The sequence below is a fragment of the Azospirillum sp. Sh1 genome (assembly GCF_008365135.1).
Lineage (GTDB): Bacteria > Pseudomonadota > Alphaproteobacteria > Azospirillales > Azospirillaceae > Azospirillum > Azospirillum oryzae.
In genome coordinates, this window is record NZ_VTTK01000011.1 from 1 (window position 1) to 56939 (window position 56939).

The following is a 56939-nucleotide window of genomic DNA, read 5'->3' on the forward strand; positions in this document are numbered from 1 at the left end:
TGGTACTGCGTCTTAAGACGTGGGAGAGTAGGTCGCCGCCAGGTCACTCAGCCTCAAGAGACGCATAACACGAAGCACAAGCTTGCATCTTCACCGTCCATCACCCCATATCTTCAGACATCCGCGGGGTGGAGCAGCCCGGTAGCTCGTCAGGCTCATAACCTGAAGGCCGCAGGTTCAAATCCTGCCCCCGCAACCACCGACACTTGACAGCCCGCCTCCAACGAGGCGGGCTGTCGGCGTTTGGGGTCCACTTCGGCGCACGCCTCCAGGATCGTCACCAGGTCGCCATGAAGCTGCGCCTAAAGCCCCACTGTAGCGAACTGCCCGACGCCCGGCTGGAAGCGCTGCACCGTGTTAACGTCGCGCCGCCTTGCGCCATCGCATCGGTGTCTGGCCGACCGCCCGGCCGAACAGGCGCGTCAGATGGGCCTGATCGGAAAAGCCGCAGGTGCAGGCGATCTGACAGAGCGGCTCGTCGGTTTCCAGCATCAGGCGCTGGGCCAGTCTCACCCGCCGTTCGACGATGTAGGCGTGGGGTGTCTCGCCCGTGCTGACCTTGAAGGCGTCGGTGAAGCGTCCGCTGCTGAGTCCGACGAGGGCGGCCAACGTCTCCACCCTTATCGGCCCGGCAATGCTGACCTCGACATGTTCGGTCACTCGGCGGAGCTGCCAGGAGGTCAGTCCACCTCTGGGCTGGGACGGTGTGGCGATGGCCGCCGGCTCGTTCCGCCGGTCCCCAAACAGGGAGGCGAGCCGGTCGAGGCAGAGCCGCGCGCCGTCGGGATCATGGTCGAGCACGGCAAGGGCGCGGGTCACCAGGGTGGCGACTGTCCTGTCATCGGCGGCGACTGGTTGAAGCATCGGGGGGCTCCCTGCGTGACATGGCGTGCGGGGAGTTTGGCCGGCTTGGGGTGCATCGCGGAATCGCACGCTGGGGTCGCCGGCCCCGTGCCATGGCCTTACGGTTGCTAGCCCTTGGTGTGATGTTCACTCCAGCATCGCGCCCAGCCGGCGCCCATAGGCGGCGATGGCGGCGCCGGCGGGATGGCGCTCCTCGTTATAGGCTTGCAGGGCGGTCTCGACCTCCCGGTGGGCGGACAGATGCCGAGCCAGTGCCATCGCGTCGCCCGCCGCCTTGGCGACGCCCATCGCCGTGTGCGGACGGACCACAAAGGCTGCGTCCCCCAGCAGAGCCACCCGACCGCGCGTCATCGCCGGCACCTCGTAATCGAAGATGGCCTGGACGAAGGGGCGTGGTTCCGCCGCGATCGCCGCCGCAAAGGGCGGCGGCAGCTGGTCCGCCGCATCCTGCCGCAGCCTCGCAGCCAGTGTCTTCGACACTTGTCCGGGCGCAAGCGAATAGGGATGGTGGCGTCCCTTGGGGTCGGTCAGCAGTGCCGGCAGTTCCGCCGCCGCCACCCGCCGGTACCAGACCCAGTTGTAGCGCCGCTCCCCCACCGCAGTCTCCGCCGCCGGCCCGGTGACCAGATAGCCCAATGTGTGCGATTGCGGCATGTCGTAGAAGGCGAAGCGCTCCAGCAGGATGGCGGCCTCCGCCGGCAGATCTCGTTCCGGCACCAGCCCGCGCCAAGCGACATAGCCGGCATAGTCGTTGGCGGCGTGCCTGCCCGCCACCGCGCAACGGACGATGGAGCCCAGCCCGTCGGCACCGATCACCAGATCGGCCTCCTCCCGGCTGCCGTCGTCGAAGCGCAGGCTGGCGGAGGCGGCATCCTGCTCCACTCCCAGGACGGTTCGGCCCAGGACATAGGCGTCGTCGGGCACCTTGCCGCGCATCGTGGCGTATAGATGGTCCCAGGAGATCTGCAACTGCGGCGTCGCCTGCCGGTGCCGGATCTCGCCGGTGCGGTCGAGGAAGATGCGCTCGTGGGCGACGACGCCGACATGGGCCACATGCTCGCACCCCACCGCGCGCAACAGGGCGAACAGGTCGCGCTGGCCGACCAGCCCGGCGCCACGGCCGGCGAGCCCGCCGCTGGAGCGCTCATAGAGGCGGACGTCGTGCCCCTCCTGCCGCAGCAGGGCGGCGACGAACAGACCGCCGACGGAGCCGCCGACGATCCTCACACGCAGGGTCTTCATGGTCTTTTTCCCTTCTCATACGGGACCGAGTGCGGCCTTGAGCCGTTCGGGGCTGAGCGGCATGTCGCGCAGGCGTACGCCGGTGGCATCGGCGATGGCGTTGGCCAGTGCGGCGGCGGACGGTCCCTGCGCCGCCTCGGCCGTGCCGAGGAAGGGTGCGCCGGGGCGGTCCATCACCACCACATCCACCGATCCCGGCACATCGTCGAAGCGCAGGATGGGATAGCTGCTCCAATCGAAGCTGACACGGCGGTCGGCTGCGAAGCGCACCGCTTCCCGGCCGGTCCAGCTGAGCGATTGCACCAGCCCGCCCTCGATCTGGTTGCGCACGCCGTCGGGGTTGGCGGGCTGGCCGCAATCGACCGCGGCGACCGCGCGGCGGACCAGCGTCCGGCCGGTCTCGCGGTCGACCTCCACCTCCATCGCCACAGCGCAATAGGCGCCGAGATTCTTGTAGCGGGCGAAGGCCATGCCGCAGCCGCGCCGGCCGTCGCCTTTCGGCCGTTTCGACCAGCCGAAGCGGTCGGCCGCCGCGTGCATCACGTCGCGCGCCCGCTCGTCCCGCATATGGTCGAGGCGGATCGCCAGCGGGTCGATGCCGGCCCCGGCAGCCAACTCGTCCAACATGCTTTCGATGGAAAAGACGTTCAGATGCGCGCCCAACGACCGCAGGGCGGAGACGCGCACCGGCATGTCCTTCAGGAAGTGATAGACGACATGGGCGTTGGCGAAGCTGTAGAGCGGGTTGGAGTTGCGGCTGCCGTCGCCTTCCGGCATCGGGATCGGCCTGCCTTCGGGAGCGGGGAAGGGCGGGTCGGCCTCGTTGCCGGCCAGAACGCCGCCGGCCCCGACCGGGCGGTTGTTGTGCGGGTTGCTCCAGACCGCGTGGCGCCAGGAGACGATTCGGTTATCGGCGCCGAGCGCCGCTTCCAACTCCGTCATCATGCCGGGGCCTAGCGGTTCCCAGCCGAACTCCTGCTCGCGCATCCATTGCAGGCGAATGGGGTGGCCGGGCATGGCCTTGGCGATCACCGCCGCGTCGGCCGCCACGTCGTCGGCGCCGTTCTGGCCGTAACAGCCGGCACCCTCTGCATGGATGGCGTGGACCTTCTCCAGCGGCAGCCCAAGCAGTTCGGCGACGACGCGGCGGACGTCGAAGGTGCCCTGGCTGTGGGTCCAGACAGTCATCGCGCCATCCACATACTGTGCGATGGCGCAGGACGGGCCGATGGAGCCATGGCTGATCCAGGGCCGGGTGTAGCGCGCCTTGACGCTGCGGACGGCCGGTCCCGCCGGATCGCTGGTATCCATGATCGGGATGTCGCGGGCCGGCAGCGCCTTCAGCGTCTCAGCCACGGCGTCGCCGGTTCCGTCCGCTGGTAGCGGTGACTGTGTTCGGGCGTAGGCTGCCCGTTGCAAATGTCGCAGGGCCTGGATCGCCGGCCATTGACGCTCCGCCACGACCGCCAGGAAGCCGCCCTGCCGGACGATATTCACCACGCCCGGCATGCGGGCGACGGCATCGAGATCAGGCGATTGCAGGCTGGTGCCGACGCTGGGACCGCGGACGACGCGGGCGTGCAGCATGCCGGGCAGGCGCATGTCGTGCAGATAGGCGGCACCGCCGGTCAGCTTTGCCGGGATGTCGACCCGCGGCAGTTCCCGGCCCAGCGTGCGGTAGTCCGACGGCCGGCGCAGCGGCGCGTCGGGCACCGCCTGCACATGCAGCGACAGCCGCGCCGCGACCTCGCCATAGGGCAGGGACCTGCCGTCCGGCGCGTGCAGCCTGCCGTCGCCACCGGTGGTCACCCGATCAGCCGCGACGCCCCAGTCGCGTGCCGCTTCTGCCGCCAGCAGCATGCGCACGTTGGCGGCGGCGTTCTGGATCGCGGTGCCGCTGTCCTGCATGGAATGGCTTCCGGCGGTCAGCCCCTCGTCCGGTGTCCGTTCGGTGTCGGCGGTGACCAGGGTGATGGCGGCGGGCGGGATGTCCAACTCCTCCGCCGCGACCTGGGTCAGAGCGGTGCGGATGCCCTGGCCCAACTCCACCTTGCCGGTGAAGACGGTGACCCGGCCATCGGCGTCGATGCGGATCCAGGCGTCGAGCCAGGGAGTGGATTTCAGGCTGCCTTTCAGGTCGGGCGCCACGACGGCCGGACCGGCGCCGCCCTCGCCGCCTCCGGCGAGCTGGGCAAAGGCTTTGGGCGCCAGGGCGAAGGAGACCACCAGGGCGCCGCCGGTCAGGAAGCCGCGCCGGGACAGGTCGGTGGGATGGGGGGTGCTCATGGCCGTGCCTCCTTCGCCGACTGGACGCCCTTGCGCATGGCGACGGCACGGCGGATGGCGCGCAGGATGCGCATGTGGGTGCCGCAGCGGCAGAGATTGGGCTGCATGTGTGCGCGGATCTGCGCCTCGTCCGGGTCGGGGTTGCGGTCGAGCAGGGCCTGCGCGCGCACCAGCATTCCGGCGATGCAGTAACCGCACTGGGCCGCCTGCTCATTTTCGAAGGCCTGCTGCAGCAGGCCGGGGGCCTCGGCGCTGCCCAGCCCCTCCACGGTGCGAATGCGGCGGCCGGCGACGGCGCCGACCGGCGTCAGGCAGGAGAAGGCGGGCTTGCCGTCGATATGGACTGTGCAGGCGCCGCACTGGCCGAGGCCACAGCCGTATTTGGCCCCGTTCAGCTCCAGGTCGTCGCGCAGCACATAGAGCAGCGGCGTGGCCGGGTCGACGTCCAGCGCGTGGTCGGCGCCGTTGACGGTGATGGTGACGGTCATGGCTGGGTGTCCTCCTTGCGGACCATGGCGGCCGCCGTCGCCAGCGATGTCCAGGCCGGACGGTCGCTGAAGCGGGATCGCAGATAGGCGGCGAGGTCTGCGATTTGCGCATCGGTCAGGCTGGCGGCAAAGGCGGGCATCGTCGGTCCGGCCGGTCCGGTGGGCGGGTGGACGCCTTGCAGGATGGCGCGGATCGTATTGTCGGGACGGTCGAGTTGCAGGGCGGTCACCGTCGGCAGGCCGGGACGGCCTTGGGTCATCATCGGTGCGCCACCCTCGTGGCAGCCGGCGCAGGCCCCGGCGAACAGGGTCGCGCCGGCGGGATTCGCCTTGGCCGCCTCCGCCGCGTGGTCCGGTGGAGAGGGCGTTTTCGGAGCGGCACGGTCCGCCGACAGCGAGGCGATGTAGGTGGCGATGGCGCGGACATCGGCCTCCGGTGCGCGGGACAGGCCATGCACCACCGGTCCCATCGGCCCGGCGGCGGCGCCATGGCGGCCGTCCACGCCGGTGCGCAGATAGGTGTACAGGCTGTCCGCCGTCCAGGGCACGGCGGTCGGGCTGGCGCCGTTCAGCGCGGGGGCGACCCAGCCCTCCGCCACGCCGCCGGAATAGGCGCCGTCGCCCGTCTCCTCGGCTCCGGCAAGGTTGCGCGGGCTGTGGCAGCCGCTGCAATGGCCCAGGCCCTCCGCCAGATAGGCGCCGCGGTTCCATTCCGCATCGCGGTCCGGCCTTGGGGTGAATTCCTCCTGATGCAGGAACAGCAGTTTCCAGCCGGCCAGCAGAGGCCGGAATCCCAGCGGGAAGATCAGGTCGTTCGCCTTGGCCGGGGCGGAGGCCGCCGGGCGGGTCATCAGGAAGGCGTAGATCGCGTCCAGGTCCCCGTCATGCACCCGGCGGTAATGGTCGTAGGGCAACGCGGGATAGAGATGACGGCCGTCACGCGACACGCCGTCGCGCATGGCGCGTTTGAAAGCCTCCTTCGACCATCCGCCGATGCCGGTTTCCGGATCCGGCGTGATGTTGGTGGAAAAGAGCGTGCCGAACGGCGTCGCCAGTGCCCGGCCGCCGGCGTAAGCGACACCCCTGTCGGCGGTGTGGCAGACGATGCAGTCGCCGACCGCGGCCAGCGCTGCACCACGGGACACCAGTTCGGTGGGGAACTCGGTGGCTTTGGGCGTGGGAACGGTGGGCAGGCCGCTTCGGTCGGCGATCCCCAGGAACGCGCCGACGCCGGCGAGGCAGGCCAATGCCCCACCGGCCGCCCATCTGCCTACCGCCCGGCCGGCCCATCGGGTTCGTTTCATGCTGCACCTCCTCTGGTCCGCCGCATGCGTCGTGGGCGGGCGGACAAGTCCAGGGAGGGTGCCGGAGTGTGCGGCAGTCGTATTGAAGAATGGGCGCCGGATTTTTGAACGAAACCCGCACGCCCCTACGCCGTTGGTTCAGCGGCTTCGGTTCGCTCAGCAGGGCAGGCGTCAGTTCGGAGCCGGCGGGGGGGATATCACCGCCTCGCTGCTGCCATGCCGGCCCATATCAAAAGCGAACGACGATCGTATCGGAGGTACTGATAGGCAGCGCCGTTTTGTAGGTTATCTGCTTCAGCACCAGGTTGGAACGGATGGTGGCGACGAATTCTATTTTCGACAGCTTGCCTGTTATCAGCTGTTCGAGTTCTTCGACATCGCGGACAATCACACGCAGCAGGAAATCGCAATCGCCTGTCATCCAATTGCATTCCATCACCTCGGGAATCCGCTCGACGGCATCCCGGAACTTCTCCAGCGCGGATTGCGGCTGCTTGTCGAGCGTGACCTGGATATAGGCATTGATTTCCAGCCCCATCGCCTTTGGATTCAGAAGGGTGACCCTTCGATCGATGATGCCGGTTTGCTCCAGCTTCTTCACGCGCGTGAGGCAGGGCGACGGCGACAGGTTGATTCTGCCGGCAAGCTCGACGTTCGTCAGATTTGCATCCTTCTGCAACTCGTTGAGGATTTTGATGTCCGTTCGGTCGAGCGTCAGCGTGTTCATCATGGTGACTCCCGGTTGTAATCTGGACGGATTTGCTTCGATCCGAAGCGAAGATCGGCAAGAAGTTCCGCGGAACAAACCCGTTTGGGGTCTGCACGCGCTTCCTTCCGCCTTTCTGGTGTTCATGCGGCAGATTGTATCCGAGGCCAGCCAATGGCAGAATCTATGGGATTGCCATTTTATGTCGCGAAACTGTCAAGTTTGAATTGCGGTTCGCTTCGCAATGCACGGAGGTCGTAATAGTGCCTAAATTTGCGCAGATCGGTGGGAAGTGGCCGGCAGTTTCGGCGACCGGCGAGGCCGTCTCACGGGTGTGGGATCTCACCGGCCTGCGCGTCAGCTTCACTGCGCTGGATCCTGACGACTTTGCCCGGCCGTTGGTCTCTTTCCTTGTCCAGCGCAATGTGGATGACGACGAGTTGCCGATCCACCAGCACCGGAAAGGCCAGCTGGTGGTGGCGGCGGAAGGTTCGGTCATGTGCCGGACGCTCGACGGGCTCCGGATCGTCCCATCCAATGGCGCGGTTTGGATACCAGGAGAGATTCCCCACAGCGTTTCCATGTCGGACAAGGGCAGGTCATACTGCGTTTTCATCAATCCGGAGATTTCGCCTCTGCCGAATTCCTGCGCCACATTTTCGATCAGTCCGATGTTGCGCGAGATGATCTTTCACCTGGCCAACCTGCCGCCGCTCTATCCCTTGGAAGGGCCGACGAGCCGTCTGGTGCAAGTCATTCTGGACGAACTTGCACAAATGAAGGCGGAGCCGCTCCACTTCCCGGTTTCCAACCATCCAAAGATTCAGCGCATCGCGGCCCAATTGCTGGAGGCCCCGGACGATCGCAGGACCATTCGGGAATGGGCGGCAGCGGTCGCCACGAGCGAGCGTACGTTGGCCCGGCTTATCCAGAAACATACGGGAATGCCGTTTGGTCGATGGCGCCAGCAACTCCACATCGTGATCGCCGTTCAACGGCTGTCGATGGGGGCTACCGTTCAAGCGATTTCCCAAGAACTGGGATATGATTCTCCCAGTGCGTTCACTGCCATGTTCAGGAAGCACATGGGACAACCTCCGCGCCGATACTTGCAGGATCGGGCGGAGGTCACGACGAACTGATAAGGCTCGGGGGAGTTGTCCGGTCGCAGCGGTCGGCGGAATGGTCGGTGACGGGCGTCGCGGTCGCCTGTGCAAACGCCTGTCACCGCTTGACCTGTCAGCTGACGATATCCTGTTTGATGCTCTTCCGCGCTATCATGAATGCCGCCGCCGCCAGGACATAGACCAGCGACGTGCTGATCAACCCCCAGCGTATGGCGTCACCGGACCCCAGTGATGGTGCGAGAAGATCGCTGATCAGGCCGACCGACAGCGGTCCAAGGCCGAGTCCGATCAGATTGGCAAACAACAGGAAGATGGCGGTGGCCGTTGCCCTGGTGCGCGGCCGCACCAGACTTTGTACCGCCGCGAAGATCGGGCCGTAATAGATGGACTGCAGCAGCATGGGCAAACTCAGAAGGCAAAGCGCCGCCACGGTGTCCGAGGTGAGATAGGTCGCGAAAAGCGCGAAGGGAAGGCACAGGGCCGCTGCAGCGGGAATGGTCGCGTAGGCATTCAGGTTGCTGCGCAGCGCGCGATCCGTCGACCAGCCGCCCAGCCAGGTTCCGGCAGCTCCGAAGATGCCGATGATCAGGCCCAGCACCGTGCCGAGAAAACCGGTGGCGCCCAGTTGGATTCCAGTGAGATCGTTCAGCCTGATCGCCAGATCGCTCAATCCATTCGCGTGATTGCGCAGAAAGAAGGAGCTTTGAAAGGCAAGATTGCTGAAAATCCCGAAGCTCATGGCCACCATTGCGACCGTGAGCCAGAAATAGGTTCGATTCTTGCCGAGTTCGTGCAGTGCCTCCTTCAGGGTGGGCGCGTTTTGCGCCTCGCTGGCGGCGAAGGAGGAGTCTCGCGGCTCGGGTAGAGTGAAATAGGCCAGAAGCCCAAGGATGATGCCGGGCACCCCGACCAACGCGAAGGATGCGCGCCAACCGAGCTTGTCCGCGATCAGGCCGCCGACCACCATCCCGACCAGGGAACCGGCCGGAATGCCCATGGAGAAGAACGCCAGCGCAGATGCCCGCTTTTCCCTGGTCGTGTAATCGCTGATCAGTGACTGGGATGCCGGCGTGCAGCCGGCCTCGCCAACCCCGACACCGACCCTGGCGAGGAACAGCTGGGTGAAGTTCTGGGCGACGCCACAGGTTGCCGTGAAAAAGCTCCAGGTGATCGCCGACAGCGCGATGATCCTGACCCGGTTCGCACGCTCTGCCCACCGCGCGATCGGAAGGGCCAGCGTCGCGTAGAAGATGGCGAAGGAAAGGCCGGTCAACGACCCCAGCTGCCAATCGGCGAGACCGAGTTCGCGCTTGATCGGCTCCGCCAGGATATTGACGATCTGACGGTCGACGAAGTTCAGCATGTAAACGAGGAACAACATGATCAAGGCATAGCGTCGATAGTGGATCGACAGGACCGTCGGTTTCGGCTGCAGCACCGATATCGTGGTCGTTGCGTCTTCGATCATACGGCAGTCTCCAAAAAGACCGGGCACAAGGGGGCCGGGTCGGTTTCGGTCGGAACGCGGTGTCGGGAGGCGCGGGGAATGCAGGCGGCCGGCCTGCGGCTCGGCATGCGGTCAGAATTTGACGCCGGTGCTGATGAGAAACACGTCACGGTCGGCGCGCGGGTCGTAGGGGCCGGCCAAGGTCGTCAGGTAGGTGAGGTTGAAGAGATAGCTGTCCTTGACCGTGCCATCGAGGGCGAGCCGGAGGATCTGGCGCCCCTGATTGAACGCGCCGTCATAGGACGTCCCATTGACGTCGTGGGCGAAGGCGACGGACGGCTTGAGGTTCACCCCCGGCAGAACGTCCTGATAGCTCAGGCTCGCCTGAAGGCGATACCCCCACGAGAATGGCGTCACGAAGCCCCTGGTGGTGCAGGCCTTGGGATCGGCCCCGGCCGCGCAGACGCCGTTGTTGGGGCCGGTTCCGAAAATGTCGGAGCGGCCATAACGGCGGAAATTGGGGGCCGGCAGATCGTGGACATATTTGGCGCCGACCTCGCCGCCGAGGGTCAAGGTGCCGCCGATCACGTTGCCGATGTCGCCCGATGCGGCGAGCTGCCCCTGGGTGACGTGAAAACGCTCGTAACCGGCGAACGGCCCGCCCAGGGGAACCGAGGCGAAATCCCGCGCCAGCACACCGGTTCCGCTCACGGCGGCCTGCAAAAGATCGGGGGCGTTGAAGCCGAGCGGCTGATTGAATTTATGATCGAGTTCGCCCGCGACCCGCAGCTTCATAGAGGGAACGCTGGTGGCGAAGCTGCCGGACAGCATTTTGATATTTTTGGGGTACTGGAACCGATAGGCCGGATTCAAGCCATCCGGATCTCCCGGCAGGAAGATGGCGCCGGTCCGGCCGGTCCGGTCGGCCTCGACATAGCCGGTCCGCGAGTGAATGTTGGTGAAGTGGAGCGAAAACCGGGTGCCGATGTCCGGCACCTGATACGAGGCACCGACACCGAACTGGCCGGCATCACCCGCCGTCCCGTCGCTGCGACGCTTCAGGAATCGCCCGGTTGCCAGCCCGTCGGCCGAGGACAAGGCATTGGACACCATGACCATGTCGCAACCCGGTGAGGCGTAATCGGCGGTGGCGGCGAATGTTCCGCAACCCGGCTGCGTCGATGTCGCCGACAGCAGCTGATAGAAGACGTCGAGGCTTGCGGTCTGCGATAGGTCGACCTTGCCCGACAGCGCCAGGAACGGCTTCGCTCCCTCCTGCGGCTGCAAGCCCGGCCGGGACAAGGCGGCGAAGTCGCGCGGGTTGATGTCACGGAGGCCGCCGGGAATTGTGAATGCCGGCCCCCATTCGATGGTCTGCTGGCCGGCCTTGAACGAGATGGGGAGCCCACCGGCGGAGAACCGACCCTTGACGTATGCGTCGGCGAGGGAGATGCCGCGGAATTTGGCGCCTTGCGAAAAACCACGGTCGGACAATGGGCCGCCGGCATAATTGTTCGGCAGGTTGCCCAGCGCGACATGCCCCTCGGCAAGTGTGTAGTCGTACCAGCCCTTTACGCGGGTGAAGACGCCCCAGCCGTCGGCGTTGTTGGCCTCGAAATCGACCAGCCCCTTGGCGACCGTGGAAACCGGATCACCTTCCCAATAATTCAGATTCCCGTCGTCGGAATTGACGCCCCCCGGTGCCGCACTTCTGATCCGGAACCGGGCACCGTCGCCGGCGGGAACCAGGGACGGGTCGATGGGGCTGGCGCGAATGGCCGTTCCGACGGTGACCACGGCCCGGATGCCACCCGACCAGTCTCCTTCCTTGAATTCCCAGGCATGGGCCGGCCATGCGATCGACAGGGCGGCAAGGATCGCCGCTTTCCGGCCTATGCCAATGCTTGTCCACCATGCGGCACGGGGTGCCGACAGACTCAGGTCCCCCATCTTTCCTCCCTTTGAAGATTTATTGGAGTTGAGACAAGGAAGCCCTTCCCCGATCTTTCCGGACGGGCCAGGGTTCGGTCTTCCAATTTTTCCTTGAGAGCACTCGGCATGGTCTCAGATGCAGGGCAATCGCATCTGAGGGTGGATCGCCAAAATCCACTTCGACTGTCCTTCTCCCCGCAAGGGGAGAGGGAGTTCGTCAACAAACAAAATCAAGATACGATGATGAGAACGCAGATGACCCGTACTATCCAACGGACTCGAAATATTCCATACGACCGAATTTGCCTGAGGAATAAATCAGAGGAACTTTATGTTGATTGTGGATCTGGGCGACAACGGCGCCGATCATGATCGTATGGGTGGCGACTTCCAGGGTGTCCTGTATTCTGCAATCGAAGCTGCAAACGGATTGGAGAAGGGTCGGAACCCCGGTGACCATCTCGCCCCATTCAGCGGGGGAGAAACGGGATGCACCCTTGCTGCCGTCCATCGCCGCAAAGCGTTCCGCCAGTTGGACCTGATCGGCGGAAAGGACGTTCCAGGAAAAGGCGCCGGTCCGGAGAATGACGTCGTGGGCTTCGGCACTGCGGTTGATGCAGGCAAGCACCTTTGGTGGATCGACGCACAAGGAAACCGCGGCGGTGACGGTCAGGCCACGCCTGTCGGCACCTTGGCCCGATGCCACAATGGAGACCGACCCCACGACGGAGCGCAATGCACTCTTGAAGGCAGCCGTCTCCACATGGCTTGGAACCGGAAAATCTTGTCCTGACATGGTGAACCTCACGCAAGGCAGTGGAATGGCATGCCGCCAACGCCGGTTGGCGCCGCGGGACTGGTCGTTTGGCACCTGTGTTGGACGCGGCGCTATGGGGTGGCGGAGGCGACCGGCAGCGTCCGGTGCTCCACGATGTTCAGCCCATAGCCCCTGAGCGCGACCGGGACATGCTGCGAGTTGGACAGAAGGATCATGTCGTGAATGCCGAGATCCGCCAGAACCTGGGCGCCGACGCCATAGTTGCGCAGCTCGGCCTTGTCGACGAGCGGCTCGCCCGACTTCACCCGAAGAAGCTGTGAGATCGCCATATCGCGGCTGAACAGCACGATTACGCCTCTTCCTTCGGCGGCGATCGCCTGCATGGATCGGGCGACGATATCGCCGCGATCACCGTTCTGGCCGAGCACGTCCGACAGGATGTCCAGCGCGTGCATGCGCACCAGGGTCGGCCTCTCGTCGATCACGCCCTTCACCAGCGCAATCGCTTCGGTCTCGATTGCCTTGATGCGGAAGGTGATGGCGCTCCATTCACCGCCCCATCGGCTGTCGAATTTCGCGGTGACGACACGCTCGACGTCATGATCGTGGCGGCGGCGGAAGGCGATCAGGTCGCGGATCGTGCCGATCTTGAGCGCGTGACGCTGGGCGAAGGCGACGAGATCGTCGAGACGGGCCATCGTCCCGTCCTCCTTCATGATCTCGCAGATCACGCCCGATGGATTGAGACCGGCAAGCCGCGCGACATCCACCGCCGCCTCGGTATGCCCCGCACGGACCAGCACGCCGCCGGGTCGGGAGACCAGTGGAAATATGTGGCCCGGCGAGACGATATGGTCGGGCCCCCTGGCGGCGTCGATCGCCACCGCCACCGTCCGCGCACGGTCCGCCGCGGAGATGCCGGTGGACACCCCCTCGCGCGCCTCGATGGAAACGGTGAAGGCCGTCCCGTGGCGGGTGCCGTTTTCCGTACTCATCAATTTGAGGCCGAGCTGATCGACCCGCTCCTTGCCGAGCGCCAGACAGATGAGGCCCTTGCCATGCGATGCCATGAAGTTGATCGCCTCGGGCGTCGCCATCTGCGCCGGGATGACAAGATCGCCCTCGTTCTCCCGATCCTCGTCATCGACGAGGATGAACATTCGGCCATTCCGGGCCTCTTCGATGATCTCCATCGTGGAGGACAGAAATGGATGGCGTGGGTTGCAGGACAGCATCGTCATGACATTCCTCCGATCACCGCATCACATGTTCGACAGCGCCTGACGGATCAGCGAATCCTCGGAATCGTCGTAGAGTGAATTTATCAGCGCCGCGTAACGCTCGTTCAGCACCTTGCGCCGCTTTTTCCTGGTTGCCGTCATGACCCCATTTTCGGCCGACAGCTCTTCTGGAAGAATCCGGAACGACTTTATCTGTTCGACCGGCGCCAGCCTCTGGTTCGCCTTGGCGACCTCCCCCTCGATCAGGTGGATGACGGCTTCCGACGAACAGAAATCCGAGTAGTCGTTTATCGTTTCATTCCGCGCCTTCACCCAGTCCATCATCGCGATGCGGTCGACCTCGATCAGCGCCACGAGGTATTTCCGTCCGTCACCGCAAACAGCGGCTTCCGAAATGTACGGGCTTCGACGCAGTTCGTTCTCGATCTGCGCCGGACTGATCGACTTGCCGCCGGAGGTGTTGATGATATCCTTTTTCCGGTCGATGATCGCCAGTTGGCCATCGGGCCGGACCTCGACGATGTCGCCGGTATGGAGCCATCCGTCGCGCAGAGCCTCCAGCGTGTCGTCAGGCTTGTTCAGGTAACCCGTGAACAGACCCGGTCCCGTCACCAGCATTTCGCCGTCGCCGGCGACCCTCGTCTTCCAGCGCGGATCGGCGATCGGAACGCCGATCGTGCCGGGCTTCGACCAGTCCCGCATCTGGCCGGTGTTCGCTCCGACCAGTTCGGTCTGCCCGTAGACCTCCTTGAGGTTCACCCCCCATGTCTGCCACAGCTTCACGACGTCCGGCGGCATCGGCGCGGAGGCGGTGTAAGCGTAACGGAGCTGGTCCAGACCGATCTCCGCCAGGAGCGGAAGGAAGACCTGATCGCGGCAGGTCGCGAAAAGCGCCTGGAGAAAGGGATCGTCCGGACCGTCCGCCTGTCGATCCGCCAGCGCCTTCTGGGCGATGGACATCGCGAAGCGGTAGGATTTCTTGCCGATCGAAGCCGACGCATTGATCCTGCTGACCAGTTCGGCGGCGTAGCGTTGATAGAAGCGCGGCGGCGCCATCCAATAGGTCGGCTTCACATCCCGGATGGTCGTCGCGAAGTCCGCTCCGGTCTCGCCGAAATAGGGCGTGACCTCGCTGATGAGAGGAAGAACGATCCCCTGCCCGAGCCCGACGACATGGGAGAGGGGGAGATGGACGACCACCCGCTGGGGTTCGCGGAAAAGCCCCGGGCAAAAGTGTCCGACGGTCGACAGACCCTCGATCAGCGACCGGTGGGTGAGGATCGCGCCCTTGGGATTGCCGGTCGTCCCGGAGGTGTAGACGATGCTGGCATTGTCTTCCGCACGCGCCATGGCTGCCCGCTCGTCGAGCAGCGACGCACAGTCGGAGGACGAGGCGGAAAGCCGCTGCAGCGAGACGATGTTCTTCGATGACGGAACCGCAGGATCGAAGACCACGATCTTTTTCAGCGTCTCCGCCTGCCGGCTGCGGAGAAGGATGGCGAGTTCCTTCTCTCCGGCGACGAAGGCGAACTTGCTCCCGGAATCCGCTAGGAAGTACTCCACCTCCTCCGTTGAAGAGGTGAAATAAATCCCGACCGCCACGCCGCCGGAACAGACCGTCGCCATGTAGGCGACCACCCATTCCTGCGAGATGTCCCCCATGATGGCGACGTGGTCCCCCTTTTCCAGACCATGGTCGAGCAGGGCGCGCGAAAGCGCTGCGACGTCCCTGGCAAATTCACCCCAGGTCGTGGCGTGCCACGTGCCGGCACGCTTCTGGAAGAAGGCCACGGCCTCGCCCCTGCGATCCCGGCGGTCACGCAGCAGCGACGCCAGCGTCCCGTCTTCATGCACAGTCGGCGACGGGGCGATTGCGGAGGGGGCAATCGTGGGCAGGACGGGCAGGGAAAGGGAATGTGGCCCGCCCATCTCAATGGCCGCCTTCTGCAAAGCGTTTGCGCTTCTCGCGGAAGGCGGCGACGGCCTCCTTGCGCTCAGGACTGTGGAAGGTGAGCATCTCGTGCGCCATGGCGGTGTCGAGATTCAGATGCATCTGATCCTTGATCAGCTTGTTGACGGCGTATTTGGTCCAGACGATGGCGTCGCGGGGGCCGGATGCGAGCATCTCGGCGTAGCGGACCGCATGCTCGACGACGGTTCCTTCCGGCACGACCTTGTTGATCATTCCGGCCGCCGCCGCTTCCTCCGCCGAAATGAAGTCGCCGGTCATCAGATAGTGCTTAGCCCGCACCGGCCCCAGAAGGAGCGGCCAGATCACCGCACCGCCGTCGCCGGCGACGACGCCGGCCGTCACGTGCGTATCGGCGAAGCGGACGCCGGGCTGGGCGAAGACGACATCGCAGAACAGGGCGAGCGTGGCGCCCAGGCCGACGGCGACGCCATTCACGGCGGCGATCAGCGGGCATTCCAGTTCGAGCATGTTGCGGATGAGATGGCGCCCGGAGCGGGTGGGCGAAATCGGCCCAAGAGTGTCATCGAGCGCGTTCTGATCGCCGCCGGAGCAGAAGCCGCGCCCCGCACCGGTCAGGACGACGGCCTTGACCGTCCGGTCGTTGTCGAGATCCGCGAACAGCTCTTCCAGCGCGGAATGCATCGGCCAGTCGATGGCGTTGAGGATTTCCGGCCGGTTCAGGGTGACGATGGCCACGCCGCTCGCGCGTTTTTCGACGAGCAGGCCCCTATAGGTCTTGTCGGTCATATGAGACTCTCTTCAGATCGGTCGAGAGGGGATCAGGCCGAAGCGCTTGTCTTTCGCATCATGCGGATCTGTTCGAGTATCTCGTCGGTCGGACGCACCACATTGTTGCGGTCGTTGAAATGAGGGATGACATGGCGGCCGACCAACTCGATCGCCTTCATGATCTCAGCGTGAGAAACCGAGTCGATGTGGAACAGGATTTCTTCGGCGCCGGTTTCGATGAACCGTTCCAACTGGCGGATGACCGTATCCGGGCTGCCGCAAACCAGGCTGGCCGAGTCATTGAGGAGATAATCCCAGTCGGTGGCTGCGCGCTGGAGCGCTTCCAGCCCTTCCCCCATGTAGGCGTAGTCGTCCGCGATCTTCGCGAGCCTCGGATAGGCATCGGTCGAAATGCGGGCGTACTGCATCAGCGGCTCGGCATAGATGTCCTTCGCTTCCTGATCGGTTTCGGCGATCCCGAGGAACACCGGCATGCCGAGGCGCGGACGGTCGAGGGGACCGTTCGGGTCCCGGCGCCAGTTCGACCGATAGGCTTCGACCATCTTCGCCTGGGCGTCCCAGCCCTGGTACAGCGTGTGGCTGAGGACGGCGAGCCCCTGGCGGGCCGCCCAGACATGGCTGCGCTCGCTGGTCGCGGCGATGCCCATCAGCGGATAGGGCTTCTGGAGCGGTTTCGGCACCAGCATGCGCGGCGGAACCTGATAATGCTTGCCCTCGAAGGTGAAGATGTCCTTGCTGAAGGCTTCGCGGATGAGCGCGATCCCCTCCTCCATCTGCTCGAGGGTTTCCGCGGGTTCGACGTTGAAGGCGCGCATGGCGATGGTGGTGTTCGCCCGGCCGCAATACAGCTCCATGCGCCCGTTGGACAGGATGTCGGTGACCGCGGCACGTTCCGCCGTGCGGAGTGCGTGGTTGATCTTCTTGGGCATCAGCGAAACCGCCGGCCTCAGCCGGATGCGGGACGTGACCGCCGCGAGGTAGCCATACACGACTTCGGGAGCCGAACTGGAGATCCCGCCCAAGGCGACATGCTGCTCGGACAGGCTGACGATGTCGAAACCCATCTTCTCGGCAAACACGGCTTCTTCGACGAGTTCATGAAGCCGGCGCGAATAGCTTTGGCCAACCAGGGTTTCCTGCTCGGACCAGAAGCCGAACTTGACTGCCATTTGGATGCCCTCTCGGGTTTGTTTGGATTGTCTCTTGAGTGACTGAAAGCTTGTCACGAAGTAGGCGGCAGAACCTGCCGAAGATCCGTCATGCCGACTGTGCGTTCAGAACATTATTTTGTGTAGGAATGATCGGCGGGATTGTCGGGCGGCACCGGCGGCACGGTGTCAAACCGGATCGTCCTGGGAAAAGCCATCGACGAGAAGCGACGCGACGCGCTCGATACAGTGCCGGCCGATGGCCGCCGAGGATCCGGTGGGGTCGCCGAGAATGCCGTTGGCGCTGACTGCCGAAAGCCCGTCGCGCCACATCAGTTCCAGGTCGCTTTGTGAAAGAAGCCCCAATCTTCCGGCCTCATAGCGCCCCGCGCGCACCCGATCGGGGTGGAGGTCGAGCATCAGCGAGGTTTCGGCGATATCGGCATGGCCGCCGACCTTGATCGGTTCGCCGCCCGCTTCCTCGACGGCATCGCGCCACCGTTCCAGCCACGCCTTCGCATCGGTGAAGGCGGAGATGCTGCAGGAGGCGGGCACGGCCGAGCGCAATCGCGGCAGCATCCTGGCCAAGGGCGGAGAATTGCCGACATGGGCGGAGAAGATGAGAATGCGCTCGAAGCCGTGTCTCGCCAGGCTGGTGCAATAATCCCGGCAGATCATTTCGAATGTGCTGTCCTGCAGGGAGATCGTGCCGGGAAATGCGAGATGATGGGACGAACAGCCGACCCTGATGGTCGGCGCGACCAGCGCGCCTCCCACGCCCTTCGCCACCAGGATGCCGAGATGGTCCGCGTGGTCGGCATCGACGCTGAGGGTCAGGTGTGGTCCGTGCTGCTCCACCGCCCCGCAGGGGATGACGATGGTCCTGGTGCCGCCCGCAATGGCGAGAGCGACCTCGGACGATGTCATGAACTCAAGCCGGAGATGATCGCCGTCAGCCATGCTGCTGCCTCGCCTTGCGTTGGAGGAACCGTTCACGCGCCGCGGCCGTCTCTCCGCGGTTCAGGTATTCCTGCATGTCGCTGAGCGAGCGCTCTTCGAGTTCATCGTCGGTCATCTGCGCCGCATCGTTGAAGGTCCGCTTGATTGCCGAGAACAGATGCATGTCCTTGAGGCGAAGCATCTCGGCAACGAGCCGGGTCCGGTCCTGCAGGTCGTTGAAACCGACGATTTCATCGACCAGGCCCATCGCCTGCGCCTCCTGTGCCGAAACAAGCTCGCCGGAATAGAGCAGGCGCTCGGCAGCCCGGCGCCCGATGCGGTTCATCGCCTGGCGCATGCCCTTCGCGGCGGGGAGCAGCCCATGGTTGATTTCGGGAAAGCCGAACTTCGCGCCTTCACTCGCCACGACGTGATCCGCAAACAGAACCAGTTCCAGCGCCCCTCCCACCGCATAGCCGTTGACGGCGCACAGCAGCGGGCAGCGGTAGCGTTCGAGCGCGGTCAGCAGACGGTGGAAGGCGCGCATTCGCGGGATCGCGGCTTCCGCGTTGATGGTGATTTCGCGAATGTCGCCGCCGGCACTGAAGAAGCGCCCGCCGGCGCCGGTCAATATCACGGCCGGCGCGTCGGCTTCTTCGCCGAACCGGGCGAGATCGTCCGTCAGCGCCTGGATCAGATCGAGGGTAAGCGCGTTGGCGGGCGGCCTGTCCATGGTCAGCCGGACCAGCGTCGTGGATAAACGATCCATCCTCAGCATTTTGCATCCTTTCAGGTCGTGCAAGGCTCCGCGGCGGACGATCCGTCGGATTGGACGGAGGCGAACCGGGCGCGCAGGGTCTTCTTGTCGATTTTCCCGACACTCGTTCTCGGCAGTTCGCTGACGGCGATGAAGTGGTCGAGTTTCGCGTATCGCGTGATCGCGCCGTCCGCGATTGCCGCCTCGATTGGCCGGTTCAGCGTTCCAAGCGTCACGGTCGCGCCGGGGGCGGGCACGATCACGGCCAGCGGCCGTTCGCCCCAATGGTCATCCGGCACGGCGACGACGGCCGCTTCGGCGACGCCGGCGGCATTCGCGACGATGCTTTCCAACTGGATAGAATCGATCCATTCCCCACCGCTCTTGATGACGTCCTTGAGACGGTCGCAGATCGTCACGTTGCCGTTCGCATCGATGGTCGCGATGTCCTGCGTGTGGAGCCATCCGCCCCGCCACAGGACTTTCGATCCCTCCTCGTCGCCCACGTAGCAGGGCGTGAGCCAAGGTGCCCGCACCACCAGTTCCCCGCGCGACCGTCCATCCCGTGGAAGCGGGTTCATGGCCTCGTCGACGATCCGCGCCTCGACCAGCGGAATCGGCACTCCCGCTCTGGTCAGCAGATGGCTCTCGTCGGCGGAACCCGACTCAGATCCGGGCGAGCGGCGCGTTACCGTGAGGATCGGCGCCGTCTCGGACATGCCGTAGGCGCCGACGATCTCCATGCCGCGGCGCCGTCCTTCCGCGAACAACGCCGGGGTGAGGCTCGAACCGCCGACCACCATCATCCAGCCGGACAGGTCCGTTGCGCTGCGGTCCGCCGCGGCAATAACCATCTGCAGTACGGTCGGGACGCCGTGCGAATAGGTGACGCGATGCTCGGTCCGCAGCCTGCAGATCATGTCGGCGTCGTACCGACCCGGATAGACCTGCTTCAGGCCCAGCATGGTCGCGATATAGGGCATGCCCCAGGCGTGGACGTGAAACATCGGCGTGAGCGGCATATAGACGTCGTCGATGCCAAATCCCCGATGGCGCGTGTCGCCGGAATGGCCGCACAGGGCCAAAGTATGCAGGACAAGTTGCCGGTGGCTGAAGCAGACCCCCTTCGGATTTCCCGTCGTCCCGGACGTGAAGAAAGTCGTCGCGATTGCGTTCTCGTCGAAATCCCTGAAATCGAAACCGGGATCGGCGGCCGAGACCAGGTCCTCATACTCACCGGCCGCCCATAGGGGTGCCGGCTCGCCGGTCCCGTCCATGATCGCGATGATCGCCTTCAGTCCGGGAACGGCTTGCCGGATCTCGTCCAGAAGGGGGAAGAAGTCGCGGTGGACAATGATGATGCCGGGCTTCGTCTTGACCAGCGTGTAGAGGAGCTGGTCGATCGGCAGGCGGACGTTGACCGTCTGCAGCACCGCGCCCATCATGGGAATGGCGAAATACGCCTCCAGATATCGATGACTGTCCCAGTCCATCACCGATATCGTCATCCCCTCTTCACCGCCCAGCGAGGACAGCAACGACGCCAGTCTTGCGACGCGTTGCGCGAATTCCCGGTAGGTCAGGCGATGCTGGTCGCGGTACACGATCTCCTGATCGGCCGACGTGACGAGGGCGCGGTCCAGCAGGTGGCGGATGGTCAAGGGGTACCGGTAAGCCTCGTCGGTCGCGTCAGCGAAGCGCAAGGGCATGTCTGCTCTCCATCATGATCCTGTCGACCTTGCAGACCGCTCCGGTCTCCGGTGCGGGTCGGATCATCCCGCCACCCTCCGATGTCGCGGCCACCGGCAGGCGCCGATCCACAGTCGGCATGCAAGGGTCGCGTGCTGACCAAGGTTAGCGCTTGGCCCTCAATGGGTTCTTCCGAAGACTCCCCGCCTGCGCGCCCATGGAAGGATTTTCTGGCGCGAGCCCAGTATTCGACGGCGAAAGATGCCGCGCTCTCCCGCGGCCGATCACAGCGCATCGGCGGCGGTCGCGGACCCGATCTCGACGGTCGCCGTCATGCCCGCGGCCAGTTCGACGCCGGGAGGGACCCGATCGATGTGGATGCGCACCGGTATTCGCTGGGCAAGGCGGACCCAGCTGAAGGTCGGCTCGACATTCGGCAGGCCGCGATGACCGGGCGTTCCGTTGTTGTCCTCGATCCCCCGGCCGATGCTTTCGACATGGCCCGAGAGTGGTTCATCGAAGCCCATCAGCATGATCTGCGCCGGGCTGCCGACACGGATCCGCCGCAGCTTCGTTTCCTCGAAATAGCTGGTGATCCAGAAGCTGGTCGCATCGAGGATGGCGATCTTCGTCACGCCGGCCGTGGCATAGTCGCCGGGCCGCAGCCGCAGATTGGTGACGTACCCGTCGATCGGCGCCCGGATCGTCGCCCGTGCGAGATTGAGCTTGGCAAGATCGAGCGCAGCCAGCGCACCTTCATGGATTGCGGCTGCCTGGGCGGCGGCGCCGGCCGTCTGCTGCAGGTCTTCCTGGGAAATGACCTCGCGGAGTTGGCTTCGCCGCCGCGCCGCCGCCTGGCGAACAAGCATGTCCTGACGCCTGGCTTCGGCATCGGCCTGTGCGGACGCCACAGCAAGCGAAAACCGCTTGGCATCGATCACATAGAGTATGTCGCCACGATGCACATACTGGTTGTCGACGACGGAGACGGCGCCCACGGTTCCGGAGACTTCCGGCGCGATCTGGACCACCTCCGCGCTTACCCGGGCATCTCGCGTCCACGGCGTCTGCTCGTGGCGGGTCCACACCTGCAGCGCCACGAACGCGGCAACCGTGCCGAAGCAGAGAGTCAGGGCGTAGCGCCCGAGCAGGGACAGCACAGGTTTCATTGGAATGTTCCGCTGGATGGCAGAGCCTGCAGGAGCAGACCGTAGAGGAGGGCGAAGGTGGCGAGTTCGACGAGCGGCCGGCTGACGGTCAGGCGGAAGAGTCCTGCGGCCGCGAAGAGACGGACCATCGCGACGGTCCCGACAAGCGCGACCAGGGCGACCACCAGAAGACCGGGGAGGAAGACGCCCCCGATGTCGAGATCGAGGATCATCGGCCGTTCTCCCAATTCACAGCGCCGCTCGGGCCCAAGGCGAACCGAAGGTCGATCAGCAGGTCGAGCAACAGAACGCGGTCCTTGATCGGGCTGTCGGCGATCCGCGCCATCAGCGTTTCGATGCGCCGGTGCAGAGCGGTGGCATCAGAAGGTCCCATCCGGGATCCGGGGCCGAAGCGCAGAGCAATCGCAGTGAGAAGCTCGAACCCGTCACGGCCGATCTGACCGTCATTGTTGGCGCCGTCGTTGCCGTCGATATGGCGGATTGCCTGATGAAGCCGACCGGCAGCGTGACCGACACGAAGATGGTGCAGGGTGTCGTCGAGCACATCCGGATGGGATTTCCGGGACAGCCGGAGCCGCGGCAGCAGCAGCGCCGTCCGGTCGATCATGAGGCTTGTCCAGTGCGCCTCGTCGGGGCCGCCGCCCAGGGCCCGCCGCCTGACATCCTGTCGATTCACTCGAAGCAATCGGCTGATCGCCGCGTCGACCGGTATGGTCTGGAACAGGCTCATGCTCACCACCGCAAATCCCGTTGCCGCAAACAGCGCGATGACGCTGTTGAGCGACCCGGCGAAGTCGCCGGCGTAGGTGGCGCCCAGTCCCGAAAGGATCGGGATCGTCAGGGTGATGCCGAGCGCCATGTAGGCCGCCGGGGGCCGGGCCTGCAGGGAACCGGCAATCACGAAGGCCGGTGCGAGCACCGCGACGAGACCGGCAAAGTCCGTCACGCGGGGAAGGATGACGAAGCTGTAGATCAGGCTGATCGCCACCCCGGCGACCGAACCGATCATGTATTTGACGACATGCGGTGCCGGCGTATCGACATTGCCGAACAGGGAGCAGCATACGCCCAGGATCGAGACCGCCAATCCGCCCTCCGGCCATGCCGACCAGATCCAGAACGCACAGCCGATGACGATGCCGGCGACCGCGCCGAGCGCGGCCCTGGCCGCCATCCAGGGGTCGCGGTGATAGACATAACCCGTCGCTCGCCTGGAGCGGAGGTGCGATGTTGCGTCCGGCGGCCGGGCGGCGGCTGTGGAGGTCCGTGCGCCCCTCCGTGCGCCCCTCCGTGCGATGATCCGTTCAAGCCGGTCGCAGTCATGGAGCAGGCCGATCATCTCGGCGAGGTGCCCGGCGAGGTTGACCGCCAGCCTGTCGCCGGCCGTCACCGCATCCGCCGCGATGCGTGTCCGCACCGTCCGGGTGCGGTCGATCAGCCCGATCGCAACGGCATCCCGCCCGGCCGGATCGGTGACAGCAACCCAACGCCCCATTTCATCCAGCAGCGCGGCCAGTTCGTCGGGCGGGCTGTGGTCTCCGGTGCGGAGGACACGGATGCGGTCCTCCACCTCCGTCGCGAGCGGAAGCAGTCGTGCAAGGCGGTCATGGATCAACTGCAGCGTCTCTAGGCTCGGCGTTGCCGGGACCGGGTCGTAGGGCAGGTGACCGGCCAGCCCTTGCAGAGCGAGAAGATCCGCAGCAAGCCGGTCGCGGTCGCGACGGGTTTCCTGCCCGGAGCTTCCGCGAAGCGCGTCGCCTGCCAGCCGACGGGCGTCCCGCAGCGTTGTCGACAGCTTGGCGGTGAACTGGCCGGTCATGCGCTTCGGCAGGACAAAGCGGTGAACCAGGACGGCGCAGAGAATCCCGATGGAGATTTCCTGGACCCGCACCGACGCCGTATCGAAGACGGCTGCGGGATTGAACACGCTGGGGAAGCCGATCAGGCTGACGGTGTAGCCGGACAAAACGAAGGCATAGGCGCGCGCGGTGCGGTCGAGCAGCGAGAGGTAGAGGCACAGGCCGATCCAGCAGGCGAGGACCATGCTGCAGACGATCGGATCGTTCACGAAACAGGGGACGATCACCACGGTCGCCACGGCACCGACGATCGTCCCCACGAAGCGATAGACGCCGCGGCTGAGCGACGCGCCGGCCGAGCTTTGCGACACGATATAGACGGTGAGAATGGCCCAAAAGGGCTTCGGCAATCCCGCGCGCAGCGAGATGTAGTAAGCCAGCATCGCCGCGGCGAAGCACTTCATCGAGAAGAGCAGTGCATCCGCATCCGCCCGCAGCGCAGGGTTCCCGGATTGACGTGCGCACATGCGGACGATTGCTGCGATCCCGGTGGCCGTGAAAAGCCGGTTTGAAGGATGTTCGGTTCTCATGCCCCCGATTGTCGGCGCATTGCGCAATAAGATAAATTAGGTATCCTGACAAAAAATCCCTTAAACATGCCAAACTCGATCATGCCGAATTCCAGCTCCGCGTCACGGTCGGCCGTTTCCGTCTTCGACCCCGATCTTGCCGATCGGCCCGCGGTTGCGCGCCTGCTCGACTTCGCCGAATACGAGGCGGAAGTGCCGGTGCACGTGCATCGGAGGGGACAGCTGATTCTCGCGCTGCATGGGGCCGTCACCTGCACCGCGGACGATGAGATGTGGATCGTGCCGCCCGACTGCGGCGTCTGGATTCCGGGTGGTATGCCGCACAGCGCCAGGGCGACCGCGAATGCCCGGCTCAGCTACCTGTTCGTGGAGCCGGGAGCCGCAAGTCTGCCCGACGTCTGTTGTACCCTGTCGATTTCTCCGCTGGTGCGGGAACTGGTCAACCGGCTGACCAGCGAAGTTTCGGACTACCTTCCGGACAGCCATGCCGGCCGGCTTGCACGGGTGACGTTGGACGAACTGGCCGGGATGCCGCGTGAACACTTCAACCTGCCCATCTCCAATGATCCGAAGATTCGGACGATCGCCGACGCCCTGACAATCGAACCGTCCGACCGCAGCACATTGGGGGAATGGGCGAAGCGCGTCGCGATGAGCGAGAGGTCGCTGGCCCGATTGATGATCCGGGAGACGGGCCTGACGTTCGGACGCTGGCGCCAGCAGTTGCACCTTGTCGTCGCGCTTCGTGAATTGGCCAGCGGGGCGGCGGTGCAGACCGTGGCGGACAAACTGGGCTATGAGTCGGTCAATGCCTTCATCACGATGTTCAAGAAAGCTCTGGGAAGCACGCCGGCACAGTATTTTGCGCAACGCAGCGCGAGGCTGTCACAGTCCAGAATTGGGAAGAGCCCGTCAGGTGTCGGGGGCAGGGCGCATAACCGATAGCTGAAAAGAGCGGCCATCCGGACGGCGGCGAGCGGAGGGCGGCGGCGTGACCGCCGCTCTCCGCCGCCTTCGGTTCAACCATGCGCGGCGTAGGCATCCATCACGCGGGTGGAATAGACCAGGGCGCATGCATCCGACTTTGGGACGGCGTTCAGGAAGCGTCAGCCGATGCGCTCGATGGCGATGGCCGTGGCCTCTCCGCCGCCGATGCACAGCGAGGCCACGCCGCGCGTCAGTCCGCGTGCTGCCAGCGCGTGCAGCAGCGTCACGATCAGCCGCGCGCCGGTGGCGCCGATGGGATGGCCGAGCGCGCAGGCCCCGCCATTGACGTTCAGCCGGTCGGGCGCGATGCCCAGGTCGCGCTGTGCCGCCATGGCGACGACGGCGAAGGCCTCGTTGATCTCGAACAGGTCGACGTCGCCCACCGACCAGCCGACCTTGTCCAGCAGCTTGGCAATCGCCGGGATGGGGGCGGTGGTGAACCACGCCGGATCCTGGCTATGGGTGGCGTGGCCGCGGATCTCCGCCAGGATCGGCAGGCCGGCGCCTTCGGCGACCGAGCGCCGGGTCAGCACCAGCGCCGCGGCGCCATCGGCATTGGCGGACGAACTGGCGGCGGTGATCGTCCCGTCGCGGCGGAAGGCCGGCTTCAGCGCCGGGATCTTGTCGGGCGAGACCTTCAGCGGGTTTTCGTCCTGCCCGACCAGCCGGTCGCCGCCTTTGGCGGGCACGGCGACGGGCACGATCTCCGCCGCGAAGGCACCGCTTTCCACCGCCGTCCGGGCGCGCGTCAACGTTTGGGCCGCATAGGCATCCTGTTCGGCGCGGGTGAAGCCGTAGGCTTCGGCCGTCGCCTCGCCGAAATCGCCCATGGCTCGGCCGCCCTCATAGGCGTCCTCCAGCCCGTCCAGCATCATGTGGTCCAGCAGCCGGTCATGGCCGATGCGATAGCCGCCGCGCGCCTTCGCCAGCAGATAGGGGGCGTTGGTCATCGACTCCATGCCGCCGGCCACCACGATATCGGCCGAACCGGCGCGGATCAGGTCATGGGCCAGCATGGTGGCCTTCATGCCCGAACCGCAGACCTTGTTGATGGTCGTGGCCCCCGTCGCATCGGGCAACCCGGCGCCGCGGGCCGCCTGCCGGGCCGGTGCCTGCCCCTGTCCCGCCGGAAGCACGCAGCCCATCAGCACCTCACCGACGCTGGCGGGCGACAGGCCGGCCCGTTCCACCGCCGCGGCGATGGCGCGGGCGCCGAGTGCGGTCGCCGGCAGTGCCGCCAGCTCTCCCTGGAAGCGCCCGAGCGGCGTGCGGACGGCGGACACGATGACGACGGGATCCTGGTTGGAAGCGGGGTTCATGGTCAGGGGTCTCCGGGTTCAGGACTCAACAGGGCGCTGATTAAATGATGATCGTCATGTTTGCGTAATTGATGATGATCGTCATATATTTTGTCAACGGGTCATCGGACGATTTTCGGAAATGGCGCCGCTCAAGGTCCGGTCACGGAAGGTGCATCATGCGGGTGAGCAAGGAGCAGGCGGCGGAGAACCGGCGCCGTGTCGTGGAGGTGGCAAGCGGGCTGTTCCGCGAGCGGGGATTCAATGGGATCGGCGTCGCCGACCTGATGAAGGAGGCCGGGCTGACCCATGGCGGGTTCTACGGCCAGTTCGCGTCCAAGGAGGATCTGGCGGTGGAGGCCTGCGCCCGCGCGATGGAGGTGATGGCGGAGCGCTGGGGCGGTTCGGCGGAGACGCCGCCGGGTGACGAGGCACTGGCGGCATTGCTGGAAGGTTACCTGTCCCCGCGTCACCGCGACCGCAGCGCCGCCGGCTGTCCCATTGCGGCGCTCGGCGTCGATGTGTCCCGGCAGGGCGGGGCGGTGCGCGGCGTCTTTACCCGGGGCCTGCGCCCATTCATCGACAGGCTGCAACGGCTGGTGCCGGGCCGCTCGGCGGACGCGAAGCGCAAGGCCGCCCTCGCCACCCTGTCGGGCATGGTCGGTGCCCTGATCCTCGCGCGCGCCGTCGACGATCCCGCCCTGTCGGAGGAGATATTGGCGGCGGCACGCGAGAGTCTCGGCAGGTCGGGAGCGTCCGGCGAATAGCCGGCGGTTCGGGTCAGGCGATGCGGCGCAGCAGTTCGATCTGCAGCGGTTCGCCCAGCAGCGTGTCGAACTGCGCGGCGAGGCCGGTGAAGGCCGCAGCCTTCGCATGGGTGTCGAGCGCGGCCTGATCCTGCCAGACCTCGTACATCACGATGGTGCCGGGCCGCTCGCGGTTGACATGGGCGGAATAGGCGAGGCAGCCCGGCTCCTTCAATACGGCCGGGACGATGGCGGTGATGGCGTCGGCCAGAGCCTGTTCCTGGCCGGGCTTGGCGACGAGATAGGCAACGAGTTGCACCTGATCGCTCGGGGGAATGCTCATTGCGGTGTTTCCCTTGTTAGGTGGCTGGTGTTAGGTGGCTGGTGTTAGGTGGCTGGTGGAACGGCGGCTGCGGCGAGTCTGGCCCATGGATGGGGTCCTGGCAACCGGCCGCAGGGACGTGAGCCCAGGGGATAATCCCGGCGATTCAAAAGCAGAAATGCATAGTTCCGATTTCAACGAGAAGGAAATCGGATCGATCGTATATGCGCCTTCCTGTTCAGATAGCGCATTTCCGGACATCCATCCGGACGAAAACGGACATGCAGCCCGGCCGTGATGGCCGGATTCGTGGTATATTTGACATTCCAGACGGAGCGATCACCGCATAGTCTTCGGTCAGCCGTTGCGCTTCCGGGCTTGCGGCCTCGGAACGGAACAAGGCAGGCGAGGCGGAGAGGGCCATGCTCACCATCGGTTTCGTGGTGTTCGACGATTTCCAGGTGATGGGAATGGCCGCGCTTTCGGCGTTCGAGATGGCGAATCTCGTGCTTGGCCGGCAGGCCTATCAAGTCACCGTGCTGTCGGAGCAGGGTGGTCCGGTGCGCAATTCCCTGGGCTTCGCCGTCGAGACGCAGCCATTCGGCGACGGCTTCTGCGACACGACCGTCACCATCGGGTCGCTGCGCGTCAAGCCGTCCACCCCCGGCCTGCTGGCCTATCTGCGGGAGGCCGCCGGCGCGTCGCGCCGGATCGCCGGCATCTGCACCGGCGCCTATGTGCTGGCGGAGGCCGGACTGCTCGACGGACGCCGTGCCACCACCCATTGGAGCCATGCCCGCACCCTGCAGCGCCTCTACCCCGCCGTGAAGGTGGAGGAAGACCGCATCTTCAGCGTCGACGGCAATGTCTGGACCTCGGCCGGGATGTCCGCCGGCCTCGACCTCGCCATGGCGCTGGTGGAGGATGATTTCGGCGCGGAGGTCGCCAAGGCGGTGGCGCGCAAGCTGGTGGTCTATTTGCGCCGCCCCGGCGGCCAATCGCAATTCTCCGCCCTGCTCGATCTGGAACCGCGTTCCGACCGCGTGCGGCGTGCGCTGGTCCACGCCAAGGAGAATCTGAGGAACGAACTGTCGGTGGAGGAACTGGCGGAGGCGGCGAACCTCAGCCCGCGCCAGTTCAGCCGTCTGTTCCGCCAGGAGACCGGTCAGACACCGGCCAAGGCGGTCGAGCATCTGCGGCTGGAGGCGGCGCGCGTGATGATGGAGGAGGGACGCCATTCGATGGACGTCATCGCCCGCGAAACCGGCTTCGCCGACCGCGAACGCATGCGCCGCGCCTTCCTGCGCGCCTATGGCCAGCCGCCGCAGGTGATCCGCCGGTCGGTGGAGAGCGTGCGCATATCGGCACTGGATTAAGCGGCGGCCCGGCTTCCGGCAAATGCCGGAGCGGTCAATACCTAGATATGGCTCCGCAGATACTTGGAGTGCGGTAGCTTTTCACATCGCTGAAGGCAGGGCATCCACGGGGAATATTCCATTTCTCCCGATGCCATCGCTTTGCCCACTTTTCCCCTGATAGAACGGACAAGCAGTCATGCAACTCACCGGCAATACCATCTTCATCACCGGTTCCACCTCCGGCATCGGCCGTGGGCTGGCCGAGGCATTCCACAAGCTGGGCAACCAGGTCATCATCGCCGGCCGGCGCAAGGCCCTGCTGGAACAGGTGACCGCCGCCAATCCCGGCATGAAGGGCATCGAACTGGACATCGCCGATCCGGCCAGCATCCAGGCCGCGGCGGAGCGGTTGGTCGCCGAGAACCCGACGCTGAACGTCCTCATCAACAACGCCGGCATCATGCCGTTCGACGATGCGTCCGGCCTGATGGACGACGCGCAGGCCCAGTCGATCATCACCACCAACCTGCTTGGGCCGATCCGCATGACATCGGCGCTGATCGAGCATCTGAAGGCGCAGCCGCGGGCGGTGATCGTCAACAACACCTCGGTGCTGGCCTATACGCCGCTGGCGACCACGGCGGTCTATTCGGCCAGCAAGGCGGCGCTGCACAGCTACACGCTGTCCCAGCGTTTCATGCTGCGCAACAGCAGCGTCACCGTGCAGGAAATCGCGCCGCCCTGGGTCAACACGGATCTGATCAAGAAGGGCGACGACCCGCGCGCGATGCCGCTGGATGCCTTCATCGAACAGACGATGGCGGCGCTGGGCACCGACGCCGAGGAGGCCATCGTCGAAAGCGCCCGCCCGATGCGCGACAACGCTGGCCCGAACGAGCATGCGCTGGTGATGGGCTTCAACAGCTACATCGCCGAGAACCCCATACCGGTCTGATTGGCCCCGATCTGATTGGCCCCGATCTGATTGGACCCAATCTGGATTGTCGAGATCTGATCGGCTGGTCGACGTGCCGATCCCTGCTCGTCCGCGAGGCGCGAGGTCCGGCTGCCACGGTGGCCGGACGCCCGCCCTGGCCTGTTGGTGATCGATGGTCCGGCATAAGGGCTATGCCGTCGCAGAGCGTCTGGATGCGTAACAAGAGGCTTTTCCAATCTGTTGTCCTGGAATCGCCCATCCACGCATCCATTCAACGCCCCAGGAGACCATGGCTTTTGTCGCATGCAGCGCGCAAGCGCCCGCAGACCGCCGCGGACGGACGAACCGCCTTCTGACCACCCTGATCTGCCTCGCTTTCCTGTTCCTTTCCGTCATCGCAACGGCAGGCTCCGCCTTCGCGCAGTCCACGCCGACTGCGCCCGCGACGGCACAGGACCCGAGCCCGAGAGAAATCGGACACCTGATCGATTCACTCGAGACCCCGGCCAAGCGCGAGGCGCTGCTCGATCAGCTCAAGGCTTTGCAGCAGGCCGAACAGGCGGTGAAGCCCGACCGGGAGCCGGAGGGGCTTGGCACCCGCCTGCTCACCATGCTGTCGTCGCGGTTGGACGACTTGGGGCAGGAGGTCCGGACGACCGGCGAGGTGGTCCTGTATGCCCCGCAGGGATTGCGCTGGCTGCAGCGGCAGGCGATGGATCCGGCGCGGCAGGCGACCTGGGCCTGGCTGTTCGCCGAACTCGCCCTGGTCGTGGTGGCCGGACATGCCGCCCGGCTGGTCGCCGCGCATCTGCTGCGCCGGCCCCGGTCGGTCCTGGCGGCGCGGCCGTTCCATTCCGCCGTCGCCAAGGTTCCGCTGCTGCTCGTCCGCGCGCTGATGGATTTGGCACCCATCGCCGCCTTCGCCGTCGCCGGCTTCGGCGTGCTGGTGCTGATCGACCCGCCCAGCACGGTGCGGCTGCTGGGCATTGCCTTCCTGAACGCCAGCCTGTTCGTGCAGGTCGTGGTCCTGGTGATGCGGGGACTTCTGTCGCCGCGCTCCACCAACCTGCGGCTGATACCCATGAGCGACGCCGCGGCACGGCGGCTGCTGGTGTGGAGCCGCGCAATCGCCGTTTCGACCGTCTATGGCCTGTTCGCGGCCGGGACGGCGCGCACGCAAGGGCTGCCCGAGCAATCCTACGACACGCTGGTCAAGCTGGTCGGTCTCGCCGATGCCGTCATGCTGACGGTGCTGGTACTGCAAAGCCGTGCCGCCGTCGCCTCCTGGCTGCGCGGGGAGATTTCGGCCGCTCCCGCGCCGGTGGAGCATGGGCAGGGTGCGGTGCCGGCGGCGAAGACAACACGCCCCGGCCGTCTTCTGCGCGCCGCCGGCCGGCGGCTGGCCAATGTCTGGCACGCGGTCGCCATCCTTTACATCGTCGCCTTGTTCGGCATCTGGGCGCTGGAGGTCGAAGGCGGGCTGTGGTTCGTACTGCGTGCCACCGCCGTTTCGCTGGTTGCGGTCGCGGTCGCCCGGATGATCGGACGCGGGATCGCGCGTGGCTCCACGGCTCTGCGGCTCCGCCTGGACCGCCAGCGCTCCACCTGGGGCGACCGCCGGATAAAGCGTTACATCGGGCCCGGCACCCGGCTGCTGCATTGGGCTTTGGCAACAGTGACCGGGCTGACCGTGCTGGACGCCTGGGGGCTGGACGTGCGTGGGACGCTGGAAACCGCGATGGGCTGGCGGTTCCTGGCGTCCGGCCTCGCCATCCTGTTGGTGGCCGCCATCGCGCTCGCGGTTTGGGAGCTGACCAACGCGGTGATCGAGCGGAATCTGGCGACCACCGACCGCTATGGACATGCCATCCAGCGAAGCGCGCGCATCCGCACCCTGCTGCCGCTGCTGCGCAATGCCCTGATGGTGGTGCTGCTCACCTTCGTGACGCTGATCACCCTTTCGGAACTGGGGTTGGACATCGGGCCGTTGCTGGCCGGCGCCGGTGTCGTCGGCTTGGCCGTCGGCTTCGGTGCCCAGACGCTGGTGAAGGACGTCATCACCGGCCTGTTCATCCTGTTCGAGGACACCATCTCGGTCGGCGACGTGGTGAATGTCGGCGGCAAGGGCGGACTGGTGGAGGGCATCACCATCCGCACCATCCGCCTGCGCGATTTCGACGGAACGGTGCACACCGTGCCGTTCAGCGCGGTGACCAGCATCTCCAACATGACCAAGGACTTCAGCTTCTACGTGTTCGACGTGACCGTGGCCTATCGCGAGGATGTCGATCGCGTGGTGTCGGTGCTGCACGAGATCGGGGCGGGGATGCGCGCCGATCAGCGCTTCGCCCCGCTTATCCTGGAACCGCTGGAGGTGCTGGGCGTCGATGCTTTCCAGGACTCCGCCGTCCTGATCAAGGCGCGCATCAAGACCCTGCCGATCCAGCAGTGGAACGTCGGCCGTGAATTCAACGGACGCATGAAGAAGCGCTTCGACGAGCTGGGGATCACCATCCCGTTCCCGCAGCGCATTCTGCACATCGCACCGACCGGCCTCGCCAGGGCGAGGGCCTACGGCGAAGCCGCCGAATGACGGCGGTGGGCATTCGTGCGATGCCCGTGTCAGCCGCAAGGGGGAGACGTCCGCGAACCGGAACTACCCCCAACCGGCGCGGCTCTTCCCACCTTTTCCGGCGGGTTGGCGGGGCTGGGGACGCTGACCGAAAGTACAGGGGTATGCAGTCATTCGTTGTCGATCCCGCACGGAAAGGCATGCTGCTTTTTCGTGCGGTGACAAGCTTTTTAACTGGAATAATTTAAAGAAGGCAAGTTAGCGCCTGAACATTTCAGAGTTTCTCCGGTGGAGAGAATCGACATGTTACAAATCGTCTTTCGCAGCCAATTGACGAAGTTGTTGTCCTACACTGATATCCAACGGTTGTGTTTGACCTCGGCCAGGAACAACAGGAAGGCCGGCGTCACTGGGTTCATGGTCGAATGCGGCGGGGTTTTTCTGACGGTCATCGAAGGGGAATCCCGCGAGGCCGAAGAAACGTTCAATCGGATCCATCATGACCCCCGGCACGACCATATGGAGATCGTCTATTCCGAAAATGGACTGGAACGGCGGCGGTTCGGGGCATGGTCGATGAACGTGATGTTCCTGGACGATGACGCGTTCTGGCAAACCGTGTTCGGATCGGGCTTCTCCTGCGACGAGTTGCTGTCCTCCCGTGCATTGGAACCGGCCTTTGCCCTCGGGTTGGTGGCCATGGCTTATCAGTACGCCTGCGCGCAGGCGGAGATCGCGCCGCATCCGACAGGCGCCCGACCGGGACGGATTCCGCGGATCGGCCACATGTTCCGCCGTTGAGGTCAATCCTCGGCGGAATTGCCGACCGTGCCCAGGGAACCGAGATACTGTTCTTCCCATTCGCGGCCGGCCTCCAACTCGCCGAACAGCCAGTCGCGGAACAGCTGGATCTTCGGCAACGCGGCGGTCGATTTCAGCGTGACGAAGCCGTGCCCCTGCGCCCGCAGACCATGGGTGGGGAAGGGGACGACGAGTTGGCCGGACTGAAGCTCCTGCCGGGCGAGAAGCAGGCTGTCCAGGCACACCCCCATGCCGTTCGCCGCGGCGTTGATCGCCATGAAGGAGCGGTCGAAGCGCAGGCCGCGGTCCATGTCCAGATGAACGCTGCGATGCCGGCGCATCCAGTCGCGCCAGCCCAGGATGTTGACCTCCGAATGGATCAGGATATGGCGGCCGAGGTCCTTCGGCTCGCGGATAGGATTGAGGCCGTTCGCCAGCGCAGGCGAGCACATCGGGACGATGATGTCCTCCGGAAACTGCTCCAGCACGCAGCCGGCCGGCGGCGGTCCGGGGTTGTAGCGGATGTCGACGTCCACCGCCCCCGCCGTCAGGTCGATGGGCGAGACCGAGGCCTGCAGCCGGATGTCGATGGCGGGATGCAGCGCCTTGACCCGGTTCAGCCGCGGCATCAGCCATTGGGTGGCGAAGCTGGGCATCGACCGGACGGTGAGGATCGTCGTCCCGCTGCCGGTGGTGGTGACGTTGCGGGTGGCGGCCTCCATCCGGGCGAAGGCGCCGATGATCTCGTTGGCATAGGCCCGGCCGGCGTCGGTCAGGGCGACCGCCCGGTGAACACGATGGAACAGCGGAAGCCCCAACTGTTCCTCCAGAATTTTCACCTGATGGCTGATCGCCGACGGCGTCAGTCCCAGATCCTCCGCCGCGGTCGCGAAGGAACCGAGCCGTGCCGCGGCTTCGAAGGCTTGCAATGCCTTGATGGAGACCCGTTTCCGCATCGCACCCTTCAGATGAATTCAGTTCATCGATGAGTGATCTTATTCGTTTGTCGAATTCATCTCAAGACCATAGGATCACATCAATCATCGGCCGAACGAATCATCTGGCGGCCTGATCGAAAATCACCACAACCGAGCGAAACCAACGCTCCGTCGCGGCACCCCCTGTGCCGCCACGGCGGAGCCTGCTTCGACAAGAGGGAGCGAGCATGCTGCTGTCCAACAAGGTCTGCGTCATCACCGGCGCCGCGTCGCGCCGCGGCATCGGCCGGGCGACCGCAAGGCTTTTCGCGCTGCATGGCGGGCGCGCGATCATCCTGGACCTCGACGGCGCGCAGGCGGCCGAAGCCGCCGCCGAGCTGGGCGAGGCGCATCGCGGCTTGGCCTGCGACGTGACCGACCGCGACGCCTGCTTCGCCGCCGCCACCCGCGTGGTGGAGGAGTTCGGCCGCATCGACGTGCTGGTCAACAACGCCGGCATCACCCAGCCGCTGAAGCTCATGGACATCGGCCCGAAGAATTACGAGGCGGTGACCGACGTCAGCCTGCGCGGCACGCTGTACATGAGCCAGGCCGTCGTCCCCCACATGCGGGAGCGCAAGTCCGGCTCCATCGTCTGCATCTCGTCCGTTTCGGCGCAGCGCGGCGGCGGCATCTTCGGCGGTCCGCATTACAGCGCGGCGAAGGCCGGCGTGCTGGGCCTTGCCAAGGCTATGGCGCGCGAACTGGGGCCGGACAATGTCCGGGTCAATTCGGTGACGCCGGGCCTGATCCAGACCGACATCACCGGCGGCAAGCTGACCGACGAGCTGCGGGCGGAAATCCTGAAGGGCATCCCGCTGAACCGCCTGGGCGACGCCGAGGATGTGGCCCGCTCCTGCCTGTTCCTGGCGTCGGAGCTGTCCTCCTACATCACCGGCGCCACGCTCGACGTCAACGGCGGCATGCTGATCCACTGATCCCGAAATGCTGGAGACACCTTCCGTGGACACCGCACTCGACACCACCCCGCTGGGGCACAATGTGCCGCTGGCCGAACGCGCCTACCGCATCCGCCGCAACGCCCTGCTGATGGGCGAGGTGCAGGGGCAGGGCTACATCGGCCAGGCGCTGGACATCGCCGACGTTCTGGCGGTCTCCTACTTCCACGCCATGAAGTACCGCCCCGAGGACCCGCATTGGGAGGAGCGCGACCGCTTCCTGCTGTCCAACGGCCATTACGCCATCGCGCTGTACGCAGCATTGATCGAGGCCGGCATCGTCCCGGCGGAAGAGCTGGAGACCTACGGCAGCGACGACAGCCGCCTGCCGATGTCGGGCATGGCCAGCTACACGCCGGGCATGGAGATGTCGGGCGGCTCGCTCGGCCTCGGCCTCGGCATAGCCGTCGGCATCGGGCTGGGGCTGAAGCGCAAGAACTCCGCTGCCCGTGTCTACACGCTGTTCTCCGACGGCGAGCTGGACGAGGGATCGGTGTGGGAGGCCATCATGTCGGCCGCCCATTACAAGCTCGACAACCTGATCGCCATCGTCGACGTCAACAACCAGCAGGCCGATGGGCCGTCGACCCAGGTGATGGCGTTCGAGCCGCTGGTGGACAAGCTGGAAGCCTTCGGCTGGTTCGTCCAGCGGGTCGACGGCAACGACATGGACGCGGTGGTCGCGGCGTTCGATGCCGCCAAGTCGCACCCCGAGCCCAAGCCGCGGATGATCGTCTGCGACACGAAGATGGGCAAGGGCGTGCCCTTCCTCGAAGCCCGCGAAAAGAACCACTTCATCCGCGTCGACGCGCACGAATGGCAGCTTGCGCTCGATGCGCTCGACGCCGGGAGGACCGCATGAGCACCGCCACCACCGCCACCGCCAAGCCGCGCCTGAAGACCTCCGCCATGATCGCCTCGATCGCGGCGGAAGGGCAGCGGACCAAGCCGGCGCCCTTCGGCCATGCGCTGGTCGAACTGGCGAAGCAGCGGAACGAGATCGTCGGCATGACCGCCGACCTCGCCAAATACACCGACCTGCACATCTTCGCCCAGGCCTATCCCGACCGCTTCTATCAGATGGGGATGGCCGAGCAGCTGCTGATGGGGGCCGCGTCCGGCATGGCGCATGAGGGCATGATGCCCTTCGTCACCACCTACGCCGTCTTCGCCTCGCGCCGGGCCTACGACTTCGTCCACCAGACGATCGCGGAGGAAAACCGCAACGTCAAGATCGCCTGCGCCCTGCCGGGCCTGACCTCCGGCTACGGCCCCAGCCATCAGGCGGCGGAGGATCTGGCGCTGATGCGCGCCATGCCGAACATGGTCGTCATCGACCCCTGCGACGCCCACGAGATCGAGCAGGTGGTGCCGGCGATGGCCGCCCACAACGGCCCGGTCTATATGCGGCTGCTGCGCGGCAACGTCCCGCTGGTTCTGGACGAGTACGATTACAAATTCGAACTCGGCAAGGCCAAGCTGCTGCGTGACGGCGCCGAGGTGCTGGTCATCTCGTCCGGCATCATGACGATGCGGGCGCTGGAGGTGGCACAGCGGCTGGAGGCCGACAAGGTCGGCGTCGCGGTTCTGCACGTCCCCACCATCAAGCCACTCGACACCGAAACCATCCTGCGCGAGGCGGCACGCACCGGCCGCATGGTGGTGGTGGCGGAAAACCATACCGTCATCGGCGGTCTGGGCGAGGCGGTGGCCGGCACCCTGCTGCGCGGCGGCGTCGCCCCGGTCTTCCGCCAGATCGGCCTGCCCGACGAGTTCCTGAAGGCCGGAGCCCTGCCGACCCTGCACGACCTCTACGGCATCTCCACCGACGCCATGGCGGCCAGCATCAAGGGATGGCTGTAGGGCGACATCCGACCCGATCAGGGCATCCGCTCATGGCAAATCCGATCGCAGGCAAGGAAGCTTGTCATTCCCGCGAAGGCGGGAATCCAGCCGTCTCAGCGATCTTCCGCCGGAGTTTCCTGGATCCCCGCCTTCGCGGGGATGACGGAAGTCCTTGTATGGGATCTTTGCCTTCAGATGCGATTGCCCTGTCAGTCCACCCGAACACACCCGACCAACCAACAAACATCCATTAGGGAGAGAGATCCGATGAAGAAGCTGCTTTTGTCGCTGATGGTGGGCACCGCCCTGGTCGCTTCGCCCGCCGCCTGGGGCCAGCAGGTCCTGCGTCTGGCCCATAACGCGGCGCCGGGCAATCCGAAGGCGGAAGCCTCGCTGAAATTCGCGGAACTCGTCGCCAAGAAGACAGACGGCCGGGTGAAGATCGAGGTCGGCGGCAGCGCCCAGTATGGCGACGACGCCGAGGCGCTGACCAGCATGCGGCTCGGCACGCTGGCCTTCAGCGCCAATTCGCAGGGCACCACCTCGGGCGTCGTTCCGGAATATGCGGTGCTGGGCCTGCCCTTCCTGTTCCAGTCGCTGCCGCAGGCCTGGAAGGTGCTGGACGGGCCGGTGGCGAAGAAGTTGGACGAGGCGTCGAAGACCAAGGGGCTGGTGCTGCTGGCGATGTGGGACAACGGCATCCGCCATGTCTCCAACAATGTCCGGCCGATCACCAAGCCGGAGGATCTGGCCGGCATCAAGATCCGCACCCCGCCGGACCCGATCACGGTCGACATCTTCAAGGCTCTCGGCGCCAACCCGATGCCGCTGGCCTTCTCCGAGCTTTACATCGCGCTTCAGCAGGGCGTGGTCGACGGGCAGGAGAACCCGCTGATGAACATCTATTCGTCGAAGCTCTTCGAGGTGCAGAAATACATCTCGCTGACCGGGCACAAGTATGAATCGACTCCGCTTCTGGCCAGCAAGGTCGTCTTCGACACCCTGTCGAAGGCCGATCAGAAGGCCGTGCTGGAAGCGGCGGCCGAGGCCGGCAAGCTGAACCGCGAGATGTCCGCCAAGGCCGACAAGGAACTGCAGGCGAAGATGGAGGACGCCGGCGTGAAGTTCAACACGGTTGACGCAGCGCCCTTCATCGCCAAGACCAAGTCCGTCTATGACAAGTGGGGGAAGCAGTTCCCCGAACTGGTCGCCCTGGTCCGTAAGGAAGCGGCGGCCGGAGCGGCGCCGTGATGACGGTTTCCCACGAGAGGGAGCATGAGGTGGCGGGACTTCCCGCCACCCTTCTCCAGGCGGCCGACGGTGCCATCACCGCCCTGTCCGCCATCGTGGCGATCCTGTCCCTGATCGTCCTGTTCCTGGCGCTGGGGGCCGAAGTCGTCGTCCGTTACCTGACCACCCAGGGGCTGGGCTGGCCGTCCGAACTGCCGAACCTGCTGTTCCCCTGGCTGGTAATGGGCGGCGTGGTGCTGGCGGCGCAGAAGGGCGCGCACATCTCGGTCACGCTGCTGCTCGATATGCTGCCCCGCCCGCTGGCCCGCGCGCTGTTGCTGGCGATGCAGATCGTGGTGGGGGCGACCTTCTTCTACCTCGCCTACATCGGCCTTGCCGTCATCGAGATCACCGGCAGCGAGATCTATCCGGTTACGGGTGTCAGCGCGCGCTGGGCCTATCTGTCGCTGATCGCCGGCTTCGTCGGCGTGGGCCTGACCGCCCTCACCACCTTCCTGCGCCTGCTGATCGCCGAAGACCCGCGGTCCGTCCGCGCCCATGTGTCGGAGGAAGAGATATGACCGTCGTGATGGTCGCCGTCTTCGGCCTTCTCCTGCTGCTCTCCTTTCCCGTCGGCTATGCGCTGGTCATCAGTTCCGGCGCCGCGGTGATGACCATGGGGTCGGTGCCGACCGTGATCGCGGTCGTCAAGCTGTTCCAGCCGACACAGAGCTTCCCGCTGCTGGCGATCCCCTTCTTCATCCTGTCCGGCGCGCTGATGATGAGCGGCACGCTGGGCCAGAAGCTGGTCCGCTTCGCCGCCGCCCTTGTCGGGCGCTATCCCGGCGGTCTGGCCCAGGTCACCGTCGTCGGCTCCACCATCTTCGGTGGCGTGTCCGGCTCGGCGGTGGCGGAGGCGTCGGCGCTGGGATCCATGCTGATCCCCTGGCAGAAGCGCGAGGGCTATCCGGCGGCCTTCGGCGCGGCGGCGACCGCGTCCTCGTCGGTGATCGCCGGGCTGATCCCGCCGTCGATCCCGCTGATCCTCTATGCGGCGGTGTCGAATGCCTCCATCGCCTCGCTGTTCCTGGCCGGCATCCTGCCCGGCCTGATGCTGGCCGCCGGCATGATGGTGGTGTGCTATGTCAGCGGCCGCACCCGCAACTTCCCCCTGCTGAAGAGCGAGGGCGGGATGCGGGCGCTGGCCCAGGCGACCGTTTCCGCCCTGCCGGCGCTGCTGATGCCGGCTTTCATCCTGGTGCTGCTGCGCTTCGGCATCGCCACGCCGACGGAAGTCAGCGTCGTCGCCGTCGCCTATGCGTTGCTGGTCAGCATCCTGATCTACCGCGACCTGACCTGGAAGCGCATCCATGCCGCCCTGATGGGAACGGTGGTAACCACGGGTGTCGTCATGCTGGTGATCGCAGCGTCGAACCTCGTCGGCTATGTGCTGATCACCGAAGCGATCCCGAACGCGGTGGCCGCCTATGCGCAGACCGTGCTGAAGGAGCCGTGGCTGATCGTCCTGGCAATGAACCTCATCATGCTGGTGGTCGGTATGTTCCTGGACCTGCCGGCGGCGATTCTGCTGCTGGGCCCGACCTTCGTCGCCGTCGGCGGCGCCATCGGCATGGACCCGATCCAGTTGGGCATCATGATGGCGGTCAACCTCAGCATCGGCCTGTTCACGCCGCCGATCGGCACCACCCTGTTCATCTCCGCCGCCATCTCCCGCGAGCCTATCGGCGCCATCGTGCGCGAGCTGTGGCCCTTCTATCTGGTGGCGCTGGTCGTGCTGGGCCTCGTGTCCTACGTGCCGGCGACCATCCTGTACTGAGCCGGCTGTCAGTTTGTAGCAATGACTATCGGCCGTCATCCCCGCGAAGGCGAGGATCCAGAGCTTCCAGTGCAAGCGCTTGTAAAGTCTGGATTCCCGCCTTCGCGGGAATGACGTCCGAAGAAAGCCCGTGATGAGAGATGGCGTTTCCCAGGGAGGTTCCTGGACACTCGCAAACTCTGAGCCGGCGGCACATCAATTCCAAGGATCATGACACGATGACGACAGTCGGTTTCATCGGCCTCGGTTCCATGGGGATGCCCATGGCGCGCAATCTGCTGGCGAAGGGCTTCGCCGTCCAGGGCTTCGATGTGCGGGCCGGGAGTGTCCGGACGCTGGAAGGCGCCGGCGGCAAGGGCGCCTCAAGCGCCGCCGCTGCCGCGGCAGGGGCGGACGCGCTGGTGCTGATGGTGGTCAATGCCGCCCAGGCCGACGCCGCGCTCTTCTCCGACGGCGCGCTGGAGGCTTTGCCGGCCGGCGGCTCGGTGATCCTGATGGCGACCTGCCCGCCGGACGCCGTCGCCGCGCTGGCCGAACGGGTGGAGGTGGCGGGCCGCCGCTTCGTCGATGCGCCGGTTTCCGGCGGGGTGGTGGGGGCGGTGGCGGGAACGCTGTCGATCATGGCCGCCGCCGATGCAACGACCGTGGAACGGGTGCGCCCGATCCTGGCGGCGATGGGCGACAAGGTCTTCCATGTCGGCGAGAAGCCGGGGCAGGGGGCCACGGTCAAGACCGTCAACCAGTTGCTGTGCGGCGTCCACATCGCCGTGGTGGCGGAAGCCTTCGCGCTGGCCGCCAAGGTCGGGGTCGATCTCGACATCCTGCTGCAGATCATGAGCGGGTCGTCGGCGTCGAGCTGGATGCTGAAGGACCGCGGCCCGCGCATGCTGGAGGCGGATCCCGAGATCACCAGCGCGGTGGACATCTTCGTCAAGGATCTGGGGATCGTGCTGGAGGCCGGGCGCGACGCCAAGGCGGCGCTGCCGCTGGCCGCCGTCGCCCACCAAATGTTCCTCGCCACCTCCGGCCGCGGCGAAGGGGCGATGGACGACAGTCAGGTCATCCGCAGCTATCACGCGATGAACGGAACCGCCGGGGGGCGGCCCGACGGGAGGCAATGATGGAGCGCATCGTCTTCCTCGACCATGACACCATGGGGGTGGACATCGCGCTACGCCGTGCCGCCGTGCCGCATGAGTGGACGCAGTATGGCCGCACCGCGCCGGAGCAGATCGTCGAGCGGGCACGCGGGGCGACCGTCCTGATCGTCAACAAGGTGCCGATCAGGGCCGGGACGCTGGAGCAACTGCCCGACCTGCGCTTCGTCGCGGTCGCCGCGACGGGCACCGACAACGTTGACGTCGCAGCCTGCGGCGCGCGTGGAATTGCGGTGTCGAACGTCCGTGCCTATGCCATCCACACGGTGCCGGAGCATGTCTTCGCCCTGATGCTGGCGCTGCGCCGGTCCCTGCCGGCCTACCGGGAATCCGTTGCGGCGGGGGCGTGGCAGGCCGGCGGCCAGTTCACCTTGCTGGACCACCCGATCCGCGACCTGCACGGCTCCACGCTCGGCATCGTCGGACGCGGCGCCATCGGGCAGGCGGTGGCAACCATCGCCCGTGCCTTCGGCATGCGCGTTCTGTTCGCCGGCCGCAAGGGGGAGGCGGCCGGCGGACCGGACCATGTGCCGTTCGACGCGGTGCTGGCCGAAAGCGACGTGCTGACCCTGCATTGCCCACTGACGCCCGCCAGCCGCCATCTGCTGGGCGGGGCGGAGTTCGCCCGCATGGCGCGCCGGCCGTTGGTCATCAACACCTCGCGCGGCGGACTGATCGACGACATGGCGCTGATCGGCGCGCTGGAAGGCGGGCTGATCTCCGGCGCCGCCGTCGACGCCACGGCGGTGGAGCCGCCGCCGGACGACCACCCCTTCCTCCGCCTTGCCGGGCGCCCCGACTTCCTGCTGACCCCGCATATCGGCTGGGCCAGCGTCGAGGCGCGGAGGGCCGTCGCCGAGCAGGTGACCGCCTGCATCGAAGCCTTCGCGGCCGGGCGGCCGATCAATCTGGTGACGTGACGGCGCCGCCCGGCACCATACCGCATTCCCGAAAGGACCACATGATGCCCAGCGTCGATCCGCGCCGGATGGCGAACGCGATTCGCTTTCTGTCCATGGATGCCATCGAACGCGCAGGCGAGGGGCATCCCGGCACCCCGCTCGGCGCCGCCGACATCACGACGGCCCTCTTCACCCCGTAAGGGTCGCCGTCGAGGCGGCGGTGGTCCAGGGGTGGGAGCGTTACATCGGCGAGGATGGCGGCTTGGTCGGCATGACCGGCTTCGGTGCGTCCGGCGCAGTGCCCGACCTCTACCGCCACTTCGGCATCACGCCGGAACGGGTGGCGGAGGAGGCGCGGGCAAGGCTTTGGCGGTCCTCAGATCTCACGCTTGCCCATCTGGTCGGCGATGTAGTCGGCCTGCCGGATCGCCAGCGCGACGATGGTCAGGGTCGGGTTCTCGGATCCGCCGCTGGTGAACTGGCTGCCGTCGGACACGAACAGGTTCTTGACGTCGTGCGCCTGCCCCCATTTGTTGACGACGCCGTCGCGGGCGTTGGCGCTCATGCGGTTGGTGCCGAGATTGTGGGTGGAGGGGTAGGGCGGGGTGTGGATGGTCCGCACCGCCCCCACCGCGTCATAAACCGCCGACCCGCGGCCATAGGCGTGGGTGCGCATGGCGATGTCGTTGGGGTGATCGTCGAAATTGACGTTGGGGATGGGCAGGCCGAACTTGTCCTTCTCGGACGCGTGCAGGGTGACGCGGTTGGTCTCGCGCGGCATGTCCTCTCCCACCAGCCACATGCCGGCCATATGGTCGTAGGCATCCAGTGCCGAACTGAAATCGCGGCCCCAGGCTCCGGGATCGAGGAAGGCCGCCATGAAGGGCACGCCGAGCGACAGCGTTTCCATCTCGTAGCCGCCGACGAAGCCGCGGCGCGGGTCGAAGCGGGATTCGTCGCGGATGATGCCTGCCATGGTGGTGCCCCGATACATGTGCACCGGCCGGTCGAACAGCGCATAGACCGAGCCGGTCATGTGCCGCATGTAGTTGCGCCCGACCTGACCGGACGAGTTCGCCAGCCCGTCCGGGAACATCGTCGATGCCGAGTTCAGCAGCAGGCGCGGGCTTTCGATCGAGTTGCCGGCGACCGCGACGATGCGGGCCTTCTGCCGGTGGATGGCGCCGGTGCTGTCGGCATAGAGCACGGCGTTGACCTTGCCCTTCGCGTCATGCTCGATCTTCAGCACCTGGGCGTCCGGCCGGACCTCCAGATTGCCGGTGGCCTCGCCCTTGGGGATCTCGGTGTAGAGGGTGGACCATTTCGCGCCCGATTTGCAGCCCTGGAAACAGAAGCCGATCTGCTGGCAGGAGCCGCGGCCGTCGCGCGGCTTGCTGTTGATCGACATGTTGCCGGTGTGGAATTCGGCATAGCCCAGCTTCTTGGCGCCGGCCGCCAGCACCTTGTAATTGTTGTTGCCGGGCAGGCGCGGGATGCCGTTGGTGCCGGTCGTCCCCATCTTGAACTCGGCCTTGTCGTAATAGGGCTCCATCTCCGCCAGCGTCACCGGCCAGTCGAGCAGGTTGGCGCCCTCCACCTCGCCGTAGGTCGTGCGCGCCTTGAACTCATGCTCCTGAAAGCGGAGCGAGGCGCCGGCCCAGTGCACGGTGGAGCCGCCGACCGCCTTGACGATCCAGGCCGGCAGGTTGGGGAAGTCCTTCGCCACCCGCCATGTGCCGGACGTGGTGCGCTTGTCCAGCCAGGAAATCTGCGAAAAGCTCTTCCATTCGTCATTCACGAAATCCTGGATTTCGTGACGCTTGCCGGCTTCCAGGCAGACGACCTTGATGCCCTTCTGGGCCAGTTCGTTCGACAGGGTGCCGCCGCCGGCTCCCGATCCGATCACCACCACGACGCTGTCGTCGTCCATTGCGAATTTCGCAACCATGTCTCGGTCCTCCCCCATTTTTCGGGCATTCAGTGGACGTTCATTCAGGCCGGCCGCCGGCCCCGTCAGGCATCCTCGCCGTCAGGCGTCCTTGATCCAGTCGATGTCGTCGAAGCCGCGGTGGATGTAGCCGCCATATTCGGCCGAGGCCCCTTCGTAGCCGAGCTTCGCCCACACCTCCGGCTGGTTGTAGAGAGCGACCACCATGTCGCCGCGGACCTTGGCGAAGAACGGCGTGGTTTCGATGGATTTCAGCACCGCCACGCGGTCCTTTTCCGCCTTGATGGCGGCGTATGGCGTGCCGTGCAGCTTGCGCGCCGCGGCGTCGAGGGCAACCGCGCCTTCATTGAGCTGGCCGGCCAAGGTTGCGTCCTTGGCCGCCGCTTGGTCCATCGAGGCCAGCGCCGTCTCGTAATAGGCGTCGCTCAGCCGGTCGTGCGGATAGAGGTCGCGCACCATCACCAGCAGGGTCTTGGCGGCGTCGGGCTTGACGGCGGTCAGTGCCTCGGCCCAGGCCGGTGTCGCTCCGATCGACACTATGCCGCCGGAAACCGCGCCGGCCGCCGCCATCGACGCGGCGGAGGTCTTCAGAAAGTTGCGCCGGTTGAGCCGTATCCGTTTGTCGAGAACGCGCATGATCGACGTCTCCTTCCCTTGGTTCGGTTGTTCTTGATGTCCGGATTCAGCGGTAGCGGCCGTGGCGTTGCAGGACCTCGGTCTTGTAGCCGTCCGGATCGGTGATGAAGAAAAAGCGGGCCAACAGGGTGCCTCCGGGGGCGAATTCCTTCACCAGCGTCACCGGGAAGCCCAGCGCGGACATCCGGGCGTGTTCGCCGTCCAGATCGTCCACCGCCACCGCCATGTGGCCGTAGCCGTCGCCGTGGGTGTACGGCGCGGTGCGGTCGTGGTTGACCGTCAGCTCCAGTTCCATGTCGTTTTCGGCATTGCGCAGGTAGATCAGCGTGAAGCCGTCGAACGCCAGCCGCTCGGCCGGTTCGAGTCCGAATGCCTTGGCGTAGAAGTCCAGCGACCGCTGTTCGTCGAGGACGCGCACCATCATGTGGATGATCTTGGCCATGATGTTTCTCGCGAAGTCTTTGGTGGGGCGGCACTAACCTTTGGCCTTGGTCTCCAGGAACTGGACGATGCTCTTGCGGATGGCTTCGTCGTCCTGGTGGTAGTTCATGTAGCTGCCGGGAACGAACTGGTTGGAGTTCGCCAGCCAGCGTTCCAGATGGCCGGCGTCCCAGGCGAAGCCGGCACCGCGCAGCGCATCCGAATATTCGAAGCCGTCGGCCGTGCCGGCCTTGCGACCGATGACGCCGAAGAGCGGCGGTCCGGCGCGCGGCCCGTCGTCCTTCTTCACCGAATGACAGGTTCCGCATTGCTGCCGGAACAGCGTCTCGCCATCCGCCGCCGCGGATTTCCGCGTGAAGGGCGAGAAGGGTATGGACAGAAGGAGCAGCAACATCACCCAGCGGTGCGGCGACATCCTCGCGTGCATCGCATGCCTCATCGTTTGAAAATCCTCCCGAAGCGGGGCGCCGGCACTTCGGGCCAGCCGGAGCGGCGCCGTCGATGGGGTAGAGCAAGGGGCATGCCACGCCGCGAATGGCCGCGCCGTACCGGGCCAGGGCGGGGTGCTCACATCAGGAAATTGGAGCCTACATAAGGAAGCACGTCATTCCCGCGAAGGCGGGAATCCAGCCGTTTCAGCCATTTCCCACAGGAGTTTCCTGGATCCCCGCCTTCGCGGGGATGACGGGAAGCCCTTCCTGGGAATTTGGATTTCTAAAACGATTGCCACGCCAGTCTCGCCGATGCCGGCCGTCCCATCTGTTTCATTCTGGGACAACGCAGTGCGACAAATTGTCCCGTAATGAGACAGTGCGCGATGCCAACCATCATTAAAATCGGCGATCCCTGGCGGCTCGCGCTTCTGGCACGCCGGTTGCTTTATGGGGGTGGCGATGCGGCTGCCCCGGTTCGGTGGCCGCAAGCGGCCTGAGGCTGCGCACCACATCGTCGCGCCGCCACCGTCGTGCCGTTGCCCATCCCGCCCTTCAGACTGCCGGTGTCCCGTCATCCGGCATGCGCGGCCGACGCGGTCCTTCAGGCCCGATCCACAACATCGCATCAACATCATCAAAATCATGGGGAGAGACGACATGCCGGATGGATTGACGCTGAACAAGATCACCAGCCAGAAAGGCATCGGCATCACCGAGGCTGCGCGCCGCGTCGCCGATCTCGGCTGGACGCCGTCCTACGTCAAGGAGGCGATGGCCTTTCCGACCGACTACAAGATCTCCAAGGCGCCGCGCGACCCGATGAAGCAGGTCCTGCGTTCCTACTTCCCGATGCAGGAGGAGAAGGACAACCGCGTCTACGGCGCCCTGGACGCCGCTCTGCGCGGCGACATGTTCCGCAATGTGGAGCCGCGCTGGATCGAGTGGATGAAGCTGTTCCTGGCAATCATCCCCTTCCCGGAGATCTCGGCGGCGCGGTCGATGGCGACGCTTGGCCAACTGGCGCCGGGCGACGACCTGCGCACCGGCTTCACCATGCAGATGATCGACGAGTTCCGCCACTCGACGATCCAGATGAACCTCAAGAAATGGTACATGGAGAACTACATCGACCCGGCCGGGTTCGACATCACCGAGAAGGCGTTCGGCAAATGCTACGCCACCACCATCGGCCGGCAGTTCGGTGAGGCCTTCCTGACCGGCGACGCCATCACCGCGTCGAACATCTATCTGCAGGTCGTGGCTGAGACCGCCTTCACCAACACGCTGTTCGTCGCCATGCCGTCGGAAGCGGCGCGCAACGGCGACTATGCCCTGCCCACCGTCTTCCTGTCGGTGCAGAGCGACGAATCCCGCCACATCGGCAACGGCCATTCCATGCTGATGTCGGTGCTGAAGGAGCCGGACAACCATCTGCTGCTGGAACGCGACATCCGCTATTCCTTCTGGCAGAACCACATGATCGTCGACGCCGCCATCGGCACGATCATCGAATACGGCACCAAGAATCGCGACAAGAACAAGGAATCCTACGCCGAGCTGTGGCACCGCTGGATCTTCGAGGATTACTACCGCACCTATATGCTGCCGCTGGAGAAGTACGGCATCAAGATCCACCACGACGATGTTCACGAAGCCTTCGACAGCATCGTCAAGAAGAACTACGTCCACAAGATCGCGCAGTTCTTCTCCGCCGGCTGGTGGGCCAATTTCTGGCGCATCGAGGCGATGACCGAACGCGACTTCGAATGGTTCGAAAGCAAGTATCCGGGCTGGTACGACGAGTTCGGCGTCTGGTGGGAAAATTACGCCAAGCTCAGCAAGCCCGGCAGCGTGCCGATCACCTTCGCCGACACCGGCTATGTCTATCCGCACCGCTGCTGGTCGAGCCTGGTGCCCTGCGTCATCCGCGAGGATTTCCAGATCGACGAGGTGGACGGCGAGCTTTACACCTACGCCTCCGAGGTCGACCGCTGGACCCACAAGGAGGCATTCGCCGCCGAATACCAGGGCCGTCCGACCCCGGCGATGGGCCGCTTCTCCGGCCGGCGCCAGTGGGAGGAGGTCTATGACGGCTGGGACCTCGCCGACGCCATCCAGGACATGGGCTTCGTCCGTCCCGACGGGAAGACTCTGGTCGCCCAGCCACACCTTTCCTTCGAGGAGAAGGACATGTGGACGCTGGACCATGTGCGCGGCCACACCATCCGCAGCCCGCTGCTGGCGCTCCGCGAGATGACGCCGCAACAGCGTCAGGCGCATGTCGAGGAATACCGCAAGGGCTTCAAGATCCGCCGGGTCTGATCCCCGCCCATTCACTCGGGCCCGTCCCCCTTTCCGCCTCACATGATGCACACATCTCCAAGCATTGGTAAGTATCTGGAATAAAAGGAACTCTGCGTCATCCCCGCGAAGGCGGGGATCCAGAGAACGCCTCGGATAAGCCGCTGAACCGGCTGGATTCCCGCCTTCGCGGGAATGACTGCCAAGGAAGCTGTTTCATTCCAGAAAGTTACACAAAGCGGCGTTGTATGCATCCCGTGGCCTTTCCCAACCGGAGAGGGGGAACGGGAGCCCCTGCGGACATCACCGCGGAGATCGAAAGACCATGACCGCACAAGCGCTGCACAACAGCCCGGCCGTCCACACGGTGCGGCTGGAGCCGGTCGGCATCGAAATGGAGGTCGCGGAAGGGGAAACCATCCTCGATGCGGCCTTCCGCCAGGGCGTCTCGCTGATGCATGGCTGCAAGGAGGGGCAATGCTCCGCCTGCAAATGCCTGCTGATCGACGGCGACGTGGAGATGCTGAAATACTCCACCTTCGCGCTCTCCGATCCGGAGCGCGACAGCAACCACATCCTGCTCTGCCGGTCGCTGGCCTACAGCGACGTGGCGGTGGAACTGCTGAATTACGACGAGGATCTGCTGTCCCGCTCCATCCCGGTGAAGGACTTCGATGCGCGGCTGGCGGCGGTGGAGCCGCTGACCCACGACATCGTCGCCATCGCGCTGGACCTCGACCAGCCGATGAAGTTCTGGGCCGGGCAATATGCCGACATCACGCTGCCCAGCATCGGCCTCACCCGCTCCTTCTCGATGGGAAATCCGCCGGCGGACGGCAGCCGGCTGGAGTTCATCATCAAGAAATACCCGGATGGCACCTTTTCCCGCCAGCTGGACGGCGGCCTGTCGGTCGGCGACCGGGTGAGTGTCCGCGGTCCCTACGGCACCTGTTTCCGCCGCGAGGGGCGGGACGGGCCGATGATCCTGGTCGGCGGCGGATCGGGCATGGCGCCGCTGCTGTCGATCCTGCGCGATCAGGCCGCCAGCGGCGAGACGCGGCCGGTGCGCTTTTTCTACGGCGCCCGCAGCCGACGGGACCTGTTCCACCTCGATCTGTTCGAGGAGTTCGCCCGCAGCCTGCCGGACTTCGCCTTCATCCCCGCCCTGTCGCATGCCGAAGAGGGCGACGGCTGGACCGGCGAGACCGGCTTCATCCACGAGGTGCTGCGCCGGCACCTGTCAGACATGGCGGAGGTGGAGGAGGCCGACGTCTTCTCCTGCGGGCCGCCGCCGATGATCGACGCGGTGCTGCCGGTCCTGCAGATGGCCGGCATCGATTCCGCGCGCGTCTATTTCGACAAATTCACCCCCGCCACCCGCTGAGCCGGGATTTTGCAAATACGGGAGGAAAGACGATGACCATGCAGGAAACCGAAACCACATCCGCTGCCGCCGGAGCCAAGGTATTTCCGGGCTCCGACAGCCGCCGCTACAACTACTTCGAACCGAAGGGCCGCAAAGCGACCCATTACGAGGACGTGACCGTCGACGTCCAGCCCGATCCGGAGCGCTATCTGCTCCAGAACTGGATCATCTCCTTCGGCGACGGCACGCCCACATATTCCAAGGACTGGACCGCGCTGAAATGCACGGACTGGCACGGCTTCCGCGCGCCTGACCAGGAATGGGAACGCACCCATTACCAGCGCCAGTCCACCATCGTCGGCATGATCCAGAACGTGGTGGAGAACGCGCGCCGCGCCGGTGCGCCCCAGCGCTTCGACAAGGCCTGGGTCGCCGTGCTCCAGAACCACGTCGGCGCCTTCAAGCATGCCGAATATGGGCTGGGCACCGCGCTGATGCGGGCGCAGCGCTACGGCTATACCCAGATGGTCAACAACGCCATCCTGACCAACGCCTCCTACAAGCTGCGCTTCGCCCAGGACCTGACGCTCTATCTGGCGGAGGTCGGCAGCGATATCGGCGGCTTCGATCTGGACGCCGGCAAGGCGCACTGGCTGGACGACCCGATCTGGCAGCCCTGCCGCGAAGCGGTGGAGCATATCCGCGCCGCGACCGACTTCCTTGAGCAGTATTTCGCCGTCAACCTCGTCTTCGAGCCGCTGGTGGGCGAGTTGTTCCGCAGCGGCTTCGTCATGCAGGTGGCGGCGGCGCAGAACGACTTCTCCACCCCGTCTGTCATCTCGGCGGCCGAGGCCGATTATGAACGGAACCTTGCCAACGCGGTGGAGCTGTTCGCCCTGCTGCTGCGCGACCCGGCGCATGGCGAGGACAATCGCACCATGCTGCAGAGCTGGTTCTCTCATCACGGCGGGCTGGCGGTGAAGGCGGCGTTGCAGCTTCAGCCGCTGTGGTCGCTGCCGCGGGTCAAGGCGGCGAGCTTCACGGATGCCTTCGAGCGGGCGCGCAACCGCGTCGCCGCCATCGGGCGCGAGATCGGCATCGACGCCGACCTGCCGGCCCTGCCGCCGGTCGAGGTCGGGCAGCCGGCCACCGCGGCCGCAGTCACTGACGCTGCCGCCGAGTGATCCTTCCCGCATCTCCGCCAAGAGGACGAAAACCATGAGCGTCACCACCGTGCAGCAGCTTTTCAAGCCGCTGAAGGACATCACCCAGGACGGCACCATCTCCCACCAGTGCGGCGTGACGATGAACGACAGCGTCGAGGCGCGCTGCATCGCCGAGGTGATGGAGAGCAAGCCCGGCATCACCGTCACCTATCTGCCGGCGATGATCCGCATCGACGGCGAGGGCAAGATCGAGTTCAAGATGAGCGAGATCGGCGAGGCCCTCGGCCGCGAGATGACCCCGCACATCTTCGAGATCTCCACCTCCACCCATTATGGCCGCATGGTCATGATCGACGAGGACACGGTCGTCCTCTTCGGCAACATGGATGACGCGCTGGCTTACGAGTGACCTCGGGAAGGCGGGGTCCGCATCAGGTCCAGCGGGCTCCGCCTCTTTTTCAAATCCGCAAAGTCAAGAATGGGAGGGACAGACGCCATGCCGAAGATGATGCTGCACCGTGCCGAGGCGCGGGCCGCGCTTGCCCGTGGGGTGGGCAAGCTGGCGCTGGCGGTGCGCGGCACGCTGGGGCCGAAGGGGACGAACGCGATCATCGACCGCCCCATCGGCACGCCGATGATCTCCCGCGACGGCGTCAGCATCGCCGCCGAGATCGAGTTGCCCTGCCGCTTCGAGAATATGGGCGCCCAGGTGGTGCGCGAGGTATCCAAGCAGACCAACGACGTGGCCGGCGACGGCACCACGACCGCAACCGTGCTGGCCGACGCGCTGATCCAGGACGGCGTTTCCGTGCTCGCCGATGGCCATGGCTCGGTCGAACTGGTGGAGGGGATGGAGCGCGCTTGCGGCTTCGTCGTAGACCACCTCCGCGGCATGGCCCGGCCGCTGGAGCGCGATGCGCAGCTGGAGCAGGTGGCGACCGTCGCCGCGACCGATCCGGTGCTGGGCCGGCTGGTTGCGGATGCGCTGCGCCGGGTCGGGCCGGAGGGCGTGATCGACATCGAATACGGCCAGCCGGGCGCACCGACCGCGCTGCATGTGCTGGAGGGCATGGTGCTGGACCGCGGCTTCCTGTCCCATCACATGGCGACCGAGCCGACCGGCCAGACCGCCGTGCTGGAACGGCCCCGCATCCTGATGACCGACCACAAGATCGCCGATCCGGAACCGATCCTGCGCCTGATCGACCGCCTTGGAGACAAGCGTCCGCTGCTGGTGGTCGCCGACAGTGTCGCGCCGGAGGTGGTGGCGGCGCTGATGGCGTTGCGCCGCGACGGACGGGCGACGGTCGTGGCGATCAATCCGCCGGAGTTCGGCCATTGGCGTCAGGCGATGATGGAGGACATCGCGATCCTGACCGGCGGGCGCGTTATCGCCCGCGACCTCGGCGGGCGGCTCGACAGCGTAACGGCGGAGGATCTGGGGGGCGCCGACCGCATCGAGGTGTCCGCCGGCCGCACCACCCTCCTGCGCGGCCATGGCGATCCGGACGCGCTGGCCGCCCGCCGTGCCCTGGTGCAGCGCCAGTGGGAGGAGGCGCCGCCCAACATCGAGCGGGACAAGCTGTCCCAGCGGCTGGCGAAGCTGACGCACGGCACCGCGCTGATCGAGGTCGGCGGCGCCACGCCGGTGGAACAGAAACGCACCGCCCAGCTTCTGGAGGATTCACTCGCCGCCGCCCGCGCGGCTCTGGCGGAGGGGGTGGTGCCGGGCGGCGGCACCGCGCTGGCCCGCGTCGCCCCGCTGCTCGACCGGTTGGCCGCGGATGTGGGGGAAGGCGAGCGTGCGGGGGTAAAGCTGGTGCAGCGGGCGATGCTGCAGCCAGTGATCTGCATCGCGGAGAATGGCGGGCTAGACGGGGCCGGCGTCGCCGCCCGGATCGCCGAGCTTCCCGAAGGGGCCGGCTTCGACGCCCGCACCGGCCGGTTCGGCGACCTGTTCGCCGCCGGGATCATCGATCCGGTCAAGGTCACCACGCTGGCATTGCTGAACGCGGTGTCGGTCGCCAAGCTGATCCTGACCACCCACACCCTGGTCGCCGACATCCCCGACGACGTCGACCCCACCGCCGGCCCGGCCCGCGGCGGCGGGATGGAGCGGTACGGGCGCAGCTGACCCCCGCCTTGCCGTGACGGTTGACCTCCACCTTCGGGGAAAAACACAGGAAAAAGGCCATAGAGTATTCCGCTACTACCGCTCCCGCTTCAGTCCGGCTTATAATTTCCTATACAAACAATCGTGTGTGCGGAGTAATTCGGGGCGAGTCTCCGCACCCCCGTTCAAGGACAATCGGCGCCACGGGAAATCTCCGAAAGACGCCGGGATGCAGGGAGGGGACTGTGTTGGCCAACGAACAGGTCGGTATCGGCCGTCTGGCCGTTGCTTCGTCCGGTCCGGCGTTCCATGCGCTGGTGGACGGCGAAACGGCAACGATGAAGGCGTGGGAGGATTTCGTTTCGGGCTCGCGGCGGGAAAATCTGCCGGTGCGCGACGTGGTCATCCGATCCTGGGCGCGCTGCCAGAGCTTCCTGGTCGATGCGCGGGCGGATGCCGCACCCGTTGTCGGCACCGACCTTATCGAGGCGCTGCGACGCGACAACCGCGATCTGCTGCAGGCCGCCGCCACGACCCTGGCGGAGGCGGCGAACCTGCTGGCCGGGACGCGGACGGTGATGCTGATCACCGATGCCAACGGCGTGGTGCTGGAGGCCGCCGGCGACCGCGCCACGATGAATGCGGCCCGCGACATCAGCCTCGCCTGCGGCGGCCAGTGGGGCGAAACCTGCGCCGGCACCAACGGCATCGGCACTGCACTGGCCTCCAAGCAGCCGGTGCTGGTCCAGTCGGCGGAGCATTACTGCGCCGGCATCAAGGGGTGGAGCTGTGCCGGCGCGCCGATCCACGACCCGGTCGACGGATCGGTCGTCGGGCTGCTCGACATCTCCGGCCTGAAACAGAGCTTCAGCGGGCAGGCGCTGGCGCTGGCCGTGGTCGCCGCCCGACAGGTGGAATGGAACCTCGCCCGCCAGACTGAGGCGGAGCATGTCCGGCTTCTGGAGGCCTGCCTGGAAGATAGCCAGAAATATGCCGGCGAGGGGTTGATCGCGCTGGATGCGCGTGGGCGTCTTCTCTTCGCCAGCCGCAAGGCGGCGCATCTGCTGAAGGCGAGCCTCGGATCGGAACTGCCGCCGCTGAACCGGGGGACGAAGCTGCCCCTTGTCGGATTGGAGGGCGGCACCGGCGGCCGGCTGCCGGTGCCGTCCGACTGGGTCCGTCCGCTGATGCTGGATGGGGAGCGGCGTGGAACGCTGCTGGTCATTCCCGGTTCGGCGTCGTCCCGCCCCTCCGCCGGGCGCCGGGCGGTGCCGGACGAGTCCGACCACAGCCGCTGCCGCTTCGCCGACATCGTCGGGGCCAGCGACAGCCTGCGTGCCGTGATCGGTCAGGGGGAGCGTCTGGCGCCGCTGCAGGTCCCCATCCTGATCGAGGGCGAGACCGGCGTCGGCAAGGAGTTGTTCGCGCGCGCCATCCACGGCCACAGCGCGGTGGCCGGCGGCCCCTTCGTGCCGTTCAATTGCGGTGCGGTGTCGCGCGAGATGCTGGGCAGCGAGCTGTTCGGCTATGTGCGCGGCGCCTTCACCGGTGCGGCGGCGGAGGGGCGGATCGGCCGTTTCGAACTGGCGGACGGCGGCACGCTGTGCCTGGACGAGATCGGCGAACTGCCGCTCGACCTTCAGCCCTATCTGCTGCGGGTGCTGGAGGAGGGGGTCCTGTACCGCATCGGCGACAACGTCCCGCGCCGGGTGTCGGTGCGGCTGCTCGCCATGACCAACCGGAACCTGCGGCAGGAGGTCGCCGCCGGCCGCTTCCGCCGCGACCTGTACCACCGCCTTGCCGTGACGGCCCTGCGGGTGCCGCCCTTGCGGGAACGGCATGGCGACGTCCCGCGCCTGATCTCCCACTTCAACAACCTGCTGGCGGAACGGCATGGCCGCGCGCCGGTCCGCTTCTCCGCGGCATCGCTGGATCTGCTGCAACGTTACGACTGGCCGGGCAATGTCCGGGAATTGCGGAACGTGATCGAACGTGCGGTCCTGCTGTCCACCGGTGGAACCGTCGATGTCCATGATCTTCCGGACGAACTGCGCGACGCCTGCGGCGGTCTGGAGACCGGCGGCTGGCCCTCGCCCTATCCGGCGGTTGCGGGGCCGGCCATGCCGATCTCTGCACCGGCCGGTCCGGTCCCGATGTCGCTTACGGTCACCGAGCAGCGAACGATCGAGGATGTGATTGCCGCCACCGGCGGGAACCTGTCGGATGCCGCGGCGGTGCTGGGGATTTCGCGCAGCACCCTGTATCGCAAAATGAGCCAGCACGGCATCCAACGTGGCGCGGTTCGCAGGGGATAAGCCGGGTTCGATGTGGGACAGGTCCATCGTGGGAGGAGCATCGGCGCATGTGCCAGATCTTTGTCAACACCGACCCGATCCTGTACGAGGCCCGGTCGCGTTCGGTCCGCATCCATGGAATGGTGACCAGCATCCGGCTGGAGAACCTGTTCTGGAATGTCCTGGCCGGCATCGCCGCCGAACAGGGGACCACCACCAACCGCCTGATCGTCACCCTCTATGACGAGGTCGTGGAGGTCCATGGCAGCGTCCAGAACCTGGCCTCCTTCCTGCGGGTCAGCTGCGTGCGCTATCTGACGCTGACGCCCGCAGCGTCGGCGCGCGGAATCGCCGGGGGGATGAGCACTTCCGACTCCGCACCGGGCGGCGATGGGGCATCCGTCGTCGCCTTCCCTGCGGACCGCCAATTCTCCGCCAAATCGTGACGGTGGCGCAGTCCGAATCCTGACCGTCGGACCGCGCCGACCAACGAAACCGAAGCCCGCCCGCTCCCGATTGAATACTTCGGGGGCGGGCCGCAACCGTTGGTGCCCCCAACATCGCTGTTGACCAAAGCTGTATTATCCATCATACAGGTTCCTGTCTGGTGAATGGACAGCCAACGGTTTCCGGTGAAGGGGAGGCGGAGTGCTGTGAAGTCGGCGGTCGAACCTCTGAAGGCGCGCAGAATCTATCTGCTGCTGCGTGATCGCATCGTCGCCGGCGAGCTGCCGCCGGGCGGGCGGCTGCCGGGCGAACCGGCGCTGGCGACCGAACATGCGGTGTCGCGGGTCACCGTGCGCCGTGCGCTCGACCTTCTGGAAAAGGAAGGGCTGGTGCAGCGCAAGGCCGGCTCCGGCACCTTCGTGCATGACACGCGCGCCGTCCGGCCGATCGTCGCCGATCTGTCGAACGTGCTGTCGCACCTGATCGACATGGGCCGCAGCACCGACGTGAAGTTGCTGTCCTTCGGTTACGGCATCCCGCCTGAGTCCATTGCCGAAAGCCTGGGTCTCAAGCCCGGCGAACGGGTCCAGCGCTCGGTGCGTGTGCGCCTGATCGATGGGGAGCCGTTTTCCTACCTGACCACCCATGTTCCGGAATGGATCGGCCTGACCTACTCGGAGGCGGAACTGGCGGCGCGTCCGCTGCTGGAACTGATCGAGCGGTCCGGCGTGACGACGGAGCGCGCCACCCAGGCGATCAACGCCACGCTCGCCGGCCCCGAAGCGGCAGCGGCGCTTGATCTGGAGATCGGATCGCCGCTGCTGACCCTGACCCGCATCGTCTACGAACCGTCGGGGCGGGGCGTAGAGCATCTGCATGCGCTGTACCGGCCCGATCGCTACAGCTTCCACATGGATTTGGTGCGTACCGGCAACGACGGCGAACGGCGCTGGAGCCCCGCCCTGGGCTGGCCGCGCACCACCGAGAAGGCCGAGCGCAAGAAGGCCGACAAGAGCAAGGCCGACAAAAGCAAGACCGACAAAAGCAAGCTGGGCGAAAAGCCCACCCGCAGCACGCGGGCAATCAAACAGAGGAGTTGAGCGTTATGGGACGTTCGGTTCAGGACTCCGCCCTCTCCGGGATTTCCCGTCGTACGGTGCTGAAGGCCAGCGCCGCGGCCGCCGCATTCGTCACCGCACCGGTGGCCGCCCCGTCGATCCTACGGGCGCAGACCCCGGCGGTGAAGATCGGCATCCTCCAGCCGGTGACCGGCGCGCTCGCCCATGACGGCGACCTTGGCCGGCTGGGCGCGGAGATCGCGATCAACGAGATCAACGCGGCCGGCGGCATCAAGTCATTGGGCGGCGCCAAGCTTGAGATGGTGTTCGGCGATGCCCGCTCCATGCCCGAAGCCGGCACGCAGGAGGTGGAGCGCATGCAGGCCGACGGCGTCGTCGCCATCGTCGGCGGCTTCGCCAGCCCGATCTGCCTTGCGGCGTCGCAGGCGGCGGCGCGCTATGACCTGCCCTATCTGGTGGATGTCGGCGTGTCGGATCAGATCATGTCGCGCGGCCTGACCAACACCTTCCGCTTCAGCCCCGGCTTCGGCAAGGTGACGCAGGTGGCGCTCGACAACC

51 protein-coding genes and 1 tRNA gene (1 of these 52 running past the window's edge) are annotated in these 56939 nt (G+C 65.9%); 26 read left to right on the forward strand and 26 right to left on the reverse strand.

Features of this window, described 5'->3' with window-relative positions:
• The first annotated feature begins 122 nt into the window (after positions 1-122).
• Positions 123-199, forward strand: a tRNA-Met gene (locus FZ029_RS13255).
• A gap of 158 nt (positions 200-357) precedes the next feature.
• On the opposite strand, the gene FZ029_RS13260 is transcribed toward FZ029_RS13255, so the two are convergent.
• The 6 genes from FZ029_RS13260 to FZ029_RS13285 form a co-directional block, all read right to left on the reverse strand.
• Positions 358-864, reverse strand: coding sequence for an AraC family transcriptional regulator (locus FZ029_RS13260; RefSeq protein ID WP_149269656.1), 507 nt, complete (start codon positions 862-864; stop codon positions 358-360).
• Positions 865-990: 126 nt separating this feature from the next.
• Positions 991-2106, reverse strand: a complete 1116-nt coding sequence (locus tag FZ029_RS13265; protein WP_149269657.1) for an FAD-dependent monooxygenase — start codon at positions 2104-2106, stop codon at positions 991-993.
• Positions 2107-2121: 15 nt separating this feature from the next.
• Entirely contained in the window at positions 2122-4392 is a 2271-nt protein-coding gene (locus tag FZ029_RS13270) for a molybdopterin cofactor-binding domain-containing protein (protein WP_149269658.1), read from the reverse strand.
• Positions 4389-4880, reverse strand: a complete 492-nt coding sequence (locus tag FZ029_RS13275; RefSeq protein ID WP_149269659.1) for a (2Fe-2S)-binding protein — start codon at positions 4878-4880, stop codon at positions 4389-4391. The genes FZ029_RS13270 and FZ029_RS13275 overlap by 4 nt, the downstream gene beginning before the upstream one ends.
• Positions 4877-6184, reverse strand: coding sequence for a cytochrome c (locus FZ029_RS13280; RefSeq protein WP_149269660.1), 1308 nt, complete (start codon positions 6182-6184; stop codon positions 4877-4879). Before FZ029_RS13280 ends, FZ029_RS13275 begins: the two co-directional genes overlap by 4 nt.
• A gap of 229 nt (positions 6185-6413) precedes the next feature.
• Positions 6414-6914: an Lrp/AsnC family transcriptional regulator gene (locus FZ029_RS13285; protein ID WP_246799094.1), complete on the reverse strand. Its 501-nt coding sequence runs from the start codon at positions 6912-6914 to the stop codon at positions 6414-6416.
• A gap of 239 nt (positions 6915-7153) precedes the next feature.
• On the opposite strand from FZ029_RS13285, the gene FZ029_RS13290 reads away from it, so the two are divergent.
• Positions 7154-8032, forward strand: coding sequence for a helix-turn-helix transcriptional regulator (locus FZ029_RS13290; protein ID WP_149269661.1), 879 nt, complete (start codon positions 7154-7156; stop codon positions 8030-8032).
• Between the two features lie 97 nt (positions 8033-8129).
• On the opposite strand, the gene FZ029_RS13295 is transcribed toward FZ029_RS13290, so the two are convergent.
• From FZ029_RS13295 to FZ029_RS13355, 13 genes are all read right to left on the reverse strand, one after another.
• Positions 8130-9485 (reverse strand): MFS transporter, encoded by a 1356-nt coding sequence (locus FZ029_RS13295; protein ID WP_149269662.1) that lies wholly within the window; start codon positions 9483-9485, stop codon positions 8130-8132.
• Between the two features lie 111 nt (positions 9486-9596).
• Positions 9597-11414 carry a DUF1302 family protein gene (locus FZ029_RS13300; RefSeq protein WP_149269663.1) on the reverse strand — a complete coding sequence of 606 codons (1818 nt, stop codon included), beginning with the start codon at positions 11412-11414 and terminating at the stop codon, positions 9597-9599.
• Positions 11415-11661: 247 nt separating this feature from the next.
• Complete coding sequence (locus FZ029_RS13305) at positions 11662-12192, reverse strand: flavin reductase family protein (RefSeq protein WP_149269664.1); 531 nt, start codon at positions 12190-12192, stop codon at positions 11662-11664.
• 92 nt (positions 12193-12284) lie between these two features.
• Complete coding sequence (gene ribB, locus FZ029_RS13310; RefSeq protein ID WP_149269665.1) at positions 12285-13415, reverse strand: 3,4-dihydroxy-2-butanone-4-phosphate synthase; 1131 nt, start codon at positions 13413-13415, stop codon at positions 12285-12287.
• A 21-nt stretch (positions 13416-13436) separates the two neighbouring features.
• Positions 13437-15365, reverse strand: a complete 1929-nt coding sequence (locus FZ029_RS13315; RefSeq protein WP_247892294.1) for an AMP-binding protein — start codon at positions 15363-15365, stop codon at positions 13437-13439.
• Positions 15346-16134, reverse strand: a complete 789-nt coding sequence (locus tag FZ029_RS13320; RefSeq protein ID WP_149269666.1) for an enoyl-CoA hydratase-related protein — start codon at positions 16132-16134, stop codon at positions 15346-15348. Before FZ029_RS13320 ends, FZ029_RS13315 begins: the two co-directional genes overlap by 20 nt.
• A 32-nt stretch (positions 16135-16166) precedes the next feature.
• A complete protein-coding gene (locus tag FZ029_RS13325; protein ID WP_149269667.1) occupies positions 16167-17306 on the reverse strand; it encodes an LLM class flavin-dependent oxidoreductase in 1140 nt (379 codons plus the stop codon).
• Positions 17307-17474: 168 nt separating this feature from the next.
• Positions 17475-18245: a creatininase family protein gene (locus FZ029_RS13330; protein WP_149269668.1), complete on the reverse strand. Its 771-nt coding sequence runs from the start codon at positions 18243-18245 to the stop codon at positions 17475-17477.
• Positions 18238-19002, reverse strand: a complete 765-nt coding sequence (locus FZ029_RS13335) for an enoyl-CoA hydratase/isomerase family protein (protein ID WP_149269669.1) — start codon at positions 19000-19002, stop codon at positions 18238-18240. Before FZ029_RS13335 ends, FZ029_RS13330 begins: the two co-directional genes overlap by 8 nt.
• A gap of 11 nt (positions 19003-19013) precedes the next feature.
• Complete coding sequence (locus FZ029_RS13340) at positions 19014-20690, reverse strand: long-chain-fatty-acid--CoA ligase (RefSeq protein WP_149269670.1); 1677 nt, start codon at positions 20688-20690, stop codon at positions 19014-19016.
• Between the two features lie 264 nt (positions 20691-20954).
• Positions 20955-21839: an HlyD family secretion protein gene (locus tag FZ029_RS13345; RefSeq protein ID WP_149269671.1), complete on the reverse strand. Its 885-nt coding sequence runs from the start codon at positions 21837-21839 to the stop codon at positions 20955-20957.
• Positions 21836-22051 (reverse strand): DUF1656 domain-containing protein, encoded by a 216-nt coding sequence (locus FZ029_RS13350; RefSeq protein ID WP_149269672.1) that lies wholly within the window; start codon positions 22049-22051, stop codon positions 21836-21838. Before FZ029_RS13350 ends, FZ029_RS13345 begins: the two co-directional genes overlap by 4 nt.
• Entirely contained in the window at positions 22048-24228 is a 2181-nt protein-coding gene (locus FZ029_RS13355; protein WP_149269673.1) for an FUSC family protein, read from the reverse strand. The genes FZ029_RS13350 and FZ029_RS13355 overlap by 4 nt, the downstream gene beginning before the upstream one ends.
• 81 nt (positions 24229-24309) lie before the next feature.
• Here FZ029_RS13355 and FZ029_RS13360 point away from each other — a divergent pair, with 81 nt between their 5' ends.
• Positions 24310-25173 carry a helix-turn-helix transcriptional regulator gene (locus FZ029_RS13360; protein WP_149269783.1) on the forward strand — a complete coding sequence of 288 codons (864 nt, stop codon included), beginning with the start codon at positions 24310-24312 and terminating at the stop codon, positions 25171-25173.
• Positions 25174-25334: 161 nt separating this feature from the next.
• Here the strand turns inward: FZ029_RS13360 and FZ029_RS13365 are convergent, their stop codons facing one another.
• The gene (locus FZ029_RS13365) at positions 25335-26534 is read right to left on the reverse strand and encodes an acetyl-CoA C-acyltransferase (RefSeq protein WP_149269674.1); all 1200 of its coding nucleotides are present in this window, start codon (positions 26532-26534) and stop codon (positions 25335-25337) included.
• Positions 26535-26692: 158 nt separating this feature from the next.
• Here FZ029_RS13365 and FZ029_RS13370 point away from each other — a divergent pair, with 158 nt between their 5' ends.
• Entirely contained in the window at positions 26693-27280 is a 588-nt protein-coding gene (locus FZ029_RS13370) for a TetR/AcrR family transcriptional regulator (RefSeq protein ID WP_149269675.1), read from the forward strand.
• Positions 27281-27293: 13 nt separating this feature from the next.
• Here the strand turns inward: FZ029_RS13370 and FZ029_RS13375 are convergent, their stop codons facing one another.
• Positions 27294-27602 (reverse strand): putative quinol monooxygenase, encoded by a 309-nt coding sequence (locus FZ029_RS13375; protein WP_149269676.1) that lies wholly within the window; start codon positions 27600-27602, stop codon positions 27294-27296.
• Positions 27603-28003: 401 nt separating this feature from the next.
• On the opposite strand from FZ029_RS13375, the gene FZ029_RS13380 reads away from it, so the two are divergent.
• The 4 genes from FZ029_RS13380 (at position 28004) to FZ029_RS13395 (ending at position 33249) form a co-directional block, all read left to right on the forward strand.
• Positions 28004-28957 (forward strand): GlxA family transcriptional regulator, encoded by a 954-nt coding sequence (locus FZ029_RS13380; protein ID WP_149269677.1) that lies wholly within the window; start codon positions 28004-28006, stop codon positions 28955-28957.
• A gap of 178 nt (positions 28958-29135) precedes the next feature.
• The gene (locus tag FZ029_RS13385) at positions 29136-29894 is read left to right on the forward strand and encodes an SDR family NAD(P)-dependent oxidoreductase (RefSeq protein WP_149269678.1); all 759 of its coding nucleotides are present in this window, start codon (positions 29136-29138) and stop codon (positions 29892-29894) included.
• 271 nt (positions 29895-30165) lie between these two features.
• On the forward strand, positions 30166-32469 hold the full coding sequence (locus FZ029_RS13390) for a mechanosensitive ion channel domain-containing protein (RefSeq protein WP_149269679.1): 2304 nt from the start codon (positions 30166-30168) through the stop codon (positions 32467-32469).
• 282 nt (positions 32470-32751) lie between these two features.
• On the forward strand, positions 32752-33249 hold the full coding sequence (locus FZ029_RS13395; RefSeq protein WP_149269680.1) for a BLUF domain-containing protein: 498 nt from the start codon (positions 32752-32754) through the stop codon (positions 33247-33249).
• Between the two features lie 2 nt (positions 33250-33251).
• Here FZ029_RS13395 and FZ029_RS13400 read toward each other — a convergent pair whose 3' ends face one another.
• Positions 33252-34205 (reverse strand): LysR substrate-binding domain-containing protein, encoded by a 954-nt coding sequence (locus FZ029_RS13400; RefSeq protein ID WP_149269681.1) that lies wholly within the window; start codon positions 34203-34205, stop codon positions 33252-33254.
• A gap of 209 nt (positions 34206-34414) precedes the next feature.
• On the opposite strand from FZ029_RS13400, the gene FZ029_RS13405 reads away from it, so the two are divergent.
• The 9 genes from FZ029_RS13405 (at position 34415) to FZ029_RS13450 (ending at position 42356) form a co-directional block, all read left to right on the forward strand.
• Entirely contained in the window at positions 34415-35164 is a 750-nt protein-coding gene (locus FZ029_RS13405) for an SDR family oxidoreductase (RefSeq protein ID WP_149269682.1), read from the forward strand.
• Between the two features lie 25 nt (positions 35165-35189).
• Entirely contained in the window at positions 35190-36047 is an 858-nt protein-coding gene (locus tag FZ029_RS13410) for a transketolase (protein ID WP_149200933.1), read from the forward strand.
• Positions 36044-37048, forward strand: coding sequence for a transketolase C-terminal domain-containing protein (locus FZ029_RS13415; RefSeq protein ID WP_211104150.1), 1005 nt, complete (start codon positions 36044-36046; stop codon positions 37046-37048). The genes FZ029_RS13410 and FZ029_RS13415 overlap by 4 nt, the downstream gene beginning before the upstream one ends.
• 249 nt (positions 37049-37297) lie before the next feature.
• Positions 37298-38281, forward strand: coding sequence for a TRAP transporter substrate-binding protein (locus tag FZ029_RS13425; RefSeq protein WP_149269685.1), 984 nt, complete (start codon positions 37298-37300; stop codon positions 38279-38281).
• Positions 38281-38841: a TRAP transporter small permease gene (locus FZ029_RS13430; RefSeq protein WP_188051928.1), complete on the forward strand. Its 561-nt coding sequence runs from the start codon at positions 38281-38283 to the stop codon at positions 38839-38841. Before FZ029_RS13425 ends, FZ029_RS13430 begins: the two co-directional genes overlap by 1 nt.
• Positions 38838-40097 carry a TRAP transporter large permease gene (locus FZ029_RS13435; protein ID WP_149269686.1) on the forward strand — a complete coding sequence of 420 codons (1260 nt, stop codon included), beginning with the start codon at positions 38838-38840 and terminating at the stop codon, positions 40095-40097. Before FZ029_RS13430 ends, FZ029_RS13435 begins: the two co-directional genes overlap by 4 nt.
• A gap of 218 nt (positions 40098-40315) precedes the next feature.
• Complete coding sequence (locus FZ029_RS13440) at positions 40316-41218, forward strand: NAD(P)-dependent oxidoreductase (RefSeq protein WP_149269687.1); 903 nt, start codon at positions 40316-40318, stop codon at positions 41216-41218.
• On the forward strand, positions 41215-42174 hold the full coding sequence (locus tag FZ029_RS13445) for a D-2-hydroxyacid dehydrogenase (protein WP_211104151.1): 960 nt from the start codon (positions 41215-41217) through the stop codon (positions 42172-42174). Before FZ029_RS13440 ends, FZ029_RS13445 begins: the two co-directional genes overlap by 4 nt.
• Positions 42175-42215: 41 nt before the next feature.
• Positions 42216-42356, forward strand: a complete 141-nt coding sequence (locus FZ029_RS13450; RefSeq protein WP_149269688.1) for a hypothetical protein — start codon at positions 42216-42218, stop codon at positions 42354-42356.
• A gap of 176 nt (positions 42357-42532) precedes the next feature.
• Here FZ029_RS13450 and FZ029_RS13455 read toward each other — a convergent pair whose 3' ends face one another.
• The 4 genes from FZ029_RS13455 to FZ029_RS13470 all read right to left on the reverse strand — a co-directional run bounded on the left by FZ029_RS13455 (position 42533) and on the right by FZ029_RS13470 (position 45608).
• Positions 42533-44104 carry a GMC family oxidoreductase gene (locus tag FZ029_RS13455; RefSeq protein WP_149200938.1) on the reverse strand — a complete coding sequence of 524 codons (1572 nt, stop codon included), beginning with the start codon at positions 44102-44104 and terminating at the stop codon, positions 42533-42535.
• Positions 44105-44185: 81 nt separating this feature from the next.
• Complete coding sequence (locus FZ029_RS13460; protein ID WP_149269689.1) at positions 44186-44740, reverse strand: twin-arginine translocation signal domain-containing protein; 555 nt, start codon at positions 44738-44740, stop codon at positions 44186-44188.
• A 46-nt stretch (positions 44741-44786) separates the two neighbouring features.
• Entirely contained in the window at positions 44787-45182 is a 396-nt protein-coding gene (locus tag FZ029_RS13465) for a VOC family protein (RefSeq protein WP_149269690.1), read from the reverse strand.
• A gap of 33 nt (positions 45183-45215) precedes the next feature.
• Positions 45216-45608, reverse strand: coding sequence for a c-type cytochrome (locus FZ029_RS13470; protein ID WP_149269691.1), 393 nt, complete (start codon positions 45606-45608; stop codon positions 45216-45218).
• Positions 45609-46272: 664 nt separating this feature from the next.
• On the opposite strand from FZ029_RS13470, the gene FZ029_RS13480 reads away from it, so the two are divergent.
• The 9 genes from FZ029_RS13480 to FZ029_RS13520 form a co-directional block, all read left to right on the forward strand.
• Complete coding sequence (locus FZ029_RS13480; RefSeq protein WP_149200942.1) at positions 46273-47937, forward strand: aromatic/alkene/methane monooxygenase hydroxylase/oxygenase subunit alpha; 1665 nt, start codon at positions 46273-46275, stop codon at positions 47935-47937.
• Between the two features lie 304 nt (positions 47938-48241).
• Positions 48242-49300: a 2Fe-2S iron-sulfur cluster-binding protein gene (locus tag FZ029_RS13485; RefSeq protein WP_149269693.1), complete on the forward strand. Its 1059-nt coding sequence runs from the start codon at positions 48242-48244 to the stop codon at positions 49298-49300.
• Positions 49301-49332: 32 nt separating this feature from the next.
• Positions 49333-50466, forward strand: coding sequence for an aromatic/alkene monooxygenase hydroxylase subunit beta (locus FZ029_RS13490; RefSeq protein WP_149269694.1), 1134 nt, complete (start codon positions 49333-49335; stop codon positions 50464-50466).
• 34 nt (positions 50467-50500) lie between these two features.
• Complete coding sequence (locus FZ029_RS13495) at positions 50501-50857, forward strand: MmoB/DmpM family protein (protein WP_085086548.1); 357 nt, start codon at positions 50501-50503, stop codon at positions 50855-50857.
• Between the two features lie 87 nt (positions 50858-50944).
• On the forward strand, positions 50945-52582 hold the full coding sequence (locus tag FZ029_RS13500; protein WP_149269695.1) for a molecular chaperone GroEL: 1638 nt from the start codon (positions 50945-50947) through the stop codon (positions 52580-52582).
• 224 nt (positions 52583-52806) lie between these two features.
• The gene (locus tag FZ029_RS13505) at positions 52807-54876 is read left to right on the forward strand and encodes a sigma-54-dependent Fis family transcriptional regulator (RefSeq protein ID WP_149269696.1); all 2070 of its coding nucleotides are present in this window, start codon (positions 52807-52809) and stop codon (positions 54874-54876) included.
• Between the two features lie 47 nt (positions 54877-54923).
• Positions 54924-55301, forward strand: coding sequence for a ribbon-helix-helix domain-containing protein (locus FZ029_RS13510; RefSeq protein WP_149269697.1), 378 nt, complete (start codon positions 54924-54926; stop codon positions 55299-55301).
• A gap of 207 nt (positions 55302-55508) precedes the next feature.
• Entirely contained in the window at positions 55509-56402 is an 894-nt protein-coding gene (locus FZ029_RS13515; protein WP_149269698.1) for a GntR family transcriptional regulator, read from the forward strand.
• A gap of 5 nt (positions 56403-56407) precedes the next feature.
• Positions 56408-56939, forward strand: the beginning of a protein-coding gene (locus FZ029_RS13520) for an ABC transporter substrate-binding protein (RefSeq protein ID WP_149269699.1). 713 nt of this gene lie beyond the right edge of the window; 532 of the gene's 1245 nt are visible here — the first part of the coding sequence; it begins with the start codon at positions 56408-56410; its stop codon lies beyond the right edge, outside the window.

Excerpts from the sequence above, each read along its gene's own strand:
- FZ029_RS13325 (WP_149269667.1), bottom strand. The coding sequence starts at position 17,306 with ATGGCAGTCAAGTTCGGCTTCTGGTCCGAGCAGGAAACCCTGGTTGGC.
- FZ029_RS13415 (WP_211104150.1), top strand. The coding sequence starts at position 36,044 with ATGAGCACCGCCACCACCGCCACCGCCAAGCCGCGCCTGAAGACCTCC.
- FZ029_RS13465 (WP_149269690.1), bottom strand. The coding sequence starts at position 45,182 with ATGGCCAAGATCATCCACATGATGGTGCGCGTCCTCGACGAACAGCGG.
- FZ029_RS13460 (WP_149269689.1), bottom strand. The coding sequence starts at position 44,740 with ATGCGCGTTCTCGACAAACGGATACGGCTCAACCGGCGCAACTTTCTG.
- FZ029_RS13450 (WP_149269688.1), top strand. The coding sequence starts at position 42,216 with ATGATGCCCAGCGTCGATCCGCGCCGGATGGCGAACGCGATTCGCTTT.
- FZ029_RS13510 (WP_149269697.1), top strand. The coding sequence starts at position 54,924 with ATGTGCCAGATCTTTGTCAACACCGACCCGATCCTGTACGAGGCCCGG.
- FZ029_RS13425 (WP_149269685.1), top strand. The coding sequence starts at position 37,298 with ATGAAGAAGCTGCTTTTGTCGCTGATGGTGGGCACCGCCCTGGTCGCT.
- FZ029_RS13350 (WP_149269672.1), bottom strand. The coding sequence starts at position 22,051 with ATGATCCTCGATCTCGACATCGGGGGCGTCTTCCTCCCCGGTCTTCTG.
- ribB (WP_149269665.1), bottom strand. The coding sequence starts at position 13,415 with ATGACGATGCTGTCCTGCAACCCACGCCATCCATTTCTGTCCTCCACG.
- FZ029_RS13380 (WP_149269677.1), top strand. The coding sequence starts at position 28,004 with ATGCTCACCATCGGTTTCGTGGTGTTCGACGATTTCCAGGTGATGGGA.
- FZ029_RS13275 (WP_149269659.1), bottom strand. The coding sequence starts at position 4,880 with ATGACCGTCACCATCACCGTCAACGGCGCCGACCACGCGCTGGACGTC.
- FZ029_RS13455 (WP_149200938.1), bottom strand. The coding sequence starts at position 44,104 with ATGGTTGCGAAATTCGCAATGGACGACGACAGCGTCGTGGTGGTGATC.
- FZ029_RS13270 (WP_149269658.1), bottom strand. The coding sequence starts at position 4,392 with ATGAGCACCCCCCATCCCACCGACCTGTCCCGGCGCGGCTTCCTGACC.
- FZ029_RS13445 (WP_211104151.1), top strand. The coding sequence starts at position 41,215 with ATGATGGAGCGCATCGTCTTCCTCGACCATGACACCATGGGGGTGGAC.
- FZ029_RS13360 (WP_149269783.1), top strand. The coding sequence starts at position 24,310 with ATGCCGAATTCCAGCTCCGCGTCACGGTCGGCCGTTTCCGTCTTCGAC.
- FZ029_RS13495 (WP_085086548.1), top strand. The coding sequence starts at position 50,501 with ATGAGCGTCACCACCGTGCAGCAGCTTTTCAAGCCGCTGAAGGACATC.
- FZ029_RS13470 (WP_149269691.1), bottom strand. The coding sequence starts at position 45,608 with ATGCACGCGAGGATGTCGCCGCACCGCTGGGTGATGTTGCTGCTCCTT.
- FZ029_RS13355 (WP_149269673.1), bottom strand. The coding sequence starts at position 24,228 with ATGAGAACCGAACATCCTTCAAACCGGCTTTTCACGGCCACCGGGATC.
- FZ029_RS13345 (WP_149269671.1), bottom strand. The coding sequence starts at position 21,839 with ATGAAACCTGTGCTGTCCCTGCTCGGGCGCTACGCCCTGACTCTCTGC.
- FZ029_RS13320 (WP_149269666.1), bottom strand. The coding sequence starts at position 16,134 with ATGACCGACAAGACCTATAGGGGCCTGCTCGTCGAAAAACGCGCGAGC.
- FZ029_RS13395 (WP_149269680.1), top strand. The coding sequence starts at position 32,752 with ATGTTACAAATCGTCTTTCGCAGCCAATTGACGAAGTTGTTGTCCTAC.
- FZ029_RS13430 (WP_188051928.1), top strand. The coding sequence starts at position 38,281 with ATGACGGTTTCCCACGAGAGGGAGCATGAGGTGGCGGGACTTCCCGCC.
- FZ029_RS13500 (WP_149269695.1), top strand. The coding sequence starts at position 50,945 with ATGCCGAAGATGATGCTGCACCGTGCCGAGGCGCGGGCCGCGCTTGCC.
- FZ029_RS13390 (WP_149269679.1), top strand. The coding sequence starts at position 30,166 with ATGGCTTTTGTCGCATGCAGCGCGCAAGCGCCCGCAGACCGCCGCGGA.
- FZ029_RS13370 (WP_149269675.1), top strand. The coding sequence starts at position 26,693 with ATGCGGGTGAGCAAGGAGCAGGCGGCGGAGAACCGGCGCCGTGTCGTG.
- FZ029_RS13280 (WP_149269660.1), bottom strand. The coding sequence starts at position 6,184 with ATGAAACGAACCCGATGGGCCGGCCGGGCGGTAGGCAGATGGGCGGCC.
- FZ029_RS13305 (WP_149269664.1), bottom strand. The coding sequence starts at position 12,192 with ATGTCAGGACAAGATTTTCCGGTTCCAAGCCATGTGGAGACGGCTGCC.
- FZ029_RS13365 (WP_149269674.1), bottom strand. The coding sequence starts at position 26,534 with ATGAACCCCGCTTCCAACCAGGATCCCGTCGTCATCGTGTCCGCCGTC.
- FZ029_RS13265 (WP_149269657.1), bottom strand. The coding sequence starts at position 2,106 with ATGAAGACCCTGCGTGTGAGGATCGTCGGCGGCTCCGTCGGCGGTCTG.
- FZ029_RS13340 (WP_149269670.1), bottom strand. The coding sequence starts at position 20,690 with ATGCCCTTGCGCTTCGCTGACGCGACCGACGAGGCTTACCGGTACCCC.
- FZ029_RS13405 (WP_149269682.1), top strand. The coding sequence starts at position 34,415 with ATGCTGCTGTCCAACAAGGTCTGCGTCATCACCGGCGCCGCGTCGCGC.
- FZ029_RS13490 (WP_149269694.1), top strand. The coding sequence starts at position 49,333 with ATGACCATGCAGGAAACCGAAACCACATCCGCTGCCGCCGGAGCCAAG.
- FZ029_RS13435 (WP_149269686.1), top strand. The coding sequence starts at position 38,838 with ATGACCGTCGTGATGGTCGCCGTCTTCGGCCTTCTCCTGCTGCTCTCC.
- FZ029_RS13330 (WP_149269668.1), bottom strand. The coding sequence starts at position 18,245 with ATGGCTGACGGCGATCATCTCCGGCTTGAGTTCATGACATCGTCCGAG.
- FZ029_RS13375 (WP_149269676.1), bottom strand. The coding sequence starts at position 27,602 with ATGAGCATTCCCCCGAGCGATCAGGTGCAACTCGTTGCCTATCTCGTC.
- FZ029_RS13385 (WP_149269678.1), top strand. The coding sequence starts at position 29,136 with ATGCAACTCACCGGCAATACCATCTTCATCACCGGTTCCACCTCCGGC.
- FZ029_RS13485 (WP_149269693.1), top strand. The coding sequence starts at position 48,242 with ATGACCGCACAAGCGCTGCACAACAGCCCGGCCGTCCACACGGTGCGG.
- FZ029_RS13335 (WP_149269669.1), bottom strand. The coding sequence starts at position 19,002 with ATGCTGAGGATGGATCGTTTATCCACGACGCTGGTCCGGCTGACCATG.
- FZ029_RS13285 (WP_246799094.1), bottom strand. The coding sequence starts at position 6,914 with ATGATGAACACGCTGACGCTCGACCGAACGGACATCAAAATCCTCAAC.
- FZ029_RS13400 (WP_149269681.1), bottom strand. The coding sequence starts at position 34,205 with ATGCGGAAACGGGTCTCCATCAAGGCATTGCAAGCCTTCGAAGCCGCG.
- FZ029_RS13440 (WP_149269687.1), top strand. The coding sequence starts at position 40,316 with ATGACGACAGTCGGTTTCATCGGCCTCGGTTCCATGGGGATGCCCATG.
- FZ029_RS13300 (WP_149269663.1), bottom strand. The coding sequence starts at position 11,414 with ATGGGGGACCTGAGTCTGTCGGCACCCCGTGCCGCATGGTGGACAAGC.
- FZ029_RS13295 (WP_149269662.1), bottom strand. The coding sequence starts at position 9,485 with ATGATCGAAGACGCAACGACCACGATATCGGTGCTGCAGCCGAAACCG.
- FZ029_RS13260 (WP_149269656.1), bottom strand. The coding sequence starts at position 864 with ATGCTTCAACCAGTCGCCGCCGATGACAGGACAGTCGCCACCCTGGTG.
- FZ029_RS13480 (WP_149200942.1), top strand. The coding sequence starts at position 46,273 with ATGCCGGATGGATTGACGCTGAACAAGATCACCAGCCAGAAAGGCATC.